Below are 52,605 nucleotides of genomic sequence, written 5' to 3'. Positions count from 1 at the left end.
CTCATAATCTGGTCGTCGCGGGTTCGAGCCCCGCCCGCCCCACCACGCAAAACCCTTGGTAAAGCAAGGGTTTTCGCATTTCGAGGGAGACCGTCGATCCCGACCGCGCCCTCTCGACTCTGGCTGTGGCGTACCCGCCCGCGCTGTCATCGAATTCGGCTCATCGCTTTCACCTGTGTCGTGCTGCTAATTCGACAAGTTGGTGTGGAAGTAGATTGCCTGGTCCACCGTGTAGCTGGCCGGGCTACTCTCGTTGCACGTCGAGGTATTCGTGCACAGGGTGATGGAGTCGATGAAGAGCGACACCGCGCCTGCGCTGGCCGGCCAGGCCAAATCGTGGCGACCCCCGTGTGTGGCCAGATTGCCTTTGAGACTGGCAGCCCGCTCCTTGGTCAGCACCTTGAGATCAGCTCGGAAGGTTGCCTCTTTCGGGTCGTAGGCCGCACCGAGTATCTCCACGACCAACGTGTCGGTGGCGCCGTCACCGACCTTCACGGGCTGATGCAACACCAGCGCCGCGTTCGGTGGATCCTCGTTGAAGGAGTCACCATCCTCCCACTCTGCCGCCAGACGGCCCGTGGTGATTGCGCCCGACTTGCGGGCGGGCCGGTCTGTGAACCAGATTGCGTGCGGGTCGACTCCTTCCATCACAAGCGTCACGTCATCTCCCGATGGATTTTCCAAGCGCATCGTGTCGGCCGATAGGGAGAAGAGCACTGTTGGCTTCTCCGTCTGGGGCGCAGCGTCTGGCGACGCCGAGCATGCCGTGAGCCACACTGACCCGGTCACAAGTGCAGCTGCGTACACGACCGTCGGAAGCTTCCTGAGCATGGCTTGGAATTGTAATCTGGTGGTGTACTGAGGCCGGGTGCTTTGCCGACAGCGCCAGCATTGGTCCGAGACCCGCGCCGCCAATCACGGATTGATGACCGACCCGGGACACTGTGGGGCGCCTAGCGTCCGCGCGTGGCCACGTCCAGGGGATTTTGTCTGCGATGGTCTCACGCTGCATGGCTGTCAGCGCTGTCAGTGGGACGATTTCAACGCCGAAAGTTGCCCAAAAATTCACCCCTTTGGAATGAGGCGTGGACCTTTCGTATCTGCTTGACTTGCGACGCATGAATGAGGGAATGAGGACAATGTGAGCAGTGCGTTCAACGGCAAGATTGAGCTGGACATCCGTGACTCCGTGCCCGACTGGGAGCCCTATCTGGCTCCCAAAGCTCCCAAGGGATCACCGAACGTCTTGATGATCGCGTGGGACGACGTCGGTTATGGCGCAATGGACGTTTTTGGCGGGCCGATCAAGACGCCAACGATGCAACGCATCGCAGACCGTGGCATCCGCTTCGGCAACTTCCACACCACTGCACTGTGCTCCCCAACTCGAGCGTCCCTGCTGACTGGTCGCAATGCCACAACGAACGGGATGGCCACGATCGCGGAGTTCGCGTCGGGCTTCCCCGGCATCTCGACCAGGATCCCGTTTGAGAGCGGGCTCATCTCCGAGGTATTGGCCGGACGTGGGTACAACACCTATTGCATCGGCAAGTGGCACCTGACTCCCGGTGAGGAGTGCAACGTCGCCGCGTACAAGGGTCGCTGGCCCTTGGGGCGCGGCTTCGAGCGGTTCTACGGCTGGCTTGGCGGGGAGACCAACTCGTACTACCCGGACTTGGTGCACGACAACCACCCAATCGAGCCGCCAGCGCGTCCCGAGGACGGCTACCACTTGGCCGATGACCTTTCTGATCGCGCCATCCAATTCATCCAGGATGCTAAGACGATTGACCCCGACAAACCCTTCTTCATGTATTTCGCCCCGCAGGCCGGCCATGCACCGCACCTGGTCCCACTGGAATGGGCCGACCGCTACAAGGGTGTGTTCGATGCCGGCTACGAAGCAATGCGCCCCGAGATCCTGGCTCGCCAGATCGAGTTGGGACTGCTGCCCGAGGGCACTGTGCTGTCGGAGATCAACCCCCACGGGGAGCCAAGCCGCACCGGCCCAAATGGTGAGGCGTGGCCGATGCTGGACACGGTCCGTCCTTGGGACTCCTTGAGCGATAATGAGAAGCGACTGTTTGTGCGGATGGCCGAGGTATTTGCCGGCTACATCTCCTACTACGACGACCGCCTTGGGCGGATCATCGATCATCTCGAGCAGGCAGGTGAGTTGGACAACACGGTGATCGTCGTGGTCTCTGACAACGGATCCAGTGGCGAGGGCGGACCCAACGGAACCTTCAACGAGTGGCGCTTCTTCAATGGCATCGCCGACTCCACGGAAATTGTGCTGGAGCACATCGACGAGTTGGGCACGCCCGCGTCCAACAACCACTACAACACCGGCTGGGCATGGGCCTTGGACACGCCATTCCCGTACTGGAAGCGTTGGGCTGGCTATGAAGGTGGCACTGCAGACATGTGTCTGATCTCCTGGCCCGCGAAGATCCCGGCCAGTCAGGAAGTGCGCCACCAGTATGTGCACGCTGTTGACGTCGTGCCTACGTTGTACGACTTGCTGGGTATCACCCCACCGACCGTGATCAACGGCTTTGAGCAGTTACCGATGGAGGGCGAGAGTTTCGCTGCAGCTATCACGGATCCGACGGCGCTCAGCAAGTCCACGCAGTTCTTCACAATGCTCGGACAGCGAGCGATCTACCACGAAGGCTGGCTTGCTTGCACCGTGCATCCACCGTTGTCGAGCTGGGGACACTTCGACCAGGATGAGTGGGAGCTGTACCACCTGGAGATCGACCGATCACAGTCCAAGAATCTCGCCGATCAGGAACCGGAGCGGCTGAGGTCGTTGACAGCTCTGTGGTTTGAATGCGCGGACAAGTACCACGGCTTGCCGTTGGATGATCGCTCCGCTCTCGAGCAGGTGCTCGCTGAGCGACCGCGCGCCGCTGACGCACGCGAGCAGTTCGTCTTCTACCCCAACGGAGCAGATGTGCCCGAATCTGCCGGACCGATGATTGCTGGCAGGTCGTATGCGATTGCGGCTGGAGTGAACGTCGAGGATCCGGACGCGAGCGGCGTGCTGTGGTCTGCTGGAGGCGTGGCCGGTGGGCACAGTCTCTACGTCAAGAACAACAGACTGCGCTACACCTTCAACTGGGTCGGGACCTACCTGCAGGACGTCGTCGCTGATCGCGAGCTGACTCCAGGTGAGCACTTGTGCGTCGCAGAGTTCGTGGCCACCGGCAAGAGCGACAACCCTCTGATGCCCGGCGCGGTCGGCACGCTGACCTTGTACGTCGACGCGGAGCCGGTAGGCGCGGCAGAGATCACGACACAGCCCGGCTATTTCTGCCTCACTGGCGATGGAATATCCGTTGGTCGCGACAGCGGCTCGGCAGTAACGCCCGAGTACCAGGCTCCCTTCCTGTTCAACGGCGGGACCATCGACAAAGTTGTGGTCGATCTCTCAGGTGAGCGTTACGTCGATCATGAGGCGACCGTGCGTGGATGGTTCCTGCTTGATTGAGTCCACGACCACGTCACTACGAAGGGCGATGACTCCGTCACGCTCCTTCCACGTGATGTCCAAGCCAACCGGCGCGATCTGCAACCTGGACTGCGAATATTGCTTCTTCTTGTCCAAGGAGGAGTTGTACCCGGGCAGTGGTTTCCGTATGGATCCGCAAGTGCATGAGGCCTACATCAGCCAGCTACTGGCAGCCCAGCAAGGTTCAGACGAGGTGATCGTGGCGTTCCAAGGCGGCGAGCCGACGCTGATGGGCATCGACTTCTTCCGACGCACGCTGGAGTTGGAACAGCAGTACGCGGCACCCGGGCAGCGGATCCTCAACACCTTGCAGACCAATGCCACTTTGATCGACGACGAGTGGGCGGCATTTCTTGCCGAGCACGGTTTCCTGGTCGGCGTATCGATCGATGGACCACGAGCGATGCATGACGCGTTCCGGGTCGACAAGGGCGGCAAGCCCACATTCGACCGTGTCATCGCGGGCCTCGATGCGCTCAAGCGTCACGGCGTGGATTGGAACGCCCTCACTACCGTCAATGCCGCGAACGGCGACTACGGGCGCGAGGTCTACACCTTCCTGCGTGACGAACTTGGTGCAAGCTTCGTACAGCTGATTCCCATCGTGGAGCACGAGCAAGGCGTGCAGGCGAGCCATCGCTCGGTGTCGGGCACACAGTACGGAAGGTTCCTCGTCGAGGTCTTCGAGGAGTGGGGACGCCACGATGTCGGAGACGTGTTCGTGCAGATGTTCGACACATCACTGGGCCACTGGATGGGTATGGACCAATCAGGCATGTGCGTGCACGCACGCACCTGCGGGGAAGCCGTCGCGCTGGAGCACAACGGCGACTTGTACTCATGCGACCACTACGTCGAGCCCGAGTACCTCCTTGGCAACATCACGGAAGGCCGGACTCTGCTGCAGATGGTGGACTCCAGCGGGCAACAGGCATTCGGCCAGGCGAAAGAGTCCACGCTGCCCTCCTTCTGCCGCACCTGTGACGTCCGGTTCGCGTGCAACGGTGGATGTCCAAAGGATCGCTTTGGCATCACACCTGAAGGTGAACCCGGCTTGCACTTCCTCTGCGACGGCTACCAGCTGTTCTTCCGCCACATCGACGAGCCAATGAAGGTCATGGTGGGACTGCTGCGCCGTGGTGACGATGCCACCGGGCTGCGCGACTGGTACGCGGCCAGCGATGCCAAGCGCGCCCGCAACGATCTCTGCAGCTGCGCCAGCGGCCGCAAGTGGAAGAAGTGCCACGGCGCTCCCGTCCAACACTGACCTCGCGATTCATCCGCACCTGGCACACAGCCGTCCTCCGTTTCGTCAACACGAAAGATTGGCGAACTTCTGTTACGACAACAGTTCGTTCTTACTAGAGATGTTCAACTCCTGGGTGGATCGAAGAGGTGACACTTCATTACAGGTAGCCCCGGCGTCGCATGAGGTTCAGTGATACGTAGCCATAGATCGCGGGCACGAGGTAGGTCGCGAGGCGGTAGACGATCGCCGTCGACATCGCGACTGAATCGGGTATGCCGATCGCAACCAGGCCCGCCGTGATTGCCGCTTCCGCTATTCCGATATTTCCTGGCACCGGGACCAGTCCGGCGAAGAGTGCGACCAGTGTGTTGACAAGAATCAGCGAGGCAAAGTTCGCCGAGTAGCCGAAGGCGTTGAGTGAGCAGCCAAGCACGAGCGCGGCGACAACGTTCCACATCACGGCGCCGAAAGCGATGCGTGCGAGTTTGCGTGGTGAACGCAACACGCGCAGGGAGTCACGTCCCTCGGCAGTGCGGTTTCGGACGAACGCTCGCACCTTTGGTACGAGAAGGATGACCAGAATTGCCGCCGCGATCAGGAATAGGCACAAGATGCCTACGGTGGCCCAGTTGATATTTGCCAGCGCTGAGCCGATGCCCAGGCCTCCGGTCGTCGAGGGTGTCAGCGTCACGAGCCCCGTGAAAAGCGTGAGCACGATCACCAGCAGCTGAACGGCGAATCCGGACAGCGAGTTGATGAGGCTGATCATCACTGCGGCCGTCGGGTTGGAACCGACGAGCTGGAGAAAGCGAATTGTGAGGCCGATCTTGGCGGCAGACGCAGGCACGGCAAGTCCCACAAATGACATGGATGTCTGGAGGCCCACAACAGGTACGAAGGGCAACGGGTCGGCGTTGGCGCCCTGCATCGCGATCGCTTGACCGACATAGATCAGCACAGCCAAGAGCACGGCCGCGCCTACCCACCACCAGTTCGCGCCTTGAAACTCTGCGAGCAGGGTGTCCAGCCCAACTCCTGCGATCGCGCCGATGATCGCGTAAGCAACTATGGCAAGGAGGATCACCATCACGATCGACGACCACGTGACGCGCCGCAGCTTCTCTAGAGGTGGGGCCTCAGTACCAGTGCTTGCCGTGACTGCATCGCGTAGCGCGCTGAGCTTCCATGTTGCGGACTTGATCTCGTTGCGCGTGTCAGCGTCGAAGGCGGCGGTCTGCAGGTAGGGCATCGCAGTGTTGAGAGCAGCGTCGCCCAGCGCTTCGCGTGCAACGCGCACGGCGTCGTCGACCCCACGGCGCAGCGCGCTGATGACGAGCATGTGCGCGCGGTCTGCCGCCTGGTCAGTGTCGTTGGCGCCCTGCGTCGCAGATGCGAAATCGGTGAGCCGCACCACTCCTTCGGTATCGATCGAGAGCGATGTTGACCGTAAGTCTCCGTGTGCCAGACCCGCGCGGTGGAGGCGCTTCAGTGTCTCCCACGACTCCCGGGCCTGCTCCTCGCCGAACGCATGGCCCGTGTCATCGGTCAGCGGTGCTCCGTCATCACGGCGCACGAGGATGGCGTCGCGGCCCCATGGCGTTCCGACCGCGAGGATCGGCTGTACCGGAACTCCCGCTCTCTCGGCGACCATCGTCACGAAGCCCTCATGCTCTGCTCGCTGCTGTCGGCCGATCGATCCGGCGGCCGTCTGCCGGTACCAGAGCCGCTGCCACACGCTGGCAGCCAGAGAGGCCTCCCATGAATCGCGCCGGTAGACCTGAATGAGTATCGGGCGTCCGTGGGTGTCCGAGGCCTTGGCAACGACAGATAGGTGTCCGGGTTCATCGACGTAGTGCAGGTCGAAGATGTCCACGCCGAGATCGGCGAGTTGAGCCTTCAGTTGCTCAAGGGGTGCGTGCCCGCCAGGCGAGCCAGCGATCAGGTGCACCACGGCCGCGACAGTGACGCCCAGAACCAGCCCAGTGAGCAGGCCGAGCACAGTGTCGATGGCAAGTGACAGCGCACTTACACCGCCCAGCAGAACTAGCCAGTTCCCCAGTCGCCTAAAGGGACGCGTGAGGTGCGGTCCTGCCACGGCAACGACAGCGACGATCACTGTGAAGCGGATTGCGGGAAACAGCGTGCCGCCGTCCTGCGTTGCTATTGCCGACCACACTTCGCTCCACGATGAACCCGCCCACACTGCAAGGAGGCCGCCCAGGCCCAGGGCCAGCACTACTGCGCCGAGCTGCTCGCTGATGAGCACTCTGCGGTGGCGAGTCACGAGCGCAGCCAGAATCAGCAATAACGTCCAGAGCAGGGCGGCGGCATATATCGACTGCCAAAGCCAAGTCAGCAGCCCGGGGAATAACTCGATTGCTTTGGCGACTTTGGTGTCGACTTCAGTGGGTCCTGGTGAGGCAGTGGTCAACAGGGCCAGCAGGACGACACCGGCGATGGCGAGAATGACGTCAGTTGGTCGGCGCACTCGCGGCGCATCGGCTGATGACGACCAGAACGTCAGCCCGGTACGCCAGATCGCCAAACGTGCCCGAGGAGCCGCGTCCCCGGCGTCCTGCTCCATCACGCTCCAAGAATCCGTTGACAGCCGCCGCGCACGCTACTGGGTTGACCACGCTCGGCGCGAGGGCTACGCACGCGAACAAGTGCTGGTCGCGGGCAATCGTTATCAACTGTGACTGCAGAAACGATTGTGCGTTGTGGCGGCTGCAGAGTTGCTTCCATCGCCGAACTCCTCACCAACGAGCCCACCAGTGTCAATCAGACGGTAAGCAATCCCTGAAGTTGCTGAGTTGAGGCTATTGAGCCGCCCCTCTTGGCACGCAACTGCCACGAGATTCACCGGCACTTGGAAAATCCTGCGCGCAGCGGCGCGGCCCAGTACGTTGATGCAGGTCCGGCGCATGCGTCCAAGCAGATCTTGCCGGCTGAGCCCCTGATGCGGAGGAACGCACGATGAGCAATGCGAGCATCAACATCCCCGAGTCGGCAACGGCGTCCGACTATCCCCCCATCCCCGAGGTCGACAAGCTCACGGAGTTCTTTTGGGAGGGTGCGGCTAACCACCAGTTGCTCATCTTGCGCTGTAATGCTTGTGGGACCTACATCCACTACCCGCGGCCGATCTGCCCGAACTGCCTGTCGATGAAGGATCTGGCGCCGGCGCAGATGTCGGGGCGGGGCACCATCTACTCGCACACGACTGCCGTGCAGCCCTTCCACCCGTACTTCGTCGACAAGGTGCCGTACAACCTGATCGTGGTCGCCCTCGAAGAGGACGAGAACATTCGGATCACGAGCAACATGGTCGGGATTGAGAACGATGACATCCGCATCGGCATGCCCGTCGAGGTGACTTTTCAGGAAGTGGCCCCAGGGCTCACGCTCCCGCTGTTCAAGCTCGCCTGACCGGCGGCACTCACTTAGATCTCAAGGAGGACTGCATGGCAAAGCGTGATCGCGTCGCCGCAATCGGCGTCGGCTACTCAGACACCGGGCGTTGGTTGGGCCTTTCTCGTCGCGAGCTGGCGGCACAGGCGGGCGTCGCCGCAATGAACGACTGCGGCATCACCGCCGACCAGATCGACGGCGTCGTGCTGCACGCTGGCATCGCTGGCGCAGAGCCCCCGGGCTTGGACCGCACCGATGCCATTGACGTGGGTCAGATGCTTGGCATCAAGCAGCTCAACTACTACAACGCCGACGAGATGGGCCCCGCCTACGTGCACGCCGCCATCTCGGCCATCGCCGCGATCCAAAGCGGAATGGCGCACACGGTGCTCACGATGCGCGTTATCAACCAGCGTCTGAACACCAGACAACTGAGCGCTGAAATGTCACAGCCGACCTACGTGGGCGGTGACGCGCAGTTCGTCATGCCGTTCGGGTCGCTCAATGGCCCCAACAACATCGGCGCGCTGCCTGCGCAGCGGCATATGGAGCTCTACGGCACGACAGAGGAGCAGTTCGGTGCTCACGTGATCGCCCAGCGCGCACATGCGGCGCTGAACGACGAAGCGATTCTGCGCGATCCGCTCACCATGGACGACTATTTGAACTCGCGTTACGTGAGCAAGCCCATGCGGCTACTCGATTGCGACTACCCGGTGGACTCCGCCTCGGCAATCATCTTCACCACCGAGGAGCGAGCACGCGACTTCAAGAAGAAGCCCATCTTCGTGGAGGCCGCAGCGCATTCGGCGACCGAGGTACTCGGCGGTGGCTTCGAGAAGATCGCAGACATGAACCACAACTCGCCGTACCACGCCGCGAAGACACTCTGGTCACGAACCGATCTCAAGCCTTCCGATGTGGACTGCGCACAGTTGTATGACGGTTTCACGATCATCGTGTTCCAGTGGCTGGAGGCACTCGGCTTCTGTGGCGAGGGCGAGTCCGGCCCGTTTGTCGCCTCCGGTGCAACAGCGCTCGGCGGCAGCCTGCCAGTGAACACCGATGGCGGCGCCTGCAATGTTGGCCGTCGGCACGGCGCGAACTTCTGCATCGAATCGGTGCGTCAGCTGCGCGGTAACGAGTCGGGCGCACGTCAGGTGAAGGACGCGAAGGCCGCCGTTTGGGCCAACGCGGTCGGTCCCTTCTCCGGGGCGTTCCTCATGACGGCAGACTGAGCAGTCCCGCCCCACTGCACCAAGCCCTTGTACATCAACAGGTTTCGTCTTTCGGTCGGCGGCGCCGAGTCAAGGCGCGGGTGCTGCCGGCTCCTCCTGTGGGAAAGCCTGCGCGCTGCCTCGCGGCCACAGTAGGTTGACCCCGATCCGGTGCAGGAGTCAATGCAGATCTTGCCGGTAGAGCCCCTGATGCGGAGGAACGCACGATGACTGACGCGAGCATCACCATCCCCGATTCGGCCACGGCGTCCGAATATCCCCCCGTCCCTGAGCCCAACACACTCACGGAGTTCTTCTGGGAGGGCGTGGCAAACCATCGCCTGCTCATCCAGCACTGCGACGCCTGCGACACCTACATCCACTATCCGCGACCCATCTGCCCCAAGTGCCTGTCGATGGACCACCTCGCGCCGAAGCAGGTCTCGGGCCGCGGAACGATCTACTCGCACACCACTACCGTGCAGCCGTTCCACCCCTACTACGTCGACAAGGTGCCGTACAACCTCATCATCGTGGCCCTTGAGGAGGACGAGAACATTCGCATTACCAGCAACCTCATCGACTACCCCAACGACGACATCCGGATCGACATGCCCGTCCAGGTGACCTTCCAAGAGGTGGCCCCCGGGCTCACGCTCCCGCTCTTCAAACTCGCCTGACCGGCGCACCCACCCAGTTCCCGAGGAGGACTGCATGTCCAAGCGTGATCGCGTCGCCGCCATCGGCGTCGGCTACTCAACGACCGGTCGGCGCACCGGCCTGAACCGCCGCCAGTTGGTTGCCCAGGCTGCCGTGGCGGCCATGAGGGACTGCGGCATCACCGCTGACCAGATTGACGGCGTCGTGCTGCACGCCGGCGTCGCTGGCGCGGAGCCCCCGGGCCTGGACTTCATCGATGCACTCGATGTGGCTCAGATGCTGGGGATCATGCCGATCAGCTTCTACAACTCCGATCAGGGTGGACCGGCCTACATTCACGCAGCGATCTCGGCGATCGCCGCAATCCAGAGCGGCCAGGCCCACACGGTGCTCACAGTGCGCGTCATCAACCAGCGTCTGAGCAGTGCCCAGGAGCGCGACTCCGTGCAGGGACCGATGCGGGTGGGCGGAGACTCTCAGTTCACCATGCCGTTCGGATCGGTAACACCCATCCAGACCATCTCCGCGCTTCCCGCGCAGCGGCACATGGAGCGCTACGGAACCACCGAGGAGCAGTTCGGCGCGCATGTGATCGCCCAGCGCGCAAACGCCGTGCTGAACGAAGATGCGCTCATGCGTGACCCGTTGACGATGGACGACTACCTGAACTCACGGTACGTGAGCAAGCCGGTGCGCCTTCTCGACTGCGACTACCCAGTGGACTCGGCCTCCGCGATCATCTTCACCACAGAGGAGCGGGCACGCGACTTCGCCAAGCAGCCGGTCTTCGTCGAGTCAGCTTCGCTCTCAGCCACCGACATCCTGCCGGCGGGCTTTGAGAAGGTGCTCGACATGAACCGCAACTCGCCGTACCACGCAGCGGAGCTGATGTGGTCGCGCACCGACCTGAAGCCGTCCGATGTGGATTGTGCTCAGTTGTATGACGGCTTCACGATCATCGTGTTCCAGTGGCTTGAAGCCTTGGGCTTCTGCGGGGAAGGCGAGGCCGGGCCGTTTGTGGAGTCCGGCGCGACCCGCCTTGGCGGCAGCCTGCCAGTGAACACCGATGGCGGCGCCTGCAACGTGGGACGCCGGCACGGCGCGAACTTCTGCATCGAGTCGGTGCGGCAATTGCGCGGCAACGAGTCGGGCGAACGCCAGGTGAAGGATGCCGAGGTTGCAGTCTGGGCCAATGCGACCGGCCCATTCTCCGGGGCCGTCCTCATGACGAAGGACTAAGGAGACATACGCCTCGGCTAGATTCTCGGTCATGACCCGCAGGCGCCTCACGTGAGCAGGGAAGCCGGCGGCGGCAAGGCCAAGGTGCCGCGCAAGCCCGTGGGTCGTCCTGCCAACACCGACAGTGCCGTTACTCGTCAGGCGCTGATCCGCGCGGCAGCCAGTCGACTTTCCACCGTTGGCTATGAGCGCATGACTCTTGATGAAGTCGCAACCGCAGCTGGCATCACGCGCGGGGCGATCTATCGCTACTTCGACTCCAAGCAAGATTTAGCGCGCGCGGCGGTACTTGAATCCTCGCGTCCACCAAATGCTGCCGACCAGCATTACGCCGAGCTCTGCGTTGGTGCCAAGAATCTCAACGAGCGGCTGCGTGCCTTTGTGATGGCCTGCACCCAGACCTCCCTTGAGGATCCTGAGCCGACTCTGGGACATTACGAACTTGGTCGGCTTGCCAGTCAAGATCCTGAATTGGCCAAGGTCTTCGGTCAGCGCTCACTGTTCGTGCGCGACCGAGTGACGGCCTTGGTACAGGACGCCATCGATGGGGGTGAGCTGGACGCAGAGCAGGATCACTCGATCATCATCGAAGGCATTTCTGGCTTGATCTGGGCAATGACCCAGGGCGCGGCCACTGCCCCCACCGCCCGCGTGCGTTCCCAGCTGCTGCTGGCCACCGATGCGCTCTTGATGAACCCGCCCTGGCTTCCCCAGCCGCAAGCACCAGCGGTAGCACCAAAAAAGTCTCGAAAAGCCTGATAAAGATTAAGTAACTCATGGTTGACTTAACTCTCCAGTGCCTGTAGACACAGGTGGCGGCCGTCATTGTGCGAATTGCGCGACGTCGGCAGAAGGGTGAGTCGACATGGATCTAGCACTTTCAGAGGATCAGCGATCAGTCCGCGAAGTCTTCGCGGACTTCTTCACCAGCGAGAGTCCCATTGAACGAGTCCGCGACAGCGAAGAGCTCGGCTTTGATCTGAAGCTTTGGACTCTTGCAGCCGATGTGGGTATCCCTTCGATGGGCATCAGCAGTGAGTTCGGCGGCGCGGATGCAACGCTGCTGGATCTGGCGCTGGTGTGCATTGAGGCCGGCAAGACCCTCGCGCCGTTGTCACTGCCAGAGACTCTCGTCGCTGGACTGGTGCTGTCGCGCACAACTGCAGGCCGTCAGTTCGTCCCGCAGATCATCTCTGGTGACGTGATCGCGACCATGTCACCGCGGCCTGCCATCAATGGCATTGCCACCCTTGCACCCGCCGGTGCGGTTGCACACGTTCTGGTGGCCCTTGATGGCGAGGAGCTTGTCTGCGTTGCACGCTCGGGCTCCACTCCCTTTGCAACGCCATTGAAGAACCTCGGCTCTGCACCCCTTGCCGACTGGAGTCTTGATGGCTCTGATGGCCAACGCACAGTGCTCGCGCGCGGAGTTGAAGCCCAGCAATTGTTTGCGCAGGCGATCTGTGAATGGAAGGCGCTCACTGCCGCAGCGCTCTACGGCCTGCAAGCTCGTGCGCTCGAAATCGGTCTTGCGTACGTATTGGAACGCCGACTGTTCGGCACCACTCTTGCGAGCTTCCAGGCCATTCAGCACCGCCTGGCAGACATCTCGGTAGCCAGCGTTGGAGCAGAACTGCTGGTGCTCGAAGCAGCATGGTCGCGCGATGTCGAGCCTGAGCGATTCGCTGCCCTTGCCGACATGGCCTTTCTGTTCACCTCGGATCTGGCCGTGAAGACCGCCCGCGAGAGTCTGCAGTTCCACGGTGGCTACGGCTACACCCTGGAATACGACATCCAGATGTACTTCCGTCGAGCCAAGGCCTGGCCACTGGCCATCGGTGCCAGGCAGGACCAGTTCATGTCATTGGCTTCCGCACTCTTTGACTCAGCATCAACTGTGGAGGCGTGATCATGGATTTCCGACAGAACGATGCACTGGCTGAGTACCGCCAGCGCGCAGCGCAATGGGTTCAGGACAACGTTGACCCTTCGTGGGCCGTCGAGCAGAGCGCCACTGGCACGTACCACACCTGGGAGCTGCATCGCCGGATGGCAATGGACGGACTGCTCGCCTCCAACTGGCCTGCGGAGTACGGCGGTTCAGATGTTGACCCCAACTTCGCCTACGCCGTCACGCAGGCATTGGCCGACGCCGGACTGCACTTGGACGGCTGGGTCACCACTGAGATGGTGCTGCGCACGGTGCTCGCAGTCGGCACCGAGGAGCAGAAGCAGGAGTGGGTTCGCGCGGGCCTGGCGGGCGAGATGCTCATCGTTCTGGGCTACAGCGAGCCCGGCTCCGGATCAGACGCTGCTGCTGCGGCAACTCGCGCAGTGCGCGATGGTGATGAGTGGCTCATCAACGGAAGCAAGATGTTCACCAGCACCGCCCACGAAGCCACGCACGTCTTCATGCTCACGCGTTCCAACACTGAGGTTGCCAAGCACAAGGGCTTGTCGATGTTCATGCTTGCGCTGGATGCGCCCGGAGTCGAGATTCAGCCAATCCACACTCTGGGAGGCCAGCGCACCAACGCCACCTTCTACACCGATGTCCGCGTACCCGACTCCTGGCGTGTTGGTGAAGTCGACGGCGGATGGACTGTCATGCGCGTGGCATTGATTCACGAACGAGCAACTCCGGCTGCGCCGATCACCACGCTCTGGGCCGAACGAGCTGCCAAGTGGGCCAAGTGGGCCAAGCAGGCAGATGGCAGCGCGGTCTATGACGATCCAATCGTCAAAGAGAAGCTCGGGTGGATTGCCATTGAGAACGAGGTCGCGCGACTGCTGGGCCTTCGGACCCAGGCCGCGCTGAACACTCCGCAAGGTCCGACCTTCGAAGGCCCCGAGAGCAAGTTGTTCTATGCCGAAGCAAATATTCGGCATTACGCAACAGTGCTGGACCTTGCCGGAGAGCAGGCCGTCATCCAAAGCCCAGCCTCGAGAATCGCTGACAAGTCCAATGAGAACTTCATTGGCGCTACCGAGGGAGCCTACCGTCGATCGCTCGTCGGCGCGATCTACGGCGGCTCCACTGAGGTGATGCGCGAGATCGTTGCTGAACGAGTGCTCTTGCTCCCGCGAACCCGCTCCAAATAGCGATCGAACTTCCGCACTCCTGTCCCGCTCAACACTCAAGGAGCACTGTCTTGGGATTTCCCAAACGTCACGCAGCAATTACCGGCGTGTACACAACGCAACAGGGCAAGAAGCTTGGTCGGACTTCGTACTCACTCATGCTTGAGGCAATCAAGGGCGCTCTGGACGAGGCGGGGCTCACCCCGGCAGATGTCGACGGCATCATCCCGATGGAGCCGGGCATGCGCACAGGCGCACTGGATCCGATGTTCTGGGCCGAGCAATTCGGCGAACGACCCCTCGGATACATGGGTCTGGGTCAAGCCTCTGGTGGCTTGGCCAAAGCGGCTACCGCTATCGCTTCAGGCATGTGTGAGGTTGTCGTGCTGTTCTGGGCCAATGCGGGTTTCGAAGTTGGTCCGCGTGGCACCGCGGTGCCCACATCCGCTCCGCGCGAGGCCGAATGGGGCTTCGGCCAGCACGGGGCGTACATGACGACGTGGTATGCCATGTGGGCTCAGCGATACATGCATGAATTCGGGGTCACCTCTGAGGATCTTGCTCAGGTGGCAGTGACGCATCGACATCACGCCACACTGAATCCCGAATCAATCATGGGCAACCGCGGAGACATCACTGTCGACGACGTCATGAACAGTCGGATGATCGCCTCGCCGCTGCATCTGTTTGATTGCGCGTTGGACAACGAAGGTGGCTACGCGATCGTGCTGACCTCGGCCGAGGTCGCCCGGAACACTCGCAAGAAGCCGGTGTGGGTGCTGGGCGGTGCCGAGTCCGCATACACCGACTTCTACGCCAGTATCCAAGACCCTTGGTTTCCTGAGCAGGGCTATGGCGTGCGCCATCTCGGTGACCTGGTCTTCGAAATGGCAGGTCTTGGCCGTGACGAGATCGATGTGGCCGGACTCTACGACTGTTTCACCATCACGATGCTGCGCGATCTGGAAGAGCTCGGCTTCTGCAAACTGGGCGAGGCTGCCGACTATTTCCGTGAGGGGCACACCGCTTTGGGCGGATCGATGCCGTGCAACACCGATGGAGGGTTGCTGAGCAACAGCCACAACGTGAGCCCATCTGGCATGCACACCATCGAAGTCGTGCGGCAACTTCGTGGCGAGTGCGGAGCGCGGCAGGTTCCCGATGCGCGAATTGGACTCTCCTTCGCCCAAGGCATGTCACCCCATGGCCTCTCATCCGCGCTCATCATGGCGGTGGACTGATCACATGAACCGAACAGGAGTGTGAGATGAATTTCCTCTCGCGGAAGTCGGCAGTAGTCGGGGTGTACACGACCCAGATGGCCAAGAAGCTTCCCACTACTGGAGTCTCGCTTCAGATCGAAGCCATCAGAGGTGCGCTCGATGATGCTGGGCTTTCGGCCAGTCAGGTCGATGGTGTGATTCCGATGGATCCAAGTCCAGTACCGGGCACCGCATCAGTGCACATGTTCTGGGCCGAACAGCTTGGCGAGCATCCGCTTACCTTCATGGAACAGGGCATTGCTTCGGGGGGAGTGGCCAAAGCAGCTGCAGCAATCGCAGCCGGCATGGCCAATGTTGTCGTGCTCTTCTATGGCAAAGCTGGCTATTCCATTGGGCCCGGCGGCACAGCCGCAGCTCAGAAGGCACCGCGCACAAGTGAGTGGGGCTACGACATTCATGGCGGCTACATGTCTCCTTGGTACGCGATGTGGACCCAGCGGTATATGCATGAATTCGGTGCGACAGAAAGTGATCTGGCCCATGTGCCCGTCACGCATCGCTACCACGCGACTTTGAATCCCGCATCTGTGATGGGTGTGCGAGGCGAGATCACTGTTGATGAAGTCCTGGCCTCCCGCTATATCGCTGAGCCAATGCACCTGCTGGATTGCGCCATCGACAATGACGGTGGCTACGCGATAGTCATTGCCTCAGAGGAGATCGCGCGAGACTGCAAGAAGGACCCGGTGTGGATTCTGGGCGGTGCGGAATCTGCGTACACCGACTTCTACATGACGATCAACAAGCCCTGGTTTCCAACCGAAGGCAAGGCCGTGCGCCGGACGGCCGAGCGTGCTTTTTCGATGGCTGGTGTCACGCGTGAGGACATCGATGTGGCTGGCTTGTATGACTGCTTCAGCATCACCATGCTTCGTGACCTGGAAGAACTTGGGTTCTGCGAGTTGGGCGAGGGCTTTGAGTACTTCAAGGAAGGCCACACTCGACTGGGAGGTTCGATGCCCTGCAATACCGACGGAGGCCTGCTCAGCAACAGTCATGTTGGCAATCCGTCTGGACTCCACACCATAGAAGTCGTACGTCAACTGCGTAACGAATGTGGTGACCGCCAAGTTCCCAACGCCAAGATCGGATTGTCCTTGGCGCAGGGTTTCGCCGTTCACGGCCAAGCCGGGACGCTCATCATGGCTGTGGACTAATCGTGTTCGCCTGTTTGAGAATCTGGAGAATATTGTGACCGTACTTCCACCAGCGACAGCTCCTTACCTCAAGCCGCTGCCTGCTATCACTGCGGCTGGAGCGCCGTTCTGGGATGCCTTGAAGCGTCATGAGTTCCTCATTCCGCGATGCGACAACTGCGGTGACTACAACTGGGTTCCGTATCCGGCATGCCGGAGCTGCTTCTCAGAGGAGCAATCGTGGACGAAGGTAAGCGGCAACGCGACCTTGTTCACGTTCACTGTGGTGCATCGCGGCCCTGGCTCCTTCAACGATGACGTGCCGTATGTGATTGGCCTTGCAGAATTGGTCGAGCAACCGCGACCGTGCCTTGTCTTGGGCAATATCGTCGGCATCGATCTGGAGCAGATCACCATTGGAATGCCGCTCAAGGTCGCCTACGAGGACATTCCCGATGAAGACGTCACTCTTTGGCGATGGGTGTCTGCCTAGTAATTCGCAGCTCCGGTCAACTGACGGAGAGTCGAAGAATTCGATCGTCGCCACTGCGCACATCTCCGCGACCATCGGTATTGCCAGTGATCAACCACAGGGACCCGTCGGGTGCCACGCCCACGGTGCGCAGCCTGCCCAGATCACCGAGCTGGACGGCGGTGGCTTTGCCCGCAGTCGCGCCAGTCAGCGGCACCTGCCAGAGCACCTCGCCACGCAGGCTGGCGACATAGGCCGTGTCCTGCAATATGGCGATGCCGCTGGGTGAGGCAAGGGATGTCGGCTCCCACTGAGTGAAGGGATTGACGAACTTTGCGTCACTGGAACTGCCTTCCACCAGCGGCCAGCCGTAGTTCCTGCCGGCTTGGATCCGATTGAGCTCATCGGCCTTCCTCTCACCGAATTCACTCGCCCACAACTGCCCACTTGCATCCAAGGCGAGTCCTTGAACATTGCGGTGTCCAAGGGAGTAGACGCGAGAGTTCCTGAATGGATTTCCGGCAGCTGGATTGCCTTTGAGGTCCACGCGCAGGATCTTTCCGTTCAGACTCCTGAGGTTCTGAGAAGAGCTTGGGTTTCCTGCGTCACCAGTGGAGATGAACAAGGTGTTGTTGGGGCCAAGTAGGAGGCGTCCGCCATTGTGATAGGAGGCTTTGGCGATGCCGGTCACGATGGGCGTTTGCTTGCCGAGCGAGGTGCCGTTCCAGGCGATGCGTACGACTCTGTTGTCATCCTTGGAGGTTTCATAGGCGTAGATGGCAGTTGGGGCGTTCGCTGGCGCAGCAGCGATACCCAGCAAGCCGCCTTCGCCGCCCGGGACAACTCCCTGCACGCGTCCAACCGTGGTGACTTTGCCGGCCGGTGTGACGCGCTTGATGAGTCCGGAGTCGCGCTCGCTTACCAGTGCACTGCCGTCCGGGAGGAATGCCAAACCCCACGGAGTGCTCAGGCCGGTGGTGATCGTCCTAGAGACCTGTACCTGGGCTGCACTCGCACTTGGCGAAGTGCCGACAACTGCCAGAACAGTGATGGCGAAGCACACTGCGGTGAGACGGCGCATATTCGATAGTAAGTCGATTTCTCCCAGGAGTGTTAACGAGGAAAGGAATTGCGACGGACTCGGCCTCCTGCAGGAATCAGGAATTCAATATTCCCGAGGGAATCGCCAGATATCTGTAACAGGATTCGGCAATGATGCACGAGCGCGGTGCGGCACCGGGCTACTTGCCGGCACTGCCAACAAAGGAGCCACATGACTGAGCTTGCCGACATCGTGCGATTGAACACTGTCAGCGAAGATCGATTCGTGACCAGCAATATTGTGACCAACGGTGGCTTTCTCTACGGCGGTCAACTTCTTGCCCAAGCGCTGATGGCGGCTTGCAAGACCGTTGAATCGCAACGTGTTCCGCATTCCCTTCATTGCTATTTCATCGCGGGCGGCAAGAGCACCGAGCCGATCGAATTTGCCGTCTCTCGTGATCGCGATGGCCGGGCCTACTCGGCCCGCAGTATTTCTGCCATTCAGGATGGCCGCGTACTGATGAACATGCTGGCCTCATTTCAAGTTCCTGAAGAGGGCATCAACGCGCAGGCCTCCACATTTCCAAGCGTTACAGCGCCACCTGCAAATCCCGTTCTTTACTCCTTGCCGACGTCACCAGATGCTTTGGTCTGGGACCCAGCTCCAGACTCCAGCATCGCGCACCCCTCGAGGGCTTGGTGTCGCTTTGAGAGCGAGCTGCCTGATGACCCTGCGCTGCAAGCCTGTGCCTTGGCCTACATGTCTGATTTCTTCAATGGGCTTGTTCGCCTGCCAGGCTTCCCACGGAACGCGGCCGTGAGCAGCCTTGACCATGCCATGTGGTTCTACCGTCCGACCAAGATGAACGAGTGGCACCTGATGGACTGGGTAGGCAATTCGGTCTCAGGTGGGCGTGGCCATTACTCAGGTCAGTTCTACGACGCATCAGGAGTGCTGGTTGCCAGCGTCGCCCAAGAAGCGCTCGTGCGAATACCTCGCGCGTAGCCCTTGTCGCGCCAATACGATTGCCTGATGTTGCGTAGAGCGATCGTCGTGATGGGTGTCCTGAGCTTCAGTCTCATTCCAGCAACGGCGAGTTTCGCCGTCAATGCGCCGGGGGAGCCCTGTTCGAAGGCGGGCGAAGTGCTGCCACTTGGCGCTGGTTCCATCGAGTGCGTCAACGGCGTGTGGGCGCCCAGTTCCAAGCAGCCAGGTGGCGCTCCTGCTGGCGGACCAGCAGGCTCGCCGACAAGCCCTCCCACCAATCCTCCCACTGCGCCAGGCAAGACCGCTGCTGTGGCCAAGATCTTCAAGCCGGCAGGGGTAGTACAGAGTCAGGCCACCTTCGAAAGTTCGAGCAAGCAAGTCGCTGACCCAAGTGCGTTGCGCCTTGCCGACGGACGCATTCGTCTGTACTCGTGGGTAGCGCCTAACGGGCTTCGTTCGGCTACATCAACTGATGCCACGGGTTTGAAATTCGTCGCTGATCCCACGATCCCGCTGTCCACGATGGCCGGTCAGCCTCGGGTAATCCGGATCGATGCGGCGACAGTGCGCCTGTTCTTTACCAGTGCTGGCGGCGTGAACTCCGCGATCAGCCATGACAACGGGCTGACTTTTGCCGATGAAGGTGTGGTGCTCAGCACGGCTCAAGCAGGATTCGAGCCTGGCGTGATCACAGTGATCAAGCAAGGTGCGCAATATCGCGCCTACTTCTCCAATCTGGAAAAGCCTGGCGTGCACGCCGACCGCGTCATGAAAACGGCTACCAGCCCGGACATGCTGCATTGGACGGTGGGCCCACAGCTGAAGATGAGCGGATCGCACCCCTTCGCCCTGATCGACAGCAAGGGAAAGATAGCCCTCTATTACTCAACTGATCGTGGATCCTCGTACGGAATCTTCGCTTCAACCAGTACTGATGGCCTGAATTTCAAGAATGAGCAGTTCATCGTTGTCGGCGGTGGCGATTCAGACATCGTCAGCACGGGTAAGAACTCTTGGATCATGTACTACGGCGGACAGGTTTCGCCGGCTGACGGATTCGGAATCCTTGCTGCGAAATCGATCGGGAACGCGATACCCAAGTAGGTCGAGTCAGACCTTGGCCACGAGCCTGGCAAATACGACGAGATTGGCAAGGTACTTCTTGCTGCCCGCATCCAGCCCATCACAGGTAATCAACCGTAGGCCTGCGTACTTGATGTTGCCGTAGACCAGCTTGGTTGGGAACTGGTTCTTCTTGACGATCATGACACGATCGACGCTGAAGACGTCTGAAGTGCCGTTCTCTCTGGACACGAGGATCTGATCTCCAGGGTGCAATTTCGAAAGTTTCGCGAATGCTCCAGCGGTGCCGTTCCAACGCACATGGGCGGCAATCACAGCCGGCCCAAGCTGACCTGGTTGCGGCGCACCCGTGTACCAGCCCGCGGTGGAGGCGTTGGGAGGCACTTGCAGGCTTCGATCCGACTTCAGGCCCAATCGCATCAGTGGTGCGTTGACGCCGATGGCGGGAATCCGGATTCTGTCTGGGGCAGATCGCGGGGCTGGCCGCGCCACCTGCACCTGCGAGGGTGCAAGTACCTCATCTGCCGGAAGCGCCATCAAATCCGGCATGCACCCACTCATGCTGAGCGCAATCGATGCCACGGCGATCGCTGCGATTGCCTTGAGTGTGCGTCGACCAGAAATTGTGCGCGCAACCGAAACACGTCTTGAACCACGTGCTCTCGCATGGAGCATTGACTTAATCCTCAATCTTTCGATTGCCTACGCGTGATCTCACTCACCCAAGTGGCGACCGTTCCCAAAGTCCAAGCCTTTGGGAACGGCTCGCTCCCGCTATTCAAATTGGCCGGTGTCGACTCCACCAACGGGCTTACGAAGGATCTGCACAGGTACAACGGGAGTGCGCGTTGCCGTGGGTCCTGGAGTAACCGTTGGAGGTGTAACGGTCGGAACAGTTGCCGACGGGCTCACAGGGGCACTGGCTGTTGGTGTTGGCGTGGCCGACGCGGTAGGCGTGGTGATCACGTTCATCAGCGGATTTGCACCGGAACCTCTACAGAGCCCCAAACCGTCGTACTGACCGCCCCATGGACAGACCAGACCTTGGGCCAGAGGGCCGATATTCGCTGCGTACACAATCTCTGCCACCGGAGTGCCAGAACTGGAGTTGCTGCACGTCGGGCTGATAACTCGGTTGGTATCCAAGGTCACGGCGCCGTTGCGGGCAAGGACCCGACCTTCAACCTCAGCGCCGGTATTCAAGGTGATATCGGTCAAGGCCAGGATATTGCCCTTGAAGTCGGTCGTGGTGCCAAGAGTCGCCGAACTTCCGATCTGCCAGAACACATTGCAGGCCTGAGCCCCGTTGATGAGTGCCACCCGACTGCCGGCAGCCGTGGTCAGGGTCGAGCCAGCCTGAAAGATGAATGCAGCATTGGGATCGCCTGCGGCATTAAGGGTGAGGGTTCCCGTCAAACCAAGGGATGTAGCAGAGCTGTAGACGCCGGAGACAAGCGTGGTTCCTCCGAGATCAGCGCTGATCGTTACGTTGCTCGGCTGTCCAGCCACAGCGTTGTAGGCCGTAATCAGATCAGTTTTTGCGCCCTGGGTCACCGAGTCTCCAGCGTGGTTGGTGCCGTTGATCGTCATGCTGCCGAGCCCAGTGATGGTCGTAGTGGGAAACGTGCCGATGTCGCCGTTGATAGTAGTGGAACCGGTATTGGTGATGCCTGCTCCAGCCAATACTCCAAAACTGTCCGCAGTTCCGAGCCCCACGCTGCTCGCTGCCAGCGCGTTCACTGAAAATGCGACGACGAGTCCGCCGACGATTGCCAGCGTCAAACTTGTTGATGCAAGTCCTTTTGCTTTTCGAGAACCTCGTGGTGTGAAGTGTGTATTCATGCTTTCCGCCTCTGCGTGCATTCGGCCTTCACGATGCAAAGGTGCATTGTGAAACCTGGACACGAACGCGGGCTATACAAGAAGCAAGGGGGGTCTAGTCCTTACCGATCGCCGCAGACCGCGGCCGATATTCCTCGCCTGAGAGTCAACTGCGAGTATCGCGGTGACTGTCGATATTGACAGTGACACGAATAGCTGGAATAAGCAAACCCATTGGGATTATTGGACTCTTGCGCGCGTCAGCCAGTACTCGGGTAAAGAATATTCAGTTGACGGCTCGTCTCGGCTCATTTGTCGCGCCGAACACGGAATCATGTGCGTAACGCGAAGGCAACGGAGGGTTCATGTTCATTCTGAATGCTTGGTATGTGGTTGCGTGGAGCAGCGAGGTCACGCGCGAGCCGGCGCGCAGGATTGTGTGCTCGATTCCGGTTGTGCTGTATCGCGCGATCGATGGCACTGCAGTGGCTCTGACTGATCGATGCGCGCACAGGGGATTCCCGCTCTCAGCTGGCACTGTTGTGGGCGATGCAATTCGCTGCGGGTATCACGGTTTCACATACGACGGCGCTGGAGCATGCATTGGCATTCCTGCGCAGGAGCGCATCCCTGCGGGCATGGCTGTGCGAGCTTTCCCGCTCGTTGAGAAGGACGGGTGGCTCTGGATCTGGCTGGGGGACCCTTCCGACGCCGATCGGGCCAAGGTCGCGGACACCCATTGGATGACTGATGAGTCCTGGGCCACGGTCACGCACACTGTCGCTATCGCTTGTCGCGCCGAACTCGTGCACGACAACCTGCTCGATCTCACGCATGAGTCATTTCTGTACACATCGACGGTGGGGGATGAGTACATCGTTGACTATGGAGTGAGTGTTGAAGTTGACGGCGATGTCGTCTCTGTCGACCGCCTGATGCCAAGCGTGCAAGCGCCACCGCTCTATGCCCGAACGATGCAGACCGAAGGGCTCTTCGACCGCTTTCACTGCACGGAGTTCCACGCCCCCAGCTTTCATATCCTCCATTCGGGCATCACCGGAGAAGGCCGTCCACGCGAAGAGGGTCACCTCATCAAGGTGCTCAACGGCATCACTCCGGTGGATGAGTCCACATGCATCTACTTCTATGCCTTCAGCCGAAATTTCGCCGTTGATCAGCAATGGGCGACCGAGGAATTGCAGACGGGCCTCGCCACGGTGCTGGAGGAGGACAAGAATGCCTTGGAATTGCAGGAAATTGGCTTACAGTCTCGCCCAAGCACTGAACGTGACCGCCTCATTGCTCAGGATGCAGGCATCGCGAGAGCTCGTCGTGTGATGGCAGGACTTCTCGATCGAGAGAAGGCAAGTCCCAGGGGGTAACCCCATTGTCCGGGCACAGTGCCCGAACGCGAGAAGGAGGATCCATGCTCGGATTGCGCAAGACACAGTTCGGCGCCACGATGGTGCTCGCTGCGTCGCTGGCACTGACTTTGGCTGCCTGCAGCAGCTCAGACTCGGCGTCAACTGACTCATCACCGGCACCGGCCGAATCAAGCGTGGCATCGTCAACAACATTGACTGTTGACCCCGCCATTGTCGCCCTGCTGCCGGCGGACATCGCATCAGCTGGAACGCTGAAGATCGGTACCGAGCTTGGGTACCCCCCGATGGAATACATCGAGGCTGATGGCGTCACGCTGACCGGCTTCGACATCGATATGGCCAATGACATTGCCACCTTGATGGGCCTGACTCCTGAGATCAAGAATGCGACATTCGATTCGATCATCCCATCGGTGCAGAGCAATCGCTATGACTTGGGCATCTCCTCTTTCACCATCAATCCTGAGCGCATGAAGCAGGTTGACTTTGTCTCCTATCTCACCTCAGGAGATTCCGGTGTCGTTCCAGCGGGCAATCCAATGGGCATTGCTCTTGACGCCTCTATGTGTGGCACCAAGGTCGGTGTGCTGAAGGGCAGCACGCAGGAGACCGTGACGATTCCGCAATTGGTCAAGATCTGCACAACTGCGGGTTCACCAGAGCCAGCAGTCACAGTGATCGCAGCCTCTGACCAGATGCCTATTGCTCTTGCCAGCGGACGGGTTGAATCGCTGATTTCGGACACGGCCAATGCGGCATCCATTGCCCAAGGCTCAGATGGCAAGTTCGAGGTCTCAGAAGGAACGCCGCTGAACTCGGTTCTGCTTGGCGTGTTGATGAACAAGAAGAGCGGCCTCGCGCCAGCGGTGCAGGCGGCGATTCAGTCGCTCATCGACAGTGGTCGCTATCAGGAAATTGCTGAGAAGTACGACCTGGAGACGAGCACGTTGACGACGGCCGAGATCAATCCGAAGTCCTAGTCATCAGCGATGGTGGGCGGCGCTGAGTGCGGCGCCCACCATCGGCATCTCACAGGGGAGGAGCAGGCATGACCGAGCCGACTGAACCGATCAAGGCCGTGCCTGTTCGTCACCCGGGTCGGTGGGTCGCCACCGCGGTGATCCTCGTGCTCGTGGCCATGTTCTTCAACATGGCTGCCACCAATCCCAATTTCTCATGGGATGTGGTGTGGGAGTTCTTGTTCAACAGCCAGATTCTCAAGGGAGTCTGGGCCACCATCTGGATCACGATTGTGGCGATGATCGTCGGCGTTGGCCTTGGCGTCTTGTTCGCAGTGATGCGGCTTTCGCCGAATCCGGTGCTGTCCAACGTTGCGATGGCCTATATCTGGTTCTTCCGAGGAACCCCGGTACTTGTCCAGTTGATCTTCTGGTTCAACCTCGCAGCTCTCGTGCCGATGCTGTCGATCGGGATTCCCTTTGGTCCGACGTTCGCCAGCTGGGACACCAATGACGTCATCACACCCTTCATGGCAGCGCTCTTGGGGCTTGGCTTGAATGAAGGCGCGTACATGGCCGAAATCGCCAGAGCTGGTATCCAGTCTGTTGACGAAGGCCAAGGGGAGGCATCGTCAGCACTGGGCATGAGCCGGGCAAAGACCATGCGGCGCATCGTGCTGCCGCAGGCCATGCGCGTGATCATCCCGCCGACCGGCAACGAAGTCATCAGCATGCTGAAGACCACGTCGCTTGTCAGTGTGGTCGCCCTGCCAGAACTGCTCTACAACACGCAGCAGATCTATGCACGTACCTACCAGACGATTCCACTGCTTATCGTCGCGAGCATCTGGTACCTCATATTGACCTCGATACTGACCATCGGACAGTTCTACGTCGAGCGGCACTACGGACGCGGCACCTCCAGTCGAGTCGAACGGTCGTTCTGGAGTCGCTGGCGCCAGATGATCTTCAAGTTCCATCAGCCTCCACCCCCGCCGTCCACGACAGTGCTTGATCCGAACAGCGGTGTGCGATGAATACGCCAATGGTGAAGAGCCAGGGCGTGCACAAGCGCTTCGGTGGACTTGAGGTGCTCAAAGGAATAGATCTTGAAGTGCAGCGCGGTGAGGTCTTCTGCCTGGTGGGGCCCTCAGGCTCGGGCAAGTCAACCTTCCTGCGCTGCATCAATCACCTGGAGAAGATCGACAGTGGTCGCCTGTCCGTTGATGGTGAGCTCGTGGGCTATCGAGAAGTCAATGGCAAGCTGCATGAACTTCGCGATCGCGATGCAGCAAAGAAGCGCCGCGAGATCGGCATGGTCTTTCAACGATTCAATCTATTTCCGCATATGACAGCAATGCAGAACATCATGGAAGCTCCGCTGCGTGTCAAAGGCGAGCCAACTGACCGCGTGCGCGAACGAGCGCGAGGCTTGCTGGAGCGCGTTGGCCTGGCCGACAAAGCCAACTCCTATCCACGTCAGCTGTCAGGAGGTCAGCAGCAGCGCGTAGCGATTGCGCGAGCGCTGGCGATGGAACCAAAGTTGATGCTGTTTGACGAGCCAACCTCCGCCTTGGATCCTGAATTGGTCGGCGATGTGCTTGACGTCATGCGGCAATTGGCCATCGATGGCATGACCATGATTGTGGTCACTCACGAGATGGGCTTTGCGCGCGAGGTCGGCGACAGCCTGGTCTTCATCGATGGAGGCGTCGTGGTTGAATCGGGGCATCCGCGCGATGTGCTGGCCAATCCGCAGCATGAGCGCACGAAGGCATTTCTTTCCAAAGTGCTCTGACGAAGGGACGGTCATGATTCGACTCAGATTGCCTGCTTTCGCAACTGCCGCGCTGGTGTCTGCTGCACTGATCGTTCCTGTCGCCGTCGCTGCGCCCGGCGGCATACCCAGTCCGCCGCCAGCCTCGCCTGCGGGTGCAGTTCCTTCAGTGCGCACTCAGGCCCCGGTCGCCGCTGGCTCCGCTGGCCCACTGCTTGCTCAGGCACAGCAGGTCTATCGGACGATGACGCAGACGCAGTACTCGCATAAGTACACGATCAATCCGACGAAGGGCATCTACATCTGGGACTGCGTCGGATTCACCAATTGGGCCTTGCAGCAGGCCACGCCAAATGCCTGGGCCGCTTTTCACAGTCAGATGAATGTCCCCACGAACGAGTCCGGCTTGGTCTCGCTCTGGGCCAAATTCCTGACCGGAACTCCGGGGCCCGCTTGGAGTGCAGTGAGTGCGGTCTCGAGTCTGAGCGGTGGCGAATTGATGGTGATCCCTGGTGAGATCGTGCTCAATGGTCAGGCGCAGTACGGCTCCGTGAAGGGTGGGGTCTCCTACCCTGGGCACGCCGTGGTCATCGCCGGCCCGCCATTGAGACTCTCGGATGGTTCGTACGCGGTGTTCGTCTATGACTCCACTGCGGTGCCGGGGCATGGTCAATACGACTCTCGCTATACCGATCCGCGTGCGCTACCGATGGCAGGCACGACGAATAAGTATTCGGGTACTGGCTATGGCACGATGCGCTTGACTGTCAATGCAGCTGGAGCACCGACTGCGGTGTACTGGTCGGCAAACGCCAAGAGCCCGATCATGTTCCAGAACCAGCCAGTAGTTCCGGTTCTTGCCCGCCCCCTCAACTGACGATCGAGACCTCTGTCAGTAGGAGCAGTGCGACATCGGCGAGTGCCAGGAGCAGGATGGCCTTGAAGAACAGCGATGATCTGAAATAGCCGACGCCACCGATGACGGCGCTGAGCACAGCCGTCGCCGTCGCAACCGTCGGGTTGGCATCCCAGAGTTGCCACACCAGCAAGGCTGTCCCTAGCAGGAGAAGTGCGAGTGCGAGCAACTTGCTGCCCCGTTCACCAAGTCTGATTGCAGCGCTTGTGTGTCCGTATTCGGCATCGGTCGATGCATCCTGCGCGGCATTTGCCAGATGTGCGGCCACGCCCAGTGCCATGAACACCGCGATCGACCACAGGGCAGGACTTTGTGCCGGATCCAGGCCTTCGGTGATGAATGGGGGAATCAAGCCAAAGGCAATTGCATACGGGAGCCAGGACCAGGTTGTTCGAGAGAGTCGCAAGTTGTACGCCCATGCCGCAAGCAATGACAGCACATGAAAGCCACCAGCGACTCCCGCTGCCGCGAACGATGCGAGCACACTGATCGTGAGCGCTCCAGCTGCGCTGCGCCACAGCAACTGAACGCTGAGAGCAGATGCAACGACCGGCTTGTCCAGACGCGCGGCTGCCAGATCCATCTGCGCGTCGTGCGCGTCATTGCTCCAGCCAACGCTCAACTGCCCGGTCAACATGGCCAGCACGAAGATCGCGAGGGAGGTCGACTCCCATCCAGTGCGCCAGGCCAAAGTCGACACCACGATCGTTACGGCAAGCGCTGGCGCAGGATGGCTTGCAAGTGCGAGCAGGATGCACATGCGAGCAAGAGCGCGCGCGCGGGTCAGCATCCCCGAACCCTTGCATGTCCGGAGGCAGGCCGCTCTAGATACTCGCCGGACACCAAGGAGCGCTTCGCCCTACGCTGCTCCCGTGCGTAGTTCGCCTGAGAATGGGAGAAGTGACGATGTCTGACGCCGAGAAAGATGCCGTGCAGTTAATCGAGCCTGGCTACTTCCATCGCCTTGGCCTAGCCGCTCGGATGGAGGATGCCTATGTCCCCTGGCTGAAGCGGGTTCTGGGCGCAGTCGAGATCGATTCGAGCATGCGACAGGTGCAAGGCATTCCATTTGGGGCTATCGGGGAGCGAGCATCCAATGAGTCGGGTGCAGCGAAATCAGAGATGCTTTGGCTTGGAACGATGCCGATCTGCATCTTCGCCGCAGACGACGAAGTTGGACCACTTGGTCATTTCGTTGCCAGAAACGGGCCAGGCCTTCATTCGGTGGCTTGGACCGTCAACGACATCTGGAAGACCGAGTCTCTGCTTCGCCGAGCTGAGTTGCGCATCACTGGCGTAGACATTCAGGGTCGCCACTTCTTCATCCACCCAGCCGACACGGCCGGATTACTGATTGAGATCACGGACACCGAGTTCACCCACGATCCTCGAGACGCTGCTGATACCGAGCCTCCGCGTTCGACTGCCAGTGTTGTGCAAGGGGCTAATCTTGCATGGCTGACCGTGGCCGTTGCAGACCCCGCGAAGTCGGCGGAAGTGCTGAGCGATCTCATCGTTTCGACTGTGGTCCAGGGCTTGCCTCGGGCCGCAGGGGAGGAAGTCGTGGATCTTCAGATGAACGATGTCGTGATTCGTCTGGCAAGAAGAGCAGCCGATGATGTGCGTCGCGATCAGTTCGATTCCTTCTGCCTGGCTGTTCCAGATCTTGACGACACCATCACCAGACTTGAAGCTGACGGAATCACCATTGTCAGTCGCGAAGGCAATCTCGCGTGGACGAGCAAGGAGGACACCCTTGGCATGAAGATCCAGTGGGTGCAGGCCTCGGAGTTGCCCAATTCTTGATCCAACGAGAGTCAAGCGCTCGCTTCTCACCCTGATGTGTATGGCGCTGCTGCTCACCGCCTGTGGTCGTGAACCTCTTGGCGCTCGCGTGTCTGAGGAAGTCGGAGTGACCACGTACGCGCCAAGCGACCGCGTGGACCTGCCGCCCATCGCTGGGCAGACCCTGGGTGGTGCGCCACTGTCGATCACTGACCTGCGCGGCCGCGTAGTGGTCTTGAATTCGTGGGCTTCGTGGTGTGAGCCATGCAAGCAGGAAGCGGCAGCGCTGGTGGCCGCTTCGAACACCCTTCAGCCGCGGGGAGTTCGGTTTGTCGGGCTGAACGTCACCGATGAGGAAGCTTCTGCCAGGCAGTACACATCCAAATACGCCATTGCCTATCCGAGCATCGTGGATGCCAAGGGCACGAAGCTGGCCTCCATTCCTGGCGTCCCCCCGGGTGCACTGCCCAGCACCCTCATCATCGACATGCAGGGCCGAATAGCGGTCCGAATCATCGGCGTGGTCAAAGAGCCCGCATTCTCTGAGCAAGTACAGGCTGTACTAGCAGAGGGTTGATCCCCGCTGAAGGGGGTAGACTTCTTTCACTCACGGATTTGGAGGATGAGGCGTGCGCAAGGTCTTGGCATTGCAAGTCGGCACCGTCGCTAGCGGTGTCCTTCTGGCGATGACTCTTGCCACGCCCGCTGTTCAAGCTGCCTGCAATGACTACGGGCAGCCACCTTGCCCGGTACCCACTGTCACGCCTGCGCCACCCTCACCCGGCCCCGCGCCTACACCTACTCCAACGCCAACGGCGACGCCGATCCCTATTCCCACCTTCACGCCTGAACCGGTGGAAACAACTAATCCTCAGCAGGCCGAGGTGCTCGGCGGAGGCTCAATTATCGTGTTGAGCCAGGAGGCCGCCGAGTCGGCTCCCCCTCGCTTGGTGCTGCAGCCGCTGGGTTTCACGACTGAGACGGGTCAGGTTGTATTGATGACCAGGCTGGAGGCCGAGCAGATCATCGTGCAGTTCTTGCAGCCCCGGGTGAGGTACCTGTCGCAGATATTCGCGGATGGCAGGTGGTCAACTCTTGGCAACACCACTGCCAATGCCAAGGGTCAGCTTGTGCTGCCGGCAATACGCGGTATGAGACTTGGGCTGTATCCGCTACGGACCATACCGGGGAGCGCATCGGCCAACGGCAGGAAGGTCACCAGGTTCTTCACTATTGACATCGTCAGAGACAAGGAACTCGCGAGCGCATCAGCGCAACCCAATAGGTAATTCAGGCTCGCTGCAAGACTCCGAGTAGTTCCTCGTACTGCCCAATGAGAAACGCCGTATCTCCCGCCTGCAATGCAGGTTCGCGTCGCATTCTGCGGCTATTAGTTATGTCCTGACCAAGCCAAGGGGCGCCCCAAACTCACAGTTCGAACTTGCCTGATACGAGGCCGGATTCCTTCGTATTTCAGGGCTCATCGCACGTTCCCGTGTTCAGGTCTTCCTTCCTTTGCTTTACTGCCATCACCATCCACGCAAGGAGCAGCAATGGAGAAGGACTACCGCACCGGGCGAGTCATCGGCTTAGCGGCAACCGCAGCTCTGGGCGGGTTTCTGTTCGGCTATGACTCTGCAGTCATCAATGGTGCCAAAGGAGCGATTCAGAACACTTTCTCGCTCGGCGACTTTGCCATCGGCTTGGTCGTCTCCATTGCACTCATTGGATCCGCACTTGGTGCGTGGTTTGCTGGTCGGTTAGCAGATCGCTTCGGGCGTCAACCTGTCATGCTGATGGCCGCTGCACTGTTCATGGCGGCGGCAATTGGTCAAGCCTTTCCGTTCTCGGTCTATGACCTGGTCTTTTGGCGCTTTGTCGGTGGCGCGGGCATTGGCGTGGCTTCTGTGATGGCCCCGATGTACATCTCCGAGATCGCACCGGCATCGATGCGCGGACGGATGTCCTCGCTGCAGCAATTCGCGATTGTCATCGGAATCTTTGCTACCAGCCTGGTCAACTACCTCATCTTGAATGCTGCTGGTGGCAATGCCCAGAACGATTGGCTCTTTGGACTGCCCGCGTGGCAGTGGATGTTCCTGTCGATGGTGATTCCGGCCCTGATCTACGGCTTGCTCGCTCTTCGACTGCCGGAATCTCCGCGGTACTTGGTGCAGCGAGGAAAGGATGAACAGGCGCGAGCAGTGCTGCGTCAGATCTACACCGTCAATCCGGATGCACGGGTGGACGACATCAGGGCCTCGATGGCAGGCGACCAGCAGTCCTCCTTCGCGGACCTGCGAGGTACTCGCTTTGGATTGATGCCCCTGGTGTGGATCGGCATCATTCTGAGTGCATTGCAGCAGTTTGTCGGCATCAATGCGGTCTTCTATTACTCGAACACCATTTGGGAATCGGTTGGCTTCAGCGAGGATCAGGCGTTCCAGACTTCCCTGATCACCACTGGCGTGAATGTGGCCTTCACTGTGGTCGCCATTGCCCTCGTGGACAGGGTCGGCCGAAAGCCGCTGCTTCTGGTGGGATCGGTCGGCATGGTGATCACTCTTGCGATCCTGACGTACGTATTTGGCACCGCGCCAATAGGGGCAGACGGCAACCCAGTTCTCACGGACGGTCCCGATGTGGTGGCAATGCTCTCGTTCAACATCTACGTCGCGTTCTTCGCAGCGACGTGGGGACCTGTGGTCTGGGTGCTGCTTGGTGAGATGTTCCCCAACCGAATGCGCGCTGCCGCGCTTGCGCTCGCCGTCGCCGCGCAATGGACAGCCAACTTCATTGTCTCCACAGCATTCCCGCCGATCGCGGGCAAGAGCTTGGGAATCGCCTACGGAATTTTCACCGTCTTTGCACTGCTCTCAATTCCATTTGTGATGCGAAAGATCAAGGAAACAAAGGGAATCGAGCTGGAAGACATGGACGAATTGGAATCCAGTGCTCTCCTGCCGCGCTGACACACGCACCACGACGCGGAGCCCAATGTCAATAGGTTGGCAGATTTAAATGTCGGTTCAAACTCACAGCCATTCAAGGGTGCGCTTCTGGCATAAAAGGGGTTGAATGAACGCGTACCGATCGAAGTGTCAGATCGAGAAGGAGTGATCATGTCTCAGCCATCCTCCGGCAAGTCCCGCCTGAGCCGCATTGCGGCCAAAGAGGTCCCGCATCGCAAGTCCGACAGATTCTTTGCTGCGAAAAGTGAGGTGAAATCCTCCTGCGAGCAATTGACCCTCGATGTAAAGCGCTCTGCGCTCCATGATGCGATGAAGACAGATCTGCTCCAAGCCGTTGATCGAGTGCATCAGCATTTGCACGAAGTTACTGAAGACACCCCTGGCGGCCGCAACGAGATGGTCGAGCTGGAGAAGCAGGTCGAGCACCTGCAGTTGGCTGAGAAGTGGGCCAACGCCGCTGCGCGCGTCCTGGATCGCCTTGGCGTGGGTGGCGACAAGGCTTCGCGTGATGCGGTCCTTGAGGCTCAGGACGCTGTGATGTGGTGCGTGCGCGCTGACCAGTGGGACGGGCAGTTGACTGCGGCGCTGAGTGTGCTGACGTCTGCCGTTCAGGAGGCCGAGGCACACGCTTCACGCGTGACCACCTGATTTGTCGGTAGTTCCTGTGTCGCATTCTGGCGTGCGCTGTACCGCGTGCGTCGCAGTTTGATTCACGCGGTACATGGGCCAGAAATTCCAAGTTAGACTCAAAGTGCATTGAGCACCTTTCGCCATCGTGCGATGGCGTCTCACTAGGGAACCAACAGAGTTGCGAGCCCCAGAACCCGGCTTTTTCAACAGTGGCTTGAGTAGGGCCGCTGCAGATGTCAATCGCGTGCTCACAGATCCCTGATCTGGGAAGTTGGCCGTGATTGGCTTGAGAAGCCAGGAGTCGACAGTCGTGGATCCAAGAATCGTAATGTTGAGCACGTTCCCACCCACGCAATGTGGCATCGCCACGTTCGCGCACTCACTGTCGGGTGCCATGACCGGTGCCGGGTCTGTTGTGGACGTTGTCCAACTCGTGCAAGAGCCATCCTTCGGGCGGCCCGATTCAGTCGTGCACCAACATCGAATCTCCGCAGACACCGGGCGCACTGCTCAGGTTCTCAATGGATACGACGTCGTCGTGCTCCAGCATGAGTTTGGGATCTACGGCGGCGAGGATGGCATTGAATTGCTGGACCTTCTGAGTCTGGTGAGAGTGCCGATCATCACGGTGATCCACACCGTTCTCAAGGCACCCACGCTGCGGCAGCGATGCATCCTTCAGGCGCTGATTGCCGCTTCCGCTGCCATGGTGACGATGACCAACATCGCTCGCAAGAACCTCATTGGGCACTACGAAGTCAGTCCGGATGCGGTTCACGTCATTCCACATGGTGCTCCTGATCTGAGACGAACCACAAGATTCGCGGAGGCATTCGCGGGGCCGCGCATGCTCACCTGGGGCTTGATCAGCAGCGGCAAGGGCATCGAATGGGGCATTGAGGCACTGGCGAAACTGAGCGATATCGATCCGCAGGTTGAATATGTGGTCGCCGGGCGCACGCACCCGAATGTGGTCGCCTATGAAGGTGAGCGCTATCGCGAGAGTCTCATCCAGCTAGCCAGCGACTTGGGCGTATCCCATCAATTGCGTCTGGTCAATGAATACCTGGACAATGAAGCCCTGGCTGCTCTCATCGCCTCCGCCTCGATATTCCTGCTTCCATACGACTCCAAGGACCAGGTGACGTCTGGAGTACTTGTAGAGGCAATGGTTGCGGGTGGACCAGTCATCGCCACTCGATTCCCTCACGCGATTGAGGCACTCGGTGGCGGAGTTGGGAGTCTTGTCGAGCAGAAGAATGCGGATGAGATTGCCTCTGCGGTGCGCATGATCCACAACGACCAGGAGCATGCAGCACATATGCGAGCACTCACAAGTGCAGTGAGCTTGTCGTACTTGTGGCCTGCGGTTGCGGAGTCCTACTTGGGTCTTTCGCACACCGTCTGGAGCAAGCCTGCACATGCCAGCGCACTAGCCATCGCCTGATGATGCCCAAATCCACTCAATTGCGCAGTAGGCCCAACTTCGCGCATCTTCTCTCCCTTTGCGATGAGCGTGGACTCTTCGAGCACTGTGACTATGACCAGCCTCGTCGCGAGCATGGATATTGCGTGGACGATGTCGCCAGAGCGCTCATTGTGTGTGAACGCGAGCAGACAACTGACGCGGGCTTGTTGAAGGTCATGGACATGCTCAGCAGATTCATGGTGCAGGCTCAGCAATCAGATGGCCGAGTGATCAATCGGTGCGATGTCTTTGGGGTGTGGCATGGCGAGGCCTCCACCGATGATCACTGGGGCCGAGCACTGTGGTGCTGGGGCAGTGTGGTGCGGTGGGATCGCAGCGCAGATCGAGTGCGCGAGGCCTACGACTGCTTTGCCAAGTCGGCGGCGCTTCGAAGCCCACATCCGCGATCCATGGTCTTTGCCGGACTTGGCGCAATCGAGTTTCTTCGCGCTTACCCGTCCAATACCCACGCGCACGCACTGCTTGATGATGCCTTGAACAGCATCCCTGCAGATCTCATTCCCGACCAGCTGTGGCCCGAGCCAAGGCTGACGTACGCCAGTGCGGCATTGCCCGAGCTGCTGATTGTGGGTGGCGACTTCTTCAAGCAGGGATTTGTCGTCAGGCGAGGACTGGCAATGCTGAAGTGGCTGATGGATCTGCAGACAAGACAGGGCCATCTATCCGTGATCCCGGATTCTGGGTGGCAGCTCGGAGACAGCCTTCCGGCATTTGATCAACAGCCCATTGAAGTTGCAGCGCTAGTGGATGCCTGCGCGAGCGCATTTGAAGTAACCAAGGATCAGTCCTGGTTGGAAGCGATCGTATTGGGTGCGCGCTGGTTTGAAGGCGACAATGACACGTCTGCTCGCATGTACAACCCCGACACCGGTGCCGGCTTTGACGGGCTGACTGCAACCGGTATCAATCTCAACTGCGGGGCCGAATCCACATTGGCCTACTTGTCAGTCATGCAACAAGCAAACAGGGAGCGCCCAATCAAGTGAAGATTCCGGTTCGAAGATCAGATGTCATCCTCCGTGGGGATCCTCAGCGGGTGATCAGTCGGATCTTCATTCCTGGGGAGGAGGAGCTCATTCGTGGCACATCAAGGGCACGGGATGTGCTTGATCGCTGCTTGAGCCTTTCGGCCACGCAGGTCCATGAGGTCCTGGCCGAAACCTTGGCCAACTTCTCCGGGCGACATCGTGACTTGGAAGAGCAATTCGAGCTGCACTACTCAGCGGTGCAGCATCTGATCCCAGATGAAGACGCAATCGACATTGAGCGCAAGCGACTGATCGGCGCCTATCTCACACAGGAGTATGCCGTCGAAGCAGCGGCGTACTTCAATCCCTCAATCGTGGCACATCCCGATCAATCGGCATTGGAACCCGATCAACTGCGATTCGTCATGAGCGTCCGAGCAGTGGGGGAGGGACATATTTCGACCCTGGCCTTTCGGACGGGAGTGATCGACCCCGATGGCAATGTCCAGGTGGACGCGGCCTGCGCTTTTGCCACGACGCGAGCACAGCGCTACACCGTGCTGCGCAATGAGCTTGTGCAGCAGTCCGCCATCGATGCAGGTATTGATTCAGCAGACCTGCATTTCGTGCTTGGCATGCTCCCTGACAAATTCACGCCAGAGGATTTGAATTCGAGTCTGAATCTCTTGAAGTCGCGACCCGAACGAGCCGAGCATCCGGGCGACATCGTTGACAGCCTCCAGGAGATCGCGCGAAACAGCTATGAGGTCGACTTTGAGGACGACACCGTGTTGAGCGAGCGGGTCCTGTGGCCCATTGCATCCGACGAACGTCGAGGCATCGAGGATGCTCGCTTTGTGCAAGTTGCAGATGAGCTGGGCAAGACTGCCTACCGCGCTACCTACACCGGTTTTGACGGCACGAATGTCGTCTCTCGCATGCTCGAGACCGATGACTTCCGGTGCTTCTCGTCCTTGAAGTTGACCGGCAAAGCGGTGCAGAACAAGGGAGTCGCCTTCTTTCCCCGACTCATTGGCGGTCGGTACTGCGCCTTGTCACGCTGGGATCGTGAGTCCAACTCCATCGCCTATTCCGATGATGGCTACCACTGGGACGAGATCAGCAGCTTCCAATCTCCTAAACAGCCATGGGAGTTGATCCAGATCGGCAACTGCGGCTCGCCCATTGAGACCGAGGCCGGATGGCTGGTGATCACCCATGGCGCTGGGGCGATGCGGCAGTACTCAATCGGCGCCGTCCTGCTTGACCTGGAGGATCCGTCAATCATGATCGGGGCGCTGTCCAGCCCACTGCTGACGCCAAATCCTGATGAACGCAATGGCTATGTGCCCAATGTCGTCTATTCCTGCGGAAGTCTGGTGCATCGGGGCAAATTGATCATGCCCTATGGATTCAGTGACTACCGAACCAGCTTCGCGACGATGGAACTGAGCGATGTGCTTGCGGCGATGGAAGAGGTGTAGCCGCGCCTACACGCGAGCCTTGCGCGCCAGCACCTGATCAGGCAGTTACGATGGGAGGCGTTGGTCGAGTGACGTCCTTGAGCGTCCTGTAACAGTGGCTGGGGAAGGCGACTGGTTACAAGGGAGGCTCGATGACAACGCACGTGCAAGCGAAGGCTGCGAACTCCACCGTCCGTGAAGTTGCTGCGGCGCGCGGAGTGGTGTTCATACACGCCTGCCCCAAAGCAGTCAGCCCCCATCTGGAGTGGGCTCTGAGCAGCGTCTTTGGCACCAGTGTGCACATGGACTGGAACGAGCAGCCGATCGCGCCGAGCATGGTGCGAGCAGAGCTCCTATGGCAGGGGCCGCTTGGCATGGGCGCCCAGATCGCCAGTGCCTTGCTCGCCTTTGGCCAGGTCCGCTATGAAGTCACCGAGGACGCCAATGGTCACCGCGCTGGCGAGCGATTCGCCGCCACGCCAACACTTGGGCTGTTTCGTGCCGACATCGGCGAGCATGGAGATGTCATGGTCGCCGAAGAGCGTCTGCGCACTGCACTGACTCAAGCAGCGGTGACAGGCGATGGTCTGGCCGAGGAGATCGCGCGTTTGATTGGCGCTCCTTGGGATGAGGAACTCGAGCCGTTCAGATGTGCCCATGAGGGCTCAACTGTCCGAGTTCTCCACGACGTCATTTAGCGCTGATGGCGCGCGCATCACGATGCTTGCCGGGATGAGCAAGAAGGGCATCCACGAGGCAACTTCCTGCGAGAAAGCAGAAACCAGCGCGATCAGTATGAACAGCGCCGCGAATACCAGCCCGCGGTACTGACCTCGATCTCCAGATTCAGCAAGTGCCGCACGAGCTTTTGGCTCAAGCAGGGCAGGGGTATGACGGGCGTGCCAGGCGATGAGAAAAGCCAATGTGCTGATGACAGCCAAAGTTCCCCAGTACAGGACACTCGTGCCGCCACCGTGCTCCATGGTGTCCCCATTGCCCCAGCCGAATTCTTCGCCGTACATCGAACTTGGCCATGGCAGGAAGGCGATACCTGCCAGCCAGAGCAGGTTCAGCCAGAAGGTCAGGCCGTCGAAGCCTCGAAGCTGGTTGAGTACTCGATTGTGCGCGAGCCACATGATGCCCACGACCAAGAACGTGAAGAAGAAGGTGAAGATCTGCCCGCTGTTGTCGGCGATGATCATCCAGACCGTGGACTCGCCCTCGCGAGGCTGAATGTCCACGATCGCCAACACCAGGACAGTGATCGCCACGGCGACGACTGCATCGCTGAAGTTGATCAGTCGTTCGAAGTCGCGACCTGTGTGAATCTCTCTGAGCCCACGATGAGGAAGCAGCACCCGCCGCACGCTAGCAGGAAGTGGCTGGATTACAGGCTGGTGAAGACCAGCGCAACATCGTGCCCGCCGAAGCCGAAGGAGTTGTTCAACGCTGCGATATCGCCAGCAGGCAGGGTCACGGGCTCGTTGCGCGTCACATTGAGCTGGATCGCAGGATCGAAGTTGAAGATGTTGGGTGTCGGCGGGGCGAGGCGATCGCGTAAAGCCAAGATCGAGAAGATCGACTCCACTGCGCCCGCTCCACCGAGTAGGTGCCCGGTCATCGACTTGGTTGCCGAGACGATCGCCTGATCGATATTGCTGCCGAGCGCCGCACGCAAGGCGATCGATTCTGCGAAGTCGCCAAGTGCGGTGGAGGTGGCGTGGGCATTGACGTGCACGATGCTGGATGTCTGGAGTCCGGCATCCTGGATCGCCTCGCGCATTGCGCGTGTTGCACCAGTGCCTTCTGGATCTGGCTGGGCAATGTGATGACCGTCTGAAGTCAGGCCAGCGCCGCCGTAGCGTCCGTAGATGCGGGCGCCGCGTGCCAGTGCAAACTCTTCTTCCTCAAGAATCAGGATGCCGGCGCCTTCAGCCATGACAAAGCCGTCGCGGTCAAGGTCATAGGGCCGCGAAGCCGTATTGGGATCGTCATTGCGAGTGGAGAGCGCTCTCATGGCCGCGAAGCCGGCCATCGTGACGGTATTGATGCAAGCCTCGGTTCCGCCAGTGACCACGACATCGGCGCGGCCAGTTTGAATCATCCGAGCTGCGTAGGAAATTGCCTCCGCACCAGAAGCGCATGCGCTGACAGGCGTGTGCACTCCTGCGCGTGCCCCCACTTCCAGTCCGACCATGGCCGCCGGCCCATTGGGCATGATCATGGTGACCATGTGTGGCGATACCCGTAGCGGTCCCTTTTCCTTGATCGTCTCGTAGGCAGAGATCAGCGAATTGACGCCGCCGATTCCTGATGCCACGACTGCTCCGAGACGTACGGGATCAACCTGCGGTGAGCCAGCATCGGACCATGCCTCACGTGTGGCGATCAGGGCGCACTGCTCAGAGCGGTCCATGCGGCGCACTTCTACCCGAGTAAGGACATCCTCTGGATCCACCATCATCAATCCGGCAATCTTCGCGGGCTGATCTGGGTGCCAGTCGGGACCCATCATGGAGATGGCTGGTTGCCCAGCCAATACCCGAGCCCATGTTGATGCGACGTCGCCACCAAGGGGCGTGGTCATGCCGATGCCGGTCACAACAACATTGCGAGTCATAGCGTTTCTCCTGTATTCAGAAAATGAAGCACGGTAGTTCGATCAGCGGGGCCACGTGCAGTGACCCCGCTGAAGAAGAGTTCTAGACGTTGGCGCTGATGTACGTCACTGCGTCGCCGACTGTCTTGAGGTTCTTGACCTCGCTGTCAGGGATCTTCACGCCCCACTTGTCTTCACATGCCATGACAACCTCAACCATGGACAGTGAGTCCACATCAAGGTCATCGACGAAGGATTTGTCCGCCTGGACGTCCTCGACGGGTACACCGGCAACCTCGTTCACAATCGCAGCCAAGCCGGCCAGGATGTCCTCACTCATGACTTTCCTTTCGTGTTCGTAATTTGTGTTTGGGTGGGAGGAATTAGGGGAGGGTGACAACCTGCGCTGCGTAGGCCAAGCCGGCACCGAAGCCGATGATGAGCGCTGTGCCGCCGCTCTTGGCCTCGCCTTCATCGAACAGGCGTGACATGGCCAGCGGGATTGATGCAGCCGATGTATTGCCCTGAGTGATGATGTCGCGTGCCACAGCCACGTGATCGGGCAACTTCAATGCACGGATCAAGGCGTCAGTGATGCGGTTGTTGGCTTGGTGAGCGATGAAGACATCGAGGTCGTCTGCCGTGAGTCCAGCGGCGTCCAATGCCTCTTGCGCCAGTTGGGCCATGACAGTGATTGCCCAGCGGAAGACGGTCTGGCCCTGCATGTAGAGCTTGGGCACGTTATTGATCGGGTCCTTGCGCTGCTCCAAGAATGAAGGTGCAATGCCGAGGGCATCGATCATGGTGCCGTCAGCGCCCCACATGGTAGGGCCAATGGCCGGAACCTCGGATGGTCCAATGACCACGGCTCCGGCTCCGTCGGCGAACAGAAAGGCCAAAGTGCGGTCGTAGTGGTCAAACCAGTCTGTCAACTTCTCCGCGCCGATGACGATCGCGTACTTGGCGTTGCCGCCGCGCACGACGTCACTTGCCATGCCGACCCCGTAGCAAAAGCCCGCGCAGGCGCTGGAAATGTCGGTGGCCGCTGCAGAAGTGGCATTGATCCGTACAGCGATCTGCGTTGCGGCTGAGGGTGTGAGAAAGGGATAGGTGCAACTGGCGACCAGTACCAGGCCCACTTCGTCAGGGTCGATGCCAGCCTTGTGGATAGCGTCATTGGCCGCAGCGACCGCCATGTCGATGACACTCTCGTCTTCGGCCGCGTAGCGACGTTCGGTGATGCCAGACCGCTCTTGAATCCACTCGTCGGTTGAATCAATGCGCGTGCAGATCTCAGCATTGGTGACAACACGCTCTGGTCGGTATGCGCCCACGGACATGATGCGCGCATACTTCGGGCCCTGTGGAACGGTGATGATGCCGGTCATTCGTCAACCCTTCCAGCGTGCTCAGTGATGAGTGATCGGGCAGCTTCCAGATCGTCAGGGCTCTTCAGCGCCACGGTCGCAACACCAGGCATTGCTCGCTTTGCAAGCCCGACCAAGGTTCCGGCCGGCGCAAGTTCAAGAACGGCCGAGACACCGATCGAAGTCATCATCTCCATGCACAGATCCCAACGGACCGGATTGCTGACCTGAACGATGAGGCGATTGAGTGCCGCACCGCCATCAGCTACCGCACTGCCGTCGGCATTGGACAACAGGATGGTTGTTGGATCAGCTGGCGTTATCGAGGTGGCAAATGCTCCAAGTGGGCCAACTGCTGAGTGCATATGGAGCGTGTGAAAGGCACCCGCAACATCAAGGGGGCGCACGCGCCCGCCCTCTGGCGGATCGGCAGCGAAAGCAGCGAGCTGGTCCAAAGTTCCGGCAACCACGATCTGGCCGGCGCCGTTCATATTTGCCGGCGTCAATCCGTGTTCTTCAGCCTTGGCAACCACGATGGCAGCATCGCCACCGAGCACCGCGCTCATGCCAGTTGCAGCGAGGGTGGCTGCTTGTGCCATGCGTGTCCCGCGCTCGCTGACGAAACTCATCGCATCCGCTTCGGTCAGGACACCGGCAATGACGGCTGAGGCGACTTCGCCGACCGAATGGCCGGCCGCAAGGTCGGGTGCAGGGCTACCAAGAGCGCCCCACGACAACAGGCTGGATGCCACGATCAGGGGCTGGGCAACGGAAGTGTCGCGAATCTGATCGGCATCTGATGTGGTGCCGTGCGCGGCCAGATCTAGACCGGCAGCAGCGGAGAGCAGATCCAGATGCGCAGCAGCGCCGGGGAGTTCGAGCCAGGGGCTCAGCATGCCCGGGGTCTGGGCTCCCTGGCCGGGAGCAAGAATCGCGAGCACCTGCTAAGCCTGTCTGGCGGGGGGCCATGAGTGCGAGGTTGCAGCCGCCAATGTCATAGCGCAAAACTTAGAGGGTTCCCACAAAGAAATGTGGAGATGGGCGGCTAATAGCCGTCCAATTCCATTGATTCCTGATGAAACCAACTATTGCTGTGCTCTGCCAAGGGTGAGTGCGATCCGCAGTGAGTAGGCGTCACGAGGGTCTTGAGCAGACAGCCCGGTCAGTTCAGTCACCCGCCGGAGGCGATATCGGACGGTATTGGGATGGACAAACAATTGCCGGGCGGTGGCCTCCAATGAAGGACTTTCCTCCAGGAAGCAGGCCACGGTCTGCAGCAGGGTCGGTTCAGCTGCCAAGACCAGGTAGACCCCTTTGATCAGCTCGTCGTGGGCATCAGTATCGCCGGATAACGCTCGTTCGGGGAGCAAGTCGTGGGTGGAGACCGGTCGCGGAGCTTGGGGCCAGGCATGCGCCAAGCGCAGGGACTGCATGGTGATGCGCGCGGCGGCCGGCACTTGGTCCAGTCCGACAAGCTCATCGCTGGTCACCACCGGGCCAGGACCGAAGTGCGCAGTGAGCACTCGTGCGGTCCGGGCAGTCGCGCTGACCCTTCCGATGATCGCCAGCATGGTTGAGCCGTGGATGCCAGTCAGCAGATCCACCCCATGGTTGCTGGCAGCACGGCGTAGCACTGTGAGTGCGAGTTCTGGTTCGCCCAATGGCGGTGAGCCGGCGATCAGCATTACTGAGCCCTGACCAGACCAGCCGAGCGCACTGACACGACTGAGCACCGTGCTGTCCAGATCCCCCCGGACGAATGCATCCACGACGAGTGCTTCGACTCGGGCATCCCACGCACCACGGGCTTCTGCAGCGCGGGCGTAGACGCCTGCGGCGGAAAAGGCGATCTCGCGGGAGTATCGAAGTACAGCCTCGCGCAGCGGAATTCGGGTCTGCTCATCGGCGATGCCTTCAATGGCCTCTTCGACAACGTCGATCGTGGTGCGTACCAATGACACGGTCTGCTCCAGTGAAATCACTCGCGCCAGTTCGCGCGGCGCCGAGCCGAAGACCCCGGCAGTGATTTCGGCTACCCGTTCTGGCTGTTCGTACCAGTCAACAAATGCCGTGATGCCGGCCTGGGCGACCATGCTGACCCACGAACGCTCCTTGGCACCCAGATCGCGGTACCAGGGAAACTCAGTCTCCATGCGCCGGGTCGCCGCAGTGGTGAGTTCACTGGTTGACCGCACCAATTGAAGTGGAAGCGGAATTGCCTTCACATCAGCCGGTGCTCGTGCCGATGAGCGAACCGACGACGAAAGTGACAGCGGCTGCACCAGCCCCCCACATCAATTGACGCAGAGCACTGAAGGTCACGCCGCGGCCGGAAAGCCGACCCACAATTCCGCCGACGACGAGCAGGGAGATTGTCGACAAGATGATGGTCAGCCACAGGGCCAAGGTGCCGGATGTAATGAGGTAGGGCAACACCGGCACGAAGGCTCCGATTGTGAAGGCTGTGAAGCTGAAGACAGCTACGCGCACGGGCGCTCCAAGTTCATCGGGATTGAGTCCCAACTCCTCGCGGACCAAGGTGTCGAGCGCCTTCTTGGGATCCTGCATGATGCTGGCAGCAGTTGCCTCTGCGACATCTCGCGGAACTCCCTTGGCACGGTAGATGAGCTCCAGTTCCTTCTGCTCTTCCTCAGGCTTGGTGGCAATCTCCATCGCCTCGCGATCAATCTCCCGACGGAACAGATCCCGCTGGCTGGCAACGCTGACGTATTCACCCGCTGCCATTGAGAAGGCTCCAGCGAGCAAGCCGGCAAAGCCCGCGAACAAGATCGTTCTGCTGTCGGGATTGGCACCGGCAAATCCCATGACCAGCGCAGTATTTGAGACAAGACCATCGCTGATGCCGAACACGGCGGCCCGAGCGCTGCCAGAATTGTCACCGCGATGCCAGGGTTCCATGTTGTCGGGCCCTGGAGCGCGCAGTGCTCCGCGAATCGGTAGGACCGGGCCATCGGAGCGCATCCGCTGGAACGCCTCCATGTGCCAGGCCTCTTCGCGCACCATGGAGTCGGGAGCCTCGGGTTCATCGTCGTACAGCGACGTGGCCTCAGACTCGGCCTGCTCAAGATGGGCGAGCACATGGTCGACACCGAGAGCGTTCGCGCGCGCAACGAGTGCGGCGTCGTCGGCGTGCATCGAGGTGGGCGGTTCAGGCACTTCAATACCTGCCTGAGTCAGTTTCGCAATCCAGTGCCTGGCATGTCGATCCTCGATGTCTGCCAGTTCATACAGCGCCTCTTGCCGCTCGCCATCCAAAGTATCGGCCAGAGATCGATACAGCAAAGCGGCCTTGCGTTCCTCCTCGAGGTAACGCAGGAATCGCTTGGGATCGTTCGCCACCTCAGCCTGAGCCTTCTGTGTTTCCGGCGGAGGCGGCACCTGGATCATGCAGTTGGTAGCGCACGATCGCCTCGGCAACACGAGCTCGATCGAAGTCGTGGTGCTTGCTCAGCATGCTGAGTGATTGCACGACGATGGATTCGGCATCAACAAGGAAGTGACGACGCAATGCACCGCGCGTGTCGGACATCCCCCAGCCATCGGTGCCCAGTGACACGAATGGCTGGTCGACCCATTCACGAATCTGATCCTGCACTGCGCGCATGTAGTCCGACACTGCGATGACCGGGCCCGGACGGCCGGCCAGTCTTTGCGTCACATAGGCGGTGCGTGCCTCACCTTCTGGGTTCAGCAGATTGTGACGATCCACTGCCAGACCGTCGCGACGCAACTCATTCCATGAGGTGACCGACCAGACATCGGCCTGAACCCCCCATTCCTCGCGCAGGAGATCGCTTGCGCGCAGCGCCCAGGGCACGCCAACTCCGCTTGCGAGAAGTTGCACGCGAGGACCTTCGCCGCTTGCCTCGCGCAGCAAGTGCATGCCTCGCAAAATGCCATCGACGTCCACATCTTCTGGTTCGGCTGGCTGCTGGTAGGGCTCGTTGTAGATCGTCAAGTAGTAGTAGATGTTCTCGGGATTCTCGCCATACATTCGACGCAGTCCATCGCGGAAGATGTGGGCAATCTCGTAGGAGTAGGCCGCGTCATAGGCAACGACACCTGGGTTGGTGCTTGCCAGTAGGAGTGAGTGACCGTCTTGGTGCTGGAGGCCTTCACCATTCAAGGTAGTGCGACCAGCCGTGGCGCCGAGAACAAAGCCGCGAGCCATCTGATCCATCGCCGCCCAGAAGGCATCACCTGTGCGCTGGAATCCGAACATTGAATAGAAGATGTAGATCGGGATCATCGGCTGACCATGCGTGGCGTAGGAGGTGCCGACTGCGGTGAACGAAGCAGTGGACCCAGCTTCGTTGATGCCTTCATGCAGGATCTGTCCGGTCACCGACTCCTTGTAGGACAGCACAAGATCGCGGTCAACGGACATGTACTGCTGACCGTGAGGGGAGTAGATCTTGGCGGTCGGGAAAAGAGAATCCATGCCAAAGGTGCGGGCTTCGTCAGGGATGATTGGCACGAATCGATGCCCGATGTTGGGATCCTTCATGAGGTCCTTGAGCAGGCGCACGAAGGCCATGGTCGTTGCGACTTCTTGATTGCCCGAGCCGCGCTTGGCTACCTCATAGGACGATAGCGGGGGCAGGACAAGCGGTTCATTCACAACTCTGCGCGCGGGAACTGGACCGCCGAGCCGACGGCGCGCGTGCTGCACATATTGCACCGCCTCGTCGTCTGGGCCGGGGTGGTAGTACGGCGGGAGATAGGGATCCATCTCACTGTCCGGAATCGGAATCTGCATCCGGTCGCGGAAACTCAGGAGATCCTCGAGGGTGAGCTTCTTCATCTGGTGAGTTGAGTTGCGGCCCTCGAAATGCGAGCCAAGCGACCAACCCTTCACCGTCTTGGCAAGGATCACGGTGGGCTGGCCCTTGACCTGCATTGCGGCGTTGTATGCCGCGTACATCTTGCGATAGTCGTGACCGCCGCGACGCAAGGCCCAGATATCGTCGTCGCTCCAGGTCTCTACCAGTTTGGCGGTACGTGGATCGCGTCCAAAGAAGTGCTCGCGAACAAAGGCGCCATCTTCTGCCTTGAAGGTCTGGAAATCACCGTCGACGGTGTTGTTCATCAAGTTGACAAGTGCACCTTCGCGGTCGGCGGCAAGCAGCTCGTCCCACTTGCGACCCCACACCACCTTCAGGACATTCCAGCCGGCTCCTCGGAACAGGCTCTCCAGCTCCTGGATGATCTTGCCGTTTCCGCGCACGGGTCCGTCGAGGCGTTGCAGATTGCAGTTGACCACGAAGGTGAGGTTGTCGAGTTCTTCGCGGGCCGCCAGAGTCAGCGCGCCGACTGCGTCGACTTCATCCATCTCGCCATCGCCGAGGAAGGCCCACACATGCTGATCTGATGTGTCTTTGATTCCACGATGGGCGAGGTACTTGTTGTACCGGGCCTGGTAGATCGCATTGAGCGGGCCGATCCCCATCGAGACCGTTGGGAACTGCCAGAAGTCGGGCATGAGACGTGGGTGTGGGTATGACGGCAGCCCGGGGCCAGAGGCCTCCTGTCGGAAACCGTCGAGCTGAGTCGCCGTCAGTCGACCTTCGAGGAAGGCCCGCGCATAGATGCCCGGGGAGGCGTGGCCTTGGAAGAAGACCTGGTCGCCGCCGCCGCTGTGATCAGGGCCGCGGAAGAAGTGATTGAAACCGACTTCGATCAGCGTGGCGCTTGAGGCGTAACTGGAGATATGCCCGCCGACTCCAACTCCAGGTCGTTGGGCGCGATGCACCATGATCGCGGCGTTCCACCGGATGATCTGACGAATGCGGTGTTCTATTGATTCGTCACCAGGGAACGTTGGCTCCTGTTCAGGAGGAATGCTGTTGATGTAGTCGGTGCTGCGCAGGCTTGGCACACCGACGTTGCGTTCAGCGGCTCTTCGCAACAGCGAGAGCATGATGTACCGAGCTCGGTTGTTGCCGCTATTGATGACGAGATTGTCGAAGGAGTCGATCCATTCGCCAGTTTCCTCGGCGTCAATGTCGACGTATTGAGTCGGAAGCCCTCCGGAAAGGAGTGCTTCGCGGTCACGTGCGGGTGTCATTTGGTCGGACCCTTCGCTTGGTCGGATTCCGGGATCGCCGGGTTGCCGAGTGACGGTGGTGTGCCGACCATCATCCTTGCGCACCGTGCTAGGGCGGGTGGATTTGGGGGAGATTCCAGAGATCTTTGGCGCTCCCACTTGCCATTCTGCCCCGGGTCCGGTGAACTAGCGGCGCATGAGCAGGCCGAGGCCTGAAGTGAAGAGGAATGGAGAGGCTTGGTGGCCGCGGATCAGGACGGGGCACGGCAACGTGCGGTCCGTCTGGGGATTGAAGTTGGCATGACCGTTCAGGAGATCGGATTCGACGATGATGTCGATCTGGATCTGCGCACATCGATTGAGGCGCTCATCGACGATGAGCTCGTCGATGAGGACTTTGATGACGTGGTCGATGTCGTGCTCATGTGGTGGCGTGACGAGGATGGCGACCTCATCGATGCATTGATGGATGCCATCCACCCCCTCACCGATCACGGGGTCGTGTGGCTGATGACGCCCAAGCCCGGTCGAGCGGGACATATTGAGCCCGAAGACATCGCTGACGCAGCTCCGACGGCTGGCTTGCAGCAGACGAGCACCATCAGCGCCGGCTCCAACTGGCAGGGCACTCGACTGGTTGCTCCGCGCGCCAAGCGATAGATCGCGTCTCGCAATGCCATCCATTGGTCTTGCAATTGGCGTTCAGGCACCCGATTTCCAACTCCCGGATCATCGCGGGGGCAAAGTGCGTCTGCAGGACTTGCGTGAGCAGCGGGCGGTGTTGTTGGTGTTCTTTCCCTTTGCCTTCACAGAGGTATGCTCCAGCGAATTCAGGGCGCTCCAGTCCAAGGTCAAGGCATTTGAGCACCGCGGGGTGACAGTGCTCGGGATCTCCTGTGACAGTCCGTATGCGCTCGCCGAGTTCGCCACCCGCGAGCAGCTCACCCTCGACTTGCTCAGTGACTTCTGGCCACATGGAGCTGTGTGTCGCGAATACGGAGTCCTACTTGATGACAAGGGTTTTGCGATGCGGGGTAGCTTTCTAGTCAATCGCAAAGGCAACATCGTCTGGTCGCTGCTGAACGGGCCGGCCGATGAACGTGATCCGCGCGAGTACGAAAATGCAATTGCAAGGCTCGGGTAAGTCACGCAAATGACATATTGGTCGGACATACTGGCGGTGTGAGTGAGCAGACAGCAGAAGTCAGTGATCGGCGTGGTTCGGCGCAGCCCAAGGTGCGTTGCCTGATCGTGATCGGAACTCGACCAGAAGCAATCAAGCTCGTGCCGATTCTGATCGCGCTTCGCAAGTCCAAGCTCATTGAGCCCTACGTCGTGACGACAGGGCAGCATCGGGATCTCGTGGATCCCGTGCTGGCTCTCGCGGGTGTCACCCCGCATGCGGACCTGGCGATCGGCATGCCGGGTCAGACGATCAATGACGTCTGTGTTGCCACGATCAAGGGCATCGATGACCTGCTGGGAGATTTCAGGGGAGGCCGGGCCGAGCGTCGCTCTCGTCCTCGTATGGGCCTGGCTTCTGAGGCAGGCGAGCGACAGTTTCCCGGCTTCGTGGTCGTGCACGGGGATACCAGTTCGGCGTTTGCTGCCGGTCTGGCTTCCATCCAGGCCCGACTACCCGTCGTGCACCTTGAGGCAGGACTGCGCACAGGCAACCGCAACTCGCCATTTCCCGAAGAGCTCAACCGCACCCTCCTCAGCTGCATCGCTTCGCTGCACTTGTCACCCACGAGCAAGAACCGCGATGCGCTGGTCCGGGAGGGAGTCAATCCGGACACCGTGTTCGTCACAGGCAACACCGGTATCGATGCCCTCAAGTGGGCGGCGTCCCTGGACCTGCCTTGGCCAGACGCCCGGCTCGAAGGTCTCGAAGACGGACGCGGGCTCGTGCTGGTCACGGCGCATCGACGCGAGAGCTGGGGGGCGGGTCTTCAGGGCATCGCCGAAGGCGTGCGACGGATCGCAGTCGCCCGGCCGGACATCACCATCGTGCTTCCACTGCATCCGAATCCCAGAGTGCGTGCCTACGTGCAGCCGCCGTTGGAGAACCTGCCCAATGTGGTGCTGTCCGATGCCCTCGACTATGTGACCTTTGCTCGGCTCTTGAAACTGGCCAAGCTGGCCATCACCGACTCCGGTGGAATACAGGAGGAGGGTCCAAGCGTCGGCACACCCGTGCTGGTGTGTCGTGACACCACTGAGCGCGCAGAGGGCGTGGTTGCCGGAACCCTGCGCATGGTGGGCACCAATCCCGATGTGATCGCCGCCGAGGCCTTGGAGCTGCTCAACAATCCGGTTGCATACGCAAAGATGCAAGGAGCACAGAATCCATTCGGCGATGGCTTCGCATCGGAGCGTATCGTGCAGGCTTTTGAGCACTTGATCTTCAATGCCCCTGCGCCCCAGCAGTTCGGCCCTCCGTTCAATCGCGATTCGGTGTTGGCCGATGCTGGATACGCGTTTGAATCCAGTGATCTGGATTCCTCGAGTGATCGCATCTGATGACCGTGCGTTCAAGGAGTTCTGTCGGGTTGGTGCGTCGAAGCAGTTCCCTGGTCATTGCGCTGAGTTTGCTGTTCGGCACGTCCGGCGCGGTCTGGGCCGCGAACGACGCACCGGCGGGCGCGGCCGTTGCAAGCACCGGACTTCCGTACGTACTCAGTGTCAAAGGAGGCGGCGGGTCTTCGAGTGTCGCGGTGACTCTGCCAGACAGTGCAACACCGATTGTTTTCGAAGCAAACGTCCGCAGCACCTTTACTTATGACGGGACGATCGTCGTCACCATCAACGGGCGACGGATAGCGCAGGTTCCTGCGCGAACTGGTGGCCCGATACGTGCGGTAGCGAACGCGGACGACGTTGACAAAGGACTCGTCGTGATCGGCATGTATGTGCAATTGGACCCACAAGCCGACTGCTTTGTTGACAGCACCTCAACAGCAACACTTGCCAACGCGCGCCTGACCTATTCGCATCCGGTGACTCCGCCATCAACGATCGGGACCTTCCTGTCGCCAGGACTCACGAAGTTGACGGTGCAAGTGGGCACGAAGGCGACTGTGGCCGAACAGCAGGCTGCTCTGGATGCCGTGGCTTCGCTCGTGCACATCTATCCAGTACCGACCATTGTGAAATTGCTCGTGTCTGACGATGCGCCTGACGATGATTTCCTTAATCGCACGGTGATGGTGCAAGCAGTCACAGATACCAGTACGACTGGAGGCTCAAGCCAGTCGCCTGCCACAACTTCGGGAGGCACTCTTGAGGTGCGATCCGACGGTTCGCTTTATCTGACTGGGCCGCCAGACACCTTGGCGAGCACCGCCTTCGCGCTGGCCGATCCGGCATTGTCGCTATTCGAAGGCAGGAAGCTTGAGAATGTGGCCGGAACCCCTGATTGGGCACCGGCCACCGGCAAGACATCACTTGCCGACCTCGGTGCGTCCAATCTCTCGATGACCGGTGTTGGCACCTTGCAAAGCGTGATCGCAATCGATCAGCCGGCCTTTGGGCAGTCCCTGTCCGCCGTGCAGATCAACCTTGCCGGAGTGATCACACCGCTGCCGGAGGGCGCATCAGGCCGCATTGACTTCACCTGGAACGGCACGCTCATTGACTCGATTGGCATGTCGAGCAAGACCGCCCTCACTCCGCAGATCAACATCTCAGCGGAACAGCTACGACGCAACAATCAACTGGGGATCCAGTTGTCATACGTGCCGACGTCAGGCGAGTGCACCCCGCAGCCACTGTCCGCTCGTCTGGACATCGATACTGCGCAGAGCTTTGTGATCCCGACCTCCGGTGACTCGGTGCCACCTGGCTTTGAGCGCTTCCCGCAGGTTCTCGGATCCACTATTCCGATTGGCATCGGCACGGCAGGCGATCCAGCCTCACTACTACAGCAAGCCGGAGACCTGGTCGCTGCGCTGGAGTCCGCTACGCCTGAGCAACTGGCGGTCAATCTGATGTCGGCCGATGAATTCAAGGCGGCTGGGCTCGCCGGTGTACTGCTCGGTGCGAGTGCTGCTGATACGGACACGCTCGGCGCTCCGCTGACGATCAACGATCTGATCTCTGTCGGCGACCCGGCGCCGCGATTCTCAGCTGCGCTTCCTGGACCTCTTGCGTTGGCACAGGCCTTCTACAGCAATAAGCGTGACGTCGTCATTCTCGGCCCGATTCCCACCGATCTGACTTCAAGTGCGGGTCAAGCTGCATTGCTGCTCAATGTGCAGTTTGCTGATCAGATCGCTACCGGAATTGGTCGATGGGCGCAGTTGACCGGGCAGGTGGTGTCCATGGGCGCCACCGGACAGCTGCAGGAGATCGCGCTACCAGCAGAGCCAGACTCAACAACCAGTACACGAAGCTTCCTGATCGTCGGGATCATCGCATCGGCGTTTCTCGTCATTGGGCTCATCATCTGGAGTCGCAGCAAACCGCGTGACCCTGCACCTGAGGTGCCTGGCGCCTCTACCACGGGCTAGGAATGTGCCGTGGTTGTGCTGACCTGGATTGTGTGGCTTGGGTATTACATTGCCATCTTCAGTGTGCTCCTGGGTGCCGCGTGGACGGTCGTGCTCTACTCATCCGGCACGGGTTACATCCGCCATTGGCGCAACCGCCCGCAAGGAGATGAGAGCGCATACCTGTGGGCGTTCATGGTGCCGGCGCTGAATGAAGCGGTCACGATTGCGGACAGCGTTGCCCGGCTGAGGGCAGTTGAGGCGACGAACAAGATCATTATCGTCATCAATGATGGATCTGATGACAACACCGGCGAGGTACTTGAACAGATCGCAGGTGATGACCTCATCGTGCACACCCGCGTGGCTCCCAACGCCCGCAAAGGCAAGGCCGCTGCGCTCGATGACGCGTACCAATTCCTGCTTCATGACTTGTTGAGCAGCCAGAGATACGGGCACTGGACGCCTGAGCAGGTCATCGTTGGCATTGTTGATGCCGATGGCCGGCTGGCGACAACTGCACCGGCATATGTGGGCCGACATTTCGACAATCCTCGTGTCGGCGGCGTGCAGGTCAATGTGCGCATCTATAACCGCTCGAGTTTCCTCACCCGCATGCAGCAATTGGAATTCGAGGTGTTTGGCGGGCTGTATCAGGCAGGCCGATCACGCTGGGGTGCAGCGTTCATGGGCGGCAATGGACAGTTCAATCGGCTCGCCGCGCTTGAGTCAGTTGCCAACGATGCAGGACCCTGGTCTGACTACCTGACAGAAGATCAGGAACTTGGCCTGAGATTGCTCTCGCGCGGTTGGTTCGGGGAGCAGGAAGCTTTCACGCAGGTTGATCAGCAAGGACTCAATAGTCTGAAGCGGCTCTACAAGCAACGCACGCGATGGATGCAGGGCAATTTGCAGGTGGTGGGAAGCCTGCGCAGGCTCAACGCACATCACCTGCTTGGGATTCGGCGAGTAGACGCACTGATCAGCTTGTTGCTGCCGGTGCTCACCTTGGTCGTCGGTGTCGCGGTGATTTCCGGCCTGATCCTGTGGGTCGGTTTTGGATTCCCATTTCTGCCGGTGAGTAATCTGTGGCTGACCGTGGTGATGGTGATGCTCGCGCTGGGGCCGGTGAGTCTGGGCGTGCTCGTGCTTGCTCGCGGTCGGGGTTGGCGTGGAGTTCTTGCCAGTCTGATGGCCTTCGCGCCGTACATGATCTACATCTGGGTGATGTGGCCGGTGGCCTTCATGGGCTTCTACCGATTGCTGCGCGGGCAACAGGGATGGGTGAAGACTGCTCGTGAGCCGCTGGCCAAATAGCCAGACTCGGACGGAAGCCTTGTGGATCCGTCTGCGTAGTTTCGATCCAATGTCCGAGGACATCGGATCCGTGGGCGATGAGGTGTCTGAGTTCTTGACATTCAGGACGGGTGTCTCCAGACATAGAGGACGTTCTTGGTGGGGGTCCTGTTATGTCGTTGGCACGTGTGGTGGTAGCCGCTGTTGTGGTTGAGGGTCGTTCGAAGGCGTCGGTGGCTCG

At 60.1% G+C, this 52,605-nt stretch carries 48 protein-coding genes; 34 read left to right on the top strand and 14 right to left on the bottom strand.

Going from position 1 to position 52,605, the window contains the following annotated elements:
- Positions 1 to 186: 186 nt before the first annotated feature.
- Positions 187 to 831 (bottom strand): hypothetical protein, encoded by a 645-nt coding sequence (locus Q8M73_12340; protein MDP2289340.1) that lies wholly within the window; start codon positions 829 to 831, stop codon positions 187 to 189.
- A gap of 310 nt (positions 832 to 1,141) precedes the next feature.
- On the opposite strand from Q8M73_12340, the gene Q8M73_12335 reads away from it, so the two are divergent.
- Both Q8M73_12335 and Q8M73_12330 read left to right on the top strand, forming a co-directional pair.
- On the top strand, positions 1,142 to 3,496 hold the full coding sequence (locus Q8M73_12335) for an arylsulfatase (GenBank protein MDP2289339.1): 2,355 nt from the start codon (positions 1,142 to 1,144) through the stop codon (positions 3,494 to 3,496).
- Positions 3,497 to 3,524: 28 nt separating this feature from the next.
- Positions 3,525 to 4,784, top strand: coding sequence for an anaerobic sulfatase maturase (locus Q8M73_12330; protein ID MDP2289338.1), 1,260 nt, complete (start codon positions 3,525 to 3,527; stop codon positions 4,782 to 4,784).
- A gap of 139 nt (positions 4,785 to 4,923) precedes the next feature.
- Here the strand turns inward: Q8M73_12330 and Q8M73_12325 are convergent, their stop codons facing one another.
- Positions 4,924 to 7,350, bottom strand: a complete 2,427-nt coding sequence (locus Q8M73_12325) for a lysylphosphatidylglycerol synthase domain-containing protein (GenBank protein ID MDP2289337.1) — start codon at positions 7,348 to 7,350, stop codon at positions 4,924 to 4,926.
- A 392-nt stretch (positions 7,351 to 7,742) separates the two neighbouring features.
- On the opposite strand from Q8M73_12325, the gene Q8M73_12320 reads away from it, so the two are divergent.
- The 10 genes from Q8M73_12320 to Q8M73_12275 all read left to right on the top strand — a co-directional run bounded on the left by Q8M73_12320 (position 7,743) and on the right by Q8M73_12275 (position 17,286).
- On the top strand, positions 7,743 to 8,195 hold the full coding sequence (locus tag Q8M73_12320) for a Zn-ribbon domain-containing OB-fold protein (GenBank protein ID MDP2289336.1): 453 nt from the start codon (positions 7,743 to 7,745) through the stop codon (positions 8,193 to 8,195).
- A gap of 35 nt (positions 8,196 to 8,230) precedes the next feature.
- Entirely contained in the window at positions 8,231 to 9,415 is a 1,185-nt protein-coding gene (locus Q8M73_12315; GenBank protein ID MDP2289335.1) for a thiolase family protein, read from the top strand.
- A gap of 206 nt (positions 9,416 to 9,621) precedes the next feature.
- Entirely contained in the window at positions 9,622 to 10,074 is a 453-nt protein-coding gene (locus Q8M73_12310; protein MDP2289334.1) for an OB-fold domain-containing protein, read from the top strand.
- Between the two features lie 34 nt (positions 10,075 to 10,108).
- A complete protein-coding gene (locus tag Q8M73_12305) occupies positions 10,109 to 11,293 on the top strand; it encodes a thiolase family protein (protein MDP2289333.1) in 1,185 nt (394 codons plus the stop codon).
- A 51-nt stretch (positions 11,294 to 11,344) separates the two neighbouring features.
- Positions 11,345 to 12,052 (top strand): TetR/AcrR family transcriptional regulator, encoded by a 708-nt coding sequence (locus Q8M73_12300; GenBank protein MDP2289332.1) that lies wholly within the window; start codon positions 11,345 to 11,347, stop codon positions 12,050 to 12,052.
- A 106-nt stretch (positions 12,053 to 12,158) separates the two neighbouring features.
- Positions 12,159 to 13,202 carry an acyl-CoA dehydrogenase family protein gene (locus Q8M73_12295; GenBank protein MDP2289331.1) on the top strand — a complete coding sequence of 348 codons (1,044 nt, stop codon included), beginning with the start codon at positions 12,159 to 12,161 and terminating at the stop codon, positions 13,200 to 13,202.
- 2 nt (positions 13,203 to 13,204) lie between these two features.
- Positions 13,205 to 14,395 carry an acyl-CoA dehydrogenase family protein gene (locus Q8M73_12290; GenBank protein ID MDP2289330.1) on the top strand — a complete coding sequence of 397 codons (1,191 nt, stop codon included), beginning with the start codon at positions 13,205 to 13,207 and terminating at the stop codon, positions 14,393 to 14,395.
- 50 nt (positions 14,396 to 14,445) lie between these two features.
- Positions 14,446 to 15,615: a thiolase family protein gene (locus Q8M73_12285; GenBank protein MDP2289329.1), complete on the top strand. Its 1,170-nt coding sequence runs from the start codon at positions 14,446 to 14,448 to the stop codon at positions 15,613 to 15,615.
- 26 nt (positions 15,616 to 15,641) lie between these two features.
- Positions 15,642 to 16,814 (top strand): thiolase family protein, encoded by a 1,173-nt coding sequence (locus Q8M73_12280; protein ID MDP2289328.1) that lies wholly within the window; start codon positions 15,642 to 15,644, stop codon positions 16,812 to 16,814.
- A gap of 34 nt (positions 16,815 to 16,848) precedes the next feature.
- Positions 16,849 to 17,286 (top strand): OB-fold domain-containing protein, encoded by a 438-nt coding sequence (locus Q8M73_12275; GenBank protein MDP2289327.1) that lies wholly within the window; start codon positions 16,849 to 16,851, stop codon positions 17,284 to 17,286.
- A gap of 16 nt (positions 17,287 to 17,302) precedes the next feature.
- Here Q8M73_12275 and Q8M73_12270 read toward each other — a convergent pair whose 3' ends face one another.
- Positions 17,303 to 18,346 (bottom strand): PQQ-dependent sugar dehydrogenase, encoded by a 1,044-nt coding sequence (locus tag Q8M73_12270; protein MDP2289326.1) that lies wholly within the window; start codon positions 18,344 to 18,346, stop codon positions 17,303 to 17,305.
- 192 nt (positions 18,347 to 18,538) lie between these two features.
- On the opposite strand from Q8M73_12270, the gene Q8M73_12265 reads away from it, so the two are divergent.
- Entirely contained in the window at positions 18,539 to 19,315 is a 777-nt protein-coding gene (locus tag Q8M73_12265; GenBank protein ID MDP2289325.1) for a thioesterase family protein, read from the top strand.
- A 27-nt stretch (positions 19,316 to 19,342) separates the two neighbouring features.
- Positions 19,343 to 20,401, top strand: coding sequence for a hypothetical protein (locus tag Q8M73_12260; GenBank protein MDP2289324.1), 1,059 nt, complete (start codon positions 19,343 to 19,345; stop codon positions 20,399 to 20,401).
- 6 nt (positions 20,402 to 20,407) lie between these two features.
- Here the strand turns inward: Q8M73_12260 and Q8M73_12255 are convergent, their stop codons facing one another.
- The gene (locus Q8M73_12255; GenBank protein MDP2289323.1) at positions 20,408 to 20,929 is read right to left on the bottom strand and encodes a class F sortase; all 522 of its coding nucleotides are present in this window, start codon (positions 20,927 to 20,929) and stop codon (positions 20,408 to 20,410) included.
- Between the two features lie 10 nt (positions 20,930 to 20,939).
- Between Q8M73_12255 and Q8M73_12250 the strand changes: the two genes are divergently transcribed.
- Positions 20,940 to 21,092 carry a hypothetical protein gene (locus Q8M73_12250; protein ID MDP2289322.1) on the top strand — a complete coding sequence of 51 codons (153 nt, stop codon included), beginning with the start codon at positions 20,940 to 20,942 and terminating at the stop codon, positions 21,090 to 21,092.
- Between the two features lie 62 nt (positions 21,093 to 21,154).
- Here the strand turns inward: Q8M73_12250 and Q8M73_12245 are convergent, their stop codons facing one another.
- Positions 21,155 to 22,222 carry an ice-binding family protein gene (locus tag Q8M73_12245; protein MDP2289321.1) on the bottom strand — a complete coding sequence of 356 codons (1,068 nt, stop codon included), beginning with the start codon at positions 22,220 to 22,222 and terminating at the stop codon, positions 21,155 to 21,157.
- 344 nt (positions 22,223 to 22,566) lie between these two features.
- On the opposite strand from Q8M73_12245, the gene Q8M73_12240 reads away from it, so the two are divergent.
- The 5 genes from Q8M73_12240 to Q8M73_12220 all read left to right on the top strand — a co-directional run bounded on the left by Q8M73_12240 (position 22,567) and on the right by Q8M73_12220 (position 27,199).
- Complete coding sequence (locus Q8M73_12240) at positions 22,567 to 23,583, top strand: aromatic ring-hydroxylating dioxygenase subunit alpha (GenBank protein MDP2289320.1); 1,017 nt, start codon at positions 22,567 to 22,569, stop codon at positions 23,581 to 23,583.
- Positions 23,584 to 23,627: 44 nt separating this feature from the next.
- Entirely contained in the window at positions 23,628 to 24,566 is a 939-nt protein-coding gene (locus Q8M73_12235; GenBank protein MDP2289319.1) for an ABC transporter substrate-binding protein, read from the top strand.
- Between the two features lie 68 nt (positions 24,567 to 24,634).
- Complete coding sequence (locus Q8M73_12230) at positions 24,635 to 25,582, top strand: amino acid ABC transporter permease (GenBank protein MDP2289318.1); 948 nt, start codon at positions 24,635 to 24,637, stop codon at positions 25,580 to 25,582.
- Positions 25,583 to 25,590: 8 nt separating this feature from the next.
- Complete coding sequence (locus tag Q8M73_12225; protein MDP2289317.1) at positions 25,591 to 26,343, top strand: amino acid ABC transporter ATP-binding protein; 753 nt, start codon at positions 25,591 to 25,593, stop codon at positions 26,341 to 26,343.
- 13 nt (positions 26,344 to 26,356) lie between these two features.
- On the top strand, positions 26,357 to 27,199 hold the full coding sequence (locus Q8M73_12220; GenBank protein ID MDP2289316.1) for a hypothetical protein: 843 nt from the start codon (positions 26,357 to 26,359) through the stop codon (positions 27,197 to 27,199).
- Here Q8M73_12220 and Q8M73_12215 read toward each other — a convergent pair.
- Positions 27,192 to 28,028 carry a UbiA family prenyltransferase gene (locus tag Q8M73_12215; GenBank protein MDP2289315.1) on the bottom strand — a complete coding sequence of 279 codons (837 nt, stop codon included), beginning with the start codon at positions 28,026 to 28,028 and terminating at the stop codon, positions 27,192 to 27,194. The genes Q8M73_12220 and Q8M73_12215 overlap by 8 nt on opposite strands.
- Before the next feature lie 116 nt (positions 28,029 to 28,144).
- Between Q8M73_12215 and Q8M73_12210 the strand changes: the two genes are divergently transcribed.
- The 9 genes from Q8M73_12210 to Q8M73_12170 all read left to right on the top strand — a co-directional run bounded on the left by Q8M73_12210 (position 28,145) and on the right by Q8M73_12170 (position 37,243).
- Entirely contained in the window at positions 28,145 to 29,044 is a 900-nt protein-coding gene (locus tag Q8M73_12210) for a hypothetical protein (protein MDP2289314.1), read from the top strand.
- A 40-nt stretch (positions 29,045 to 29,084) separates the two neighbouring features.
- Positions 29,085 to 29,600, top strand: a complete 516-nt coding sequence (locus tag Q8M73_12205; GenBank protein MDP2289313.1) for a TlpA disulfide reductase family protein — start codon at positions 29,085 to 29,087, stop codon at positions 29,598 to 29,600.
- 52 nt (positions 29,601 to 29,652) lie between these two features.
- Positions 29,653 to 30,312: a hypothetical protein gene (locus tag Q8M73_12200; protein ID MDP2289312.1), complete on the top strand. Its 660-nt coding sequence runs from the start codon at positions 29,653 to 29,655 to the stop codon at positions 30,310 to 30,312.
- Positions 30,313 to 30,576: 264 nt separating this feature from the next.
- Positions 30,577 to 31,995, top strand: coding sequence for a sugar porter family MFS transporter (locus tag Q8M73_12195; protein MDP2289311.1), 1,419 nt, complete (start codon positions 30,577 to 30,579; stop codon positions 31,993 to 31,995).
- 150 nt (positions 31,996 to 32,145) lie between these two features.
- Positions 32,146 to 32,643, top strand: a complete 498-nt coding sequence (locus Q8M73_12190) for a hypothetical protein (protein MDP2289310.1) — start codon at positions 32,146 to 32,148, stop codon at positions 32,641 to 32,643.
- Between the two features lie 313 nt (positions 32,644 to 32,956).
- Complete coding sequence (locus tag Q8M73_12185) at positions 32,957 to 34,072, top strand: glycosyltransferase (GenBank protein MDP2289309.1); 1,116 nt, start codon at positions 32,957 to 32,959, stop codon at positions 34,070 to 34,072.
- Positions 34,072 to 35,100, top strand: a complete 1,029-nt coding sequence (locus Q8M73_12180; protein ID MDP2289308.1) for a glycosyltransferase — start codon at positions 34,072 to 34,074, stop codon at positions 35,098 to 35,100. Before Q8M73_12185 ends, Q8M73_12180 begins: the two co-directional genes overlap by 1 nt.
- Positions 35,097 to 36,566, top strand: a complete 1,470-nt coding sequence (locus Q8M73_12175; GenBank protein MDP2289307.1) for a glycoside hydrolase family 130 protein — start codon at positions 35,097 to 35,099, stop codon at positions 36,564 to 36,566. Before Q8M73_12180 ends, Q8M73_12175 begins: the two co-directional genes overlap by 4 nt.
- A gap of 131 nt (positions 36,567 to 36,697) precedes the next feature.
- Complete coding sequence (locus Q8M73_12170) at positions 36,698 to 37,243, top strand: DUF3145 family protein (protein ID MDP2289306.1); 546 nt, start codon at positions 36,698 to 36,700, stop codon at positions 37,241 to 37,243.
- Here Q8M73_12170 and Q8M73_12165 read toward each other — a convergent pair.
- The 8 genes from Q8M73_12165 to aceE all read right to left on the bottom strand — a co-directional run bounded on the left by Q8M73_12165 (position 37,211) and on the right by aceE (position 46,599).
- Positions 37,211 to 37,903 carry a TMEM175 family protein gene (locus Q8M73_12165; GenBank protein MDP2289305.1) on the bottom strand — a complete coding sequence of 231 codons (693 nt, stop codon included), beginning with the start codon at positions 37,901 to 37,903 and terminating at the stop codon, positions 37,211 to 37,213. The genes Q8M73_12170 and Q8M73_12165 overlap by 33 nt on opposite strands.
- Before the next feature lie 29 nt (positions 37,904 to 37,932).
- On the bottom strand, positions 37,933 to 39,165 hold the full coding sequence (locus Q8M73_12160; protein MDP2289304.1) for a beta-ketoacyl-[acyl-carrier-protein] synthase family protein: 1,233 nt from the start codon (positions 39,163 to 39,165) through the stop codon (positions 37,933 to 37,935).
- An 82-nt stretch (positions 39,166 to 39,247) separates the two neighbouring features.
- Positions 39,248 to 39,484 carry an acyl carrier protein gene (locus tag Q8M73_12155; protein MDP2289303.1) on the bottom strand — a complete coding sequence of 79 codons (237 nt, stop codon included), beginning with the start codon at positions 39,482 to 39,484 and terminating at the stop codon, positions 39,248 to 39,250.
- A gap of 43 nt (positions 39,485 to 39,527) precedes the next feature.
- Complete coding sequence (locus Q8M73_12150) at positions 39,528 to 40,532, bottom strand: beta-ketoacyl-ACP synthase III (GenBank protein MDP2289302.1); 1,005 nt, start codon at positions 40,530 to 40,532, stop codon at positions 39,528 to 39,530.
- A complete protein-coding gene (locus Q8M73_12145; protein ID MDP2289301.1) occupies positions 40,529 to 41,452 on the bottom strand; it encodes an ACP S-malonyltransferase in 924 nt (307 codons plus the stop codon). The genes Q8M73_12150 and Q8M73_12145 overlap by 4 nt, the downstream gene beginning before the upstream one ends.
- A gap of 144 nt (positions 41,453 to 41,596) precedes the next feature.
- Positions 41,597 to 42,706, bottom strand: a complete 1,110-nt coding sequence (locus Q8M73_12140; GenBank protein ID MDP2289300.1) for a helix-turn-helix domain-containing protein — start codon at positions 42,704 to 42,706, stop codon at positions 41,597 to 41,599.
- Between the two features lie 31 nt (positions 42,707 to 42,737).
- Positions 42,738 to 43,910, bottom strand: coding sequence for a VIT1/CCC1 transporter family protein (locus tag Q8M73_12135; protein MDP2289299.1), 1,173 nt, complete (start codon positions 43,908 to 43,910; stop codon positions 42,738 to 42,740).
- Positions 43,873 to 46,599 (bottom strand): pyruvate dehydrogenase (acetyl-transferring), homodimeric type, encoded by a 2,727-nt coding sequence (gene aceE, locus Q8M73_12130; protein ID MDP2289298.1) that lies wholly within the window; start codon positions 46,597 to 46,599, stop codon positions 43,873 to 43,875. The genes Q8M73_12135 and aceE overlap by 38 nt, the downstream gene beginning before the upstream one ends.
- Positions 46,600 to 46,818: 219 nt before the next feature.
- Between aceE and Q8M73_12125 the strand changes: the two genes are divergently transcribed.
- From Q8M73_12125 to Q8M73_12105, 5 genes are read left to right on the top strand one after another with little or no spacing between them, the layout of a single operon-like run.
- Positions 46,819 to 47,238 carry a DUF3052 domain-containing protein gene (locus Q8M73_12125; protein ID MDP2289297.1) on the top strand — a complete coding sequence of 140 codons (420 nt, stop codon included), beginning with the start codon at positions 46,819 to 46,821 and terminating at the stop codon, positions 47,236 to 47,238.
- Between the two features lie 13 nt (positions 47,239 to 47,251).
- On the top strand, positions 47,252 to 47,722 hold the full coding sequence (locus Q8M73_12120; GenBank protein MDP2289296.1) for a redoxin domain-containing protein: 471 nt from the start codon (positions 47,252 to 47,254) through the stop codon (positions 47,720 to 47,722).
- 38 nt (positions 47,723 to 47,760) lie between these two features.
- Positions 47,761 to 49,101: a UDP-N-acetylglucosamine 2-epimerase (non-hydrolyzing) gene (wecB, locus tag Q8M73_12115; protein ID MDP2289295.1), complete on the top strand. Its 1,341-nt coding sequence runs from the start codon at positions 47,761 to 47,763 to the stop codon at positions 49,099 to 49,101.
- Between the two features lie 32 nt (positions 49,102 to 49,133).
- Positions 49,134 to 51,089: a cellulose biosynthesis cyclic di-GMP-binding regulatory protein BcsB gene (locus Q8M73_12110; GenBank protein ID MDP2289294.1), complete on the top strand. Its 1,956-nt coding sequence runs from the start codon at positions 49,134 to 49,136 to the stop codon at positions 51,087 to 51,089.
- 9 nt (positions 51,090 to 51,098) lie between these two features.
- Positions 51,099 to 52,385, top strand: a complete 1,287-nt coding sequence (locus Q8M73_12105; GenBank protein ID MDP2289293.1) for a glycosyltransferase family 2 protein — start codon at positions 51,099 to 51,101, stop codon at positions 52,383 to 52,385.
- The last annotated feature ends 220 nt before the right edge of the window (positions 52,386 to 52,605 follow it).

Source organism: Actinomycetota bacterium, from assembly GCA_030684515.1.
Taxonomy (GTDB): domain Bacteria; phylum Actinomycetota; class Actinomycetes; order S36-B12; family S36-B12; genus UBA11398.
The sequence above is the reverse complement of the archived record's forward strand: the minus strand, read 5'-3'. Positions and strand labels throughout refer to the sequence as shown.

Bases quoted from the DNA above. Each gene is read 5' to 3' on its own strand.
- Q8M73_12340 (MDP2289340.1), bottom strand. From the start codon at position 831: ATGCTCAGGAAGCTTCCGACGGTCGTGTACGCAGCTGCACTTGTGACC.
- Q8M73_12330 (MDP2289338.1), top strand. From the start codon at position 3,525: ATGACTCCGTCACGCTCCTTCCACGTGATGTCCAAGCCAACCGGCGCG.
- Q8M73_12325 (MDP2289337.1), bottom strand. From the start codon at position 7,350: ATGGAGCAGGACGCCGGGGACGCGGCTCCTCGGGCACGTTTGGCGATC.
- Q8M73_12320 (MDP2289336.1), top strand. From the start codon at position 7,743: ATGAGCAATGCGAGCATCAACATCCCCGAGTCGGCAACGGCGTCCGAC.
- Q8M73_12315 (MDP2289335.1), top strand. From the start codon at position 8,231: ATGGCAAAGCGTGATCGCGTCGCCGCAATCGGCGTCGGCTACTCAGAC.
- Q8M73_12310 (MDP2289334.1), top strand. From the start codon at position 9,622: ATGACTGACGCGAGCATCACCATCCCCGATTCGGCCACGGCGTCCGAA.
- Q8M73_12305 (MDP2289333.1), top strand. From the start codon at position 10,109: ATGTCCAAGCGTGATCGCGTCGCCGCCATCGGCGTCGGCTACTCAACG.
- Q8M73_12295 (MDP2289331.1), top strand. From the start codon at position 12,159: ATGGATCTAGCACTTTCAGAGGATCAGCGATCAGTCCGCGAAGTCTTC.
- Q8M73_12290 (MDP2289330.1), top strand. From the start codon at position 13,205: ATGGATTTCCGACAGAACGATGCACTGGCTGAGTACCGCCAGCGCGCA.
- Q8M73_12280 (MDP2289328.1), top strand. From the start codon at position 15,642: ATGAATTTCCTCTCGCGGAAGTCGGCAGTAGTCGGGGTGTACACGACC.
- Q8M73_12270 (MDP2289326.1), bottom strand. From the start codon at position 18,346: ATGCGCCGTCTCACCGCAGTGTGCTTCGCCATCACTGTTCTGGCAGTT.
- Q8M73_12265 (MDP2289325.1), top strand. From the start codon at position 18,539: ATGACTGAGCTTGCCGACATCGTGCGATTGAACACTGTCAGCGAAGAT.
- Q8M73_12260 (MDP2289324.1), top strand. From the start codon at position 19,343: ATGTTGCGTAGAGCGATCGTCGTGATGGGTGTCCTGAGCTTCAGTCTC.
- Q8M73_12255 (MDP2289323.1), bottom strand. From the start codon at position 20,929: ATGCCGGATTTGATGGCGCTTCCGGCAGATGAGGTACTTGCACCCTCG.
- Q8M73_12250 (MDP2289322.1), top strand. From the start codon at position 20,940: ATGCTGAGCGCAATCGATGCCACGGCGATCGCTGCGATTGCCTTGAGT.
- Q8M73_12245 (MDP2289321.1), bottom strand. From the start codon at position 22,222: ATGAATACACACTTCACACCACGAGGTTCTCGAAAAGCAAAAGGACTT.
- Q8M73_12240 (MDP2289320.1), top strand. From the start codon at position 22,567: ATGTTCATTCTGAATGCTTGGTATGTGGTTGCGTGGAGCAGCGAGGTC.
- Q8M73_12235 (MDP2289319.1), top strand. From the start codon at position 23,628: ATGCTCGGATTGCGCAAGACACAGTTCGGCGCCACGATGGTGCTCGCT.
- Q8M73_12230 (MDP2289318.1), top strand. From the start codon at position 24,635: ATGACCGAGCCGACTGAACCGATCAAGGCCGTGCCTGTTCGTCACCCG.
- Q8M73_12225 (MDP2289317.1), top strand. From the start codon at position 25,591: ATGGTGAAGAGCCAGGGCGTGCACAAGCGCTTCGGTGGACTTGAGGTG.
- Q8M73_12220 (MDP2289316.1), top strand. From the start codon at position 26,357: ATGATTCGACTCAGATTGCCTGCTTTCGCAACTGCCGCGCTGGTGTCT.
- Q8M73_12215 (MDP2289315.1), bottom strand. From the start codon at position 28,028: ATGCTGACCCGCGCGCGCGCTCTTGCTCGCATGTGCATCCTGCTCGCA.
- Q8M73_12210 (MDP2289314.1), top strand. From the start codon at position 28,145: ATGTCTGACGCCGAGAAAGATGCCGTGCAGTTAATCGAGCCTGGCTAC.
- Q8M73_12205 (MDP2289313.1), top strand. From the start codon at position 29,085: ATGGCGCTGCTGCTCACCGCCTGTGGTCGTGAACCTCTTGGCGCTCGC.
- Q8M73_12195 (MDP2289311.1), top strand. From the start codon at position 30,577: ATGGAGAAGGACTACCGCACCGGGCGAGTCATCGGCTTAGCGGCAACC.
- Q8M73_12190 (MDP2289310.1), top strand. From the start codon at position 32,146: ATGTCTCAGCCATCCTCCGGCAAGTCCCGCCTGAGCCGCATTGCGGCC.
- Q8M73_12180 (MDP2289308.1), top strand. From the start codon at position 34,072: ATGATGCCCAAATCCACTCAATTGCGCAGTAGGCCCAACTTCGCGCAT.
- Q8M73_12170 (MDP2289306.1), top strand. From the start codon at position 36,698: ATGACAACGCACGTGCAAGCGAAGGCTGCGAACTCCACCGTCCGTGAA.
- Q8M73_12160 (MDP2289304.1), bottom strand. From the start codon at position 39,165: ATGACTCGCAATGTTGTTGTGACCGGCATCGGCATGACCACGCCCCTT.
- Q8M73_12155 (MDP2289303.1), bottom strand. From the start codon at position 39,484: ATGAGTGAGGACATCCTGGCCGGCTTGGCTGCGATTGTGAACGAGGTT.
- Q8M73_12150 (MDP2289302.1), bottom strand. From the start codon at position 40,532: ATGACCGGCATCATCACCGTTCCACAGGGCCCGAAGTATGCGCGCATC.
- aceE (MDP2289298.1), bottom strand. From the start codon at position 46,599: ATGACACCCGCACGTGACCGCGAAGCACTCCTTTCCGGAGGGCTTCCG.
- Q8M73_12120 (MDP2289296.1), top strand. From the start codon at position 47,252: ATGCCATCCATTGGTCTTGCAATTGGCGTTCAGGCACCCGATTTCCAA.